Source organism: Streptomyces sp. NPDC055103 (genome assembly GCF_053607625.1).
Genome location: NZ_JBSGTX010000054.1, coordinates 2,775 through 60,445, shown reverse-complemented (window position 1 = coordinate 60,445; position 57,671 = coordinate 2,775). Strand labels below are relative to the sequence as shown.

General features: G+C 72.0%; 41 protein-coding genes and 1 other RNA gene (1 of these 42 only partly in view). 27 read left to right on the top strand and 15 right to left on the bottom strand.

Annotation, left to right across the window (positions count from 1 at the left end; genetic code table 11):
- Both ACWFR1_RS28850 and ACWFR1_RS28845 read right to left on the bottom strand, forming a co-directional pair.
- Positions 1–481, bottom strand: partial view of a DUF4129 domain-containing protein gene (locus ACWFR1_RS28850; protein WP_453556135.1) — the 5' portion only. The gene continues 212 nt to the left of window position 1, outside the view; the window shows 481 of its 693 coding nt (coding positions 1–481); its start codon is at positions 479–481; the stop codon falls past the left edge of the window.
- Positions 482–485: 4 nt separating this feature from the next.
- The gene (locus ACWFR1_RS28845; protein WP_453556132.1) at positions 486–1,700 is read right to left on the bottom strand and encodes a DUF7544 domain-containing protein; all 1,215 of its coding nucleotides are present in this window, start codon (positions 1,698–1,700) and stop codon (positions 486–488) included.
- Positions 1,701–2,031: 331 nt separating this feature from the next.
- Here ACWFR1_RS28845 and mtrA point away from each other — a divergent pair, with 331 nt between their 5' ends.
- The 6 genes from mtrA (at position 2,032) to ACWFR1_RS28815 (ending at position 9,695) form a co-directional block, all read left to right on the top strand.
- Positions 2,032–2,709: a two-component system response regulator MtrA gene (mtrA, locus tag ACWFR1_RS28840; RefSeq protein ID WP_024758631.1), complete on the top strand. Its 678-nt coding sequence runs from the start codon at positions 2,032–2,034 to the stop codon at positions 2,707–2,709.
- Position 2,710: 1 nt separating this feature from the next.
- Positions 2,711–4,726 carry an MtrAB system histidine kinase MtrB gene (gene mtrB, locus ACWFR1_RS28835; RefSeq protein ID WP_453556128.1) on the top strand — a complete coding sequence of 672 codons (2,016 nt, stop codon included), beginning with the start codon at positions 2,711–2,713 and terminating at the stop codon, positions 4,724–4,726.
- A 46-nt stretch (positions 4,727–4,772) separates the two neighbouring features.
- On the top strand, positions 4,773–6,581 hold the full coding sequence (locus tag ACWFR1_RS28830) for an LpqB family beta-propeller domain-containing protein (protein ID WP_453556147.1): 1,809 nt from the start codon (positions 4,773–4,775) through the stop codon (positions 6,579–6,581).
- 330 nt (positions 6,582–6,911) lie between these two features.
- Complete coding sequence (locus tag ACWFR1_RS28825; protein WP_453556125.1) at positions 6,912–7,739, top strand: ComF family protein; 828 nt, start codon at positions 6,912–6,914, stop codon at positions 7,737–7,739.
- Between the two features lie 294 nt (positions 7,740–8,033).
- Positions 8,034–8,714, top strand: a complete 681-nt coding sequence (gene hpf, locus ACWFR1_RS28820; protein WP_453556123.1) for a ribosome hibernation-promoting factor, HPF/YfiA family — start codon at positions 8,034–8,036, stop codon at positions 8,712–8,714.
- A 213-nt stretch (positions 8,715–8,927) separates the two neighbouring features.
- The gene (locus tag ACWFR1_RS28815) at positions 8,928–9,695 is read left to right on the top strand and encodes a response regulator (RefSeq protein WP_453556120.1); all 768 of its coding nucleotides are present in this window, start codon (positions 8,928–8,930) and stop codon (positions 9,693–9,695) included.
- Positions 9,696–9,761: 66 nt separating this feature from the next.
- Here ACWFR1_RS28815 and ACWFR1_RS28810 read toward each other — a convergent pair whose 3' ends face one another.
- Together ACWFR1_RS28810 and ACWFR1_RS28805 are read right to left on the bottom strand one after the other, a co-directional pair.
- Positions 9,762–10,958, bottom strand: coding sequence for a winged helix-turn-helix domain-containing protein (locus tag ACWFR1_RS28810; RefSeq protein WP_453556117.1), 1,197 nt, complete (start codon positions 10,956–10,958; stop codon positions 9,762–9,764).
- A 42-nt stretch (positions 10,959–11,000) separates the two neighbouring features.
- Positions 11,001–11,588 (bottom strand): GNAT family N-acetyltransferase, encoded by a 588-nt coding sequence (locus ACWFR1_RS28805; protein ID WP_453556114.1) that lies wholly within the window; start codon positions 11,586–11,588, stop codon positions 11,001–11,003.
- 239 nt (positions 11,589–11,827) lie between these two features.
- Between ACWFR1_RS28805 and secA the strand changes: the two genes are divergently transcribed.
- Positions 11,828–14,641, top strand: a complete 2,814-nt coding sequence (gene secA, locus ACWFR1_RS28800; protein ID WP_453556111.1) for a preprotein translocase subunit SecA — start codon at positions 11,828–11,830, stop codon at positions 14,639–14,641.
- A 156-nt stretch (positions 14,642–14,797) separates the two neighbouring features.
- On the opposite strand, the gene ACWFR1_RS28795 is transcribed toward secA, so the two are convergent.
- Complete coding sequence (locus ACWFR1_RS28795; RefSeq protein WP_453556108.1) at positions 14,798–15,340, bottom strand: Rv3235 family protein; 543 nt, start codon at positions 15,338–15,340, stop codon at positions 14,798–14,800.
- A 274-nt stretch (positions 15,341–15,614) separates the two neighbouring features.
- On the opposite strand from ACWFR1_RS28795, the gene ACWFR1_RS28790 reads away from it, so the two are divergent.
- Both ACWFR1_RS28790 and ACWFR1_RS28785 read left to right on the top strand, forming a co-directional pair.
- The gene (locus ACWFR1_RS28790; RefSeq protein ID WP_453556105.1) at positions 15,615–16,121 is read left to right on the top strand and encodes a DUF6912 family protein; all 507 of its coding nucleotides are present in this window, start codon (positions 15,615–15,617) and stop codon (positions 16,119–16,121) included.
- A gap of 108 nt (positions 16,122–16,229) precedes the next feature.
- Positions 16,230–16,886: an HAD family hydrolase gene (locus ACWFR1_RS28785; protein WP_453556102.1), complete on the top strand. Its 657-nt coding sequence runs from the start codon at positions 16,230–16,232 to the stop codon at positions 16,884–16,886.
- Positions 16,887–17,227: 341 nt separating this feature from the next.
- On the opposite strand, the gene ACWFR1_RS28780 is transcribed toward ACWFR1_RS28785, so the two are convergent.
- Positions 17,228–17,782 (bottom strand): DJ-1/PfpI family protein, encoded by a 555-nt coding sequence (locus tag ACWFR1_RS28780; RefSeq protein ID WP_453556099.1) that lies wholly within the window; start codon positions 17,780–17,782, stop codon positions 17,228–17,230.
- Positions 17,783–18,212: 430 nt separating this feature from the next.
- Here ACWFR1_RS28780 and ACWFR1_RS28775 point away from each other — a divergent pair, with 430 nt between their 5' ends.
- The gene (locus tag ACWFR1_RS28775) at positions 18,213–23,213 is read left to right on the top strand and encodes an NAD-glutamate dehydrogenase (protein ID WP_453556096.1); all 5,001 of its coding nucleotides are present in this window, start codon (positions 18,213–18,215) and stop codon (positions 23,211–23,213) included.
- A 59-nt stretch (positions 23,214–23,272) separates the two neighbouring features.
- Here ACWFR1_RS28775 and ACWFR1_RS28770 read toward each other — a convergent pair whose 3' ends face one another.
- From ACWFR1_RS28770 to ACWFR1_RS28760, 3 genes are read right to left on the bottom strand one after another with little or no spacing between them, the layout of a single operon-like run.
- Complete coding sequence (locus ACWFR1_RS28770) at positions 23,273–24,619, bottom strand: glycosyltransferase 87 family protein (protein ID WP_453556093.1); 1,347 nt, start codon at positions 24,617–24,619, stop codon at positions 23,273–23,275.
- A gap of 49 nt (positions 24,620–24,668) precedes the next feature.
- Positions 24,669–25,520, bottom strand: coding sequence for an ABC transporter ATP-binding protein (locus ACWFR1_RS28765; RefSeq protein ID WP_453556090.1), 852 nt, complete (start codon positions 25,518–25,520; stop codon positions 24,669–24,671).
- Positions 25,513–26,454, bottom strand: a complete 942-nt coding sequence (locus ACWFR1_RS28760; protein ID WP_453556087.1) for an ABC transporter permease — start codon at positions 26,452–26,454, stop codon at positions 25,513–25,515. Before ACWFR1_RS28760 ends, ACWFR1_RS28765 begins: the two co-directional genes overlap by 8 nt.
- Before the next feature lie 146 nt (positions 26,455–26,600).
- Here ACWFR1_RS28760 and ACWFR1_RS28755 point away from each other — a divergent pair, with 146 nt between their 5' ends.
- Complete coding sequence (locus ACWFR1_RS28755) at positions 26,601–27,200, top strand: TetR/AcrR family transcriptional regulator (protein WP_453556084.1); 600 nt, start codon at positions 26,601–26,603, stop codon at positions 27,198–27,200.
- A 72-nt stretch (positions 27,201–27,272) separates the two neighbouring features.
- Here ACWFR1_RS28755 and ACWFR1_RS28750 read toward each other — a convergent pair whose 3' ends face one another.
- The 4 genes from ACWFR1_RS28750 to ACWFR1_RS28735 all read right to left on the bottom strand — a co-directional run bounded on the left by ACWFR1_RS28750 (position 27,273) and on the right by ACWFR1_RS28735 (position 35,402).
- A complete protein-coding gene (locus tag ACWFR1_RS28750; protein WP_453556081.1) occupies positions 27,273–28,214 on the bottom strand; it encodes an ABC transporter permease subunit in 942 nt (313 codons plus the stop codon).
- On the bottom strand, positions 28,211–29,563 hold the full coding sequence (locus ACWFR1_RS28745; protein ID WP_453556078.1) for a carbohydrate ABC transporter permease: 1,353 nt from the start codon (positions 29,561–29,563) through the stop codon (positions 28,211–28,213). The genes ACWFR1_RS28750 and ACWFR1_RS28745 overlap by 4 nt, the downstream gene beginning before the upstream one ends.
- Positions 29,564–29,572: 9 nt before the next feature.
- The gene (locus tag ACWFR1_RS28740) at positions 29,573–30,934 is read right to left on the bottom strand and encodes an ABC transporter substrate-binding protein (RefSeq protein ID WP_453556075.1); all 1,362 of its coding nucleotides are present in this window, start codon (positions 30,932–30,934) and stop codon (positions 29,573–29,575) included.
- 124 nt (positions 30,935–31,058) lie between these two features.
- A complete protein-coding gene (locus ACWFR1_RS28735; protein WP_453556072.1) occupies positions 31,059–35,402 on the bottom strand; it encodes an FHA domain-containing protein in 4,344 nt (1,447 codons plus the stop codon).
- Between the two features lie 446 nt (positions 35,403–35,848).
- Here ACWFR1_RS28735 and ACWFR1_RS28730 point away from each other — a divergent pair, with 446 nt between their 5' ends.
- The 4 genes from ACWFR1_RS28730 to ACWFR1_RS28715 all read left to right on the top strand — a co-directional run bounded on the left by ACWFR1_RS28730 (position 35,849) and on the right by ACWFR1_RS28715 (position 41,630).
- Complete coding sequence (locus tag ACWFR1_RS28730; RefSeq protein ID WP_453556069.1) at positions 35,849–37,609, top strand: serine/threonine-protein kinase; 1,761 nt, start codon at positions 35,849–35,851, stop codon at positions 37,607–37,609.
- Between the two features lie 117 nt (positions 37,610–37,726).
- Positions 37,727–38,977: a serine/threonine-protein kinase gene (locus ACWFR1_RS28725; protein WP_453556066.1), complete on the top strand. Its 1,251-nt coding sequence runs from the start codon at positions 37,727–37,729 to the stop codon at positions 38,975–38,977.
- An 86-nt stretch (positions 38,978–39,063) separates the two neighbouring features.
- The gene (gene prfB / locus ACWFR1_RS28720; RefSeq protein WP_453556063.1) at positions 39,064–40,167 is read left to right on the top strand and encodes a peptide chain release factor 2; all 1,104 of its coding nucleotides are present in this window, start codon (positions 39,064–39,066) and stop codon (positions 40,165–40,167) included.
- Between the two features lie 401 nt (positions 40,168–40,568).
- Positions 40,569–41,630: a hypothetical protein gene (locus ACWFR1_RS28715; RefSeq protein ID WP_453556060.1), complete on the top strand. Its 1,062-nt coding sequence runs from the start codon at positions 40,569–40,571 to the stop codon at positions 41,628–41,630.
- A gap of 137 nt (positions 41,631–41,767) precedes the next feature.
- Here ACWFR1_RS28715 and ACWFR1_RS28710 read toward each other — a convergent pair whose 3' ends face one another.
- Positions 41,768–41,950, bottom strand: a complete 183-nt coding sequence (locus ACWFR1_RS28710) for a hypothetical protein (RefSeq protein ID WP_453556057.1) — start codon at positions 41,948–41,950, stop codon at positions 41,768–41,770.
- Positions 41,951–42,185: 235 nt separating this feature from the next.
- Here ACWFR1_RS28710 and ftsE point away from each other — a divergent pair, with 235 nt between their 5' ends.
- The 6 genes from ftsE to ACWFR1_RS28680 all read left to right on the top strand — a co-directional run bounded on the left by ftsE (position 42,186) and on the right by ACWFR1_RS28680 (position 47,362).
- A complete protein-coding gene (gene ftsE / locus ACWFR1_RS28705) occupies positions 42,186–42,875 on the top strand; it encodes a cell division ATP-binding protein FtsE (RefSeq protein WP_024761477.1) in 690 nt (229 codons plus the stop codon).
- A 38-nt stretch (positions 42,876–42,913) separates the two neighbouring features.
- The gene (ftsX, locus tag ACWFR1_RS28700) at positions 42,914–43,831 is read left to right on the top strand and encodes a permease-like cell division protein FtsX (RefSeq protein ID WP_453556053.1); all 918 of its coding nucleotides are present in this window, start codon (positions 42,914–42,916) and stop codon (positions 43,829–43,831) included.
- A gap of 78 nt (positions 43,832–43,909) precedes the next feature.
- On the top strand, positions 43,910–45,085 hold the full coding sequence (locus ACWFR1_RS28695) for a S41 family peptidase (protein WP_453556050.1): 1,176 nt from the start codon (positions 43,910–43,912) through the stop codon (positions 45,083–45,085).
- 18 nt (positions 45,086–45,103) lie between these two features.
- On the top strand, positions 45,104–45,643 hold the full coding sequence (smpB, locus tag ACWFR1_RS28690) for an SsrA-binding protein SmpB (RefSeq protein WP_453556047.1): 540 nt from the start codon (positions 45,104–45,106) through the stop codon (positions 45,641–45,643).
- 100 nt (positions 45,644–45,743) lie between these two features.
- Positions 45,744–46,136: a transfer-messenger RNA gene (gene ssrA / locus ACWFR1_RS28685) on the top strand.
- Between the two features lie 152 nt (positions 46,137–46,288).
- Positions 46,289–47,362, top strand: a complete 1,074-nt coding sequence (locus tag ACWFR1_RS28680) for a hypothetical protein (protein ID WP_453556044.1) — start codon at positions 46,289–46,291, stop codon at positions 47,360–47,362.
- Positions 47,363–47,424: 62 nt separating this feature from the next.
- Here the strand turns inward: ACWFR1_RS28680 and ACWFR1_RS28675 are convergent, their stop codons facing one another.
- Positions 47,425–48,696: an MFS transporter gene (locus ACWFR1_RS28675; RefSeq protein ID WP_453556041.1), complete on the bottom strand. Its 1,272-nt coding sequence runs from the start codon at positions 48,694–48,696 to the stop codon at positions 47,425–47,427.
- An 83-nt stretch (positions 48,697–48,779) separates the two neighbouring features.
- On the opposite strand from ACWFR1_RS28675, the gene ACWFR1_RS28670 reads away from it, so the two are divergent.
- From ACWFR1_RS28670 to ACWFR1_RS28645, 6 genes are all read left to right on the top strand, one after another.
- A complete protein-coding gene (locus ACWFR1_RS28670; RefSeq protein ID WP_453556038.1) occupies positions 48,780–49,751 on the top strand; it encodes a LysR family transcriptional regulator in 972 nt (323 codons plus the stop codon).
- A gap of 164 nt (positions 49,752–49,915) precedes the next feature.
- Positions 49,916–51,283, top strand: coding sequence for a nitrate/nitrite transporter (locus ACWFR1_RS28665; protein ID WP_453556035.1), 1,368 nt, complete (start codon positions 49,916–49,918; stop codon positions 51,281–51,283).
- An 84-nt stretch (positions 51,284–51,367) separates the two neighbouring features.
- Complete coding sequence (locus ACWFR1_RS28660) at positions 51,368–52,507, top strand: uroporphyrinogen-III synthase (protein ID WP_453556032.1); 1,140 nt, start codon at positions 51,368–51,370, stop codon at positions 52,505–52,507.
- Positions 52,508–52,684: 177 nt separating this feature from the next.
- The gene (locus ACWFR1_RS28655; protein WP_453556029.1) at positions 52,685–55,033 is read left to right on the top strand and encodes a HelD family protein; all 2,349 of its coding nucleotides are present in this window, start codon (positions 52,685–52,687) and stop codon (positions 55,031–55,033) included.
- A gap of 433 nt (positions 55,034–55,466) precedes the next feature.
- Positions 55,467–56,891 carry a malic enzyme-like NAD(P)-binding protein gene (locus ACWFR1_RS28650; RefSeq protein ID WP_453556026.1) on the top strand — a complete coding sequence of 475 codons (1,425 nt, stop codon included), beginning with the start codon at positions 55,467–55,469 and terminating at the stop codon, positions 56,889–56,891.
- 382 nt (positions 56,892–57,273) lie between these two features.
- Positions 57,274–57,555 carry an HU family DNA-binding protein gene (locus ACWFR1_RS28645; RefSeq protein WP_017237029.1) on the top strand — a complete coding sequence of 94 codons (282 nt, stop codon included), beginning with the start codon at positions 57,274–57,276 and terminating at the stop codon, positions 57,553–57,555.
- Positions 57,556–57,671 lie beyond the last annotated feature (116 nt).

The following is a 57,671-nucleotide window of genomic DNA, read 5'->3' as shown; positions in this document are numbered from 1 at the left end:
CGGGACGGGGGTCGAGCAGGGCGCGCTCTTCGAGGGAGCGGACGATGGCCCGCATCCGTTCCTGGACGGCCGCGTTCCAGTGGCCGGCGGCGGCGTGGCGGGTGGCGGCCGCGCGGTGCTCGTCGGCGGTTCGGGGGCCGTTGTCGAAGAGGGAGTCACCGGCCGCGCCCGGTGACCGTCGGGGAGTACCGAGGCGCCACCACAGGGCGGCGACGAGGGCGATGACGACCAGGACGACGGCGACGAGGCCCACGACGCCGCCCGGGGTGGCTCCGGAGGCGGCGCTGAACAGGTCGTCGATCCACTCCCAGAAGCGGTCGAGGCCGCGCTGGAGGAGGTTCGGATCGTTCGCGTGGTACATCGGATCGGACAGCTCCCGCTCCGCCGCCTCACGGGCGGGGACGCGGGAGATGTCCACCAGTACGTCGCCGTCGGCGCGCAGGAGCGTGCGTGGTGCGGTCGTTCCCCCCGGGACCGTCACGGCATCAGCCCCCGAGGGTCTCGTCGCCCGCGGTGGGGCCGTAGCCGGGGAGGCCGGCGGCCCGGGCCAGTTCGAGGTCCAGGGCTTCGCGGCGGATGCGCTGGTCCACGTAGAGGAAGACCGTGACGCCCGCCGAGATCGGGTAGGTGATCGCGCTGCTGAGTACGCCGCCGATGCCGGTGGCGATCAGGAACGGCCAGCCGAAGGTGGTGGTGGAACCGGTGAGCAGGCCGGAGAAGCCGTCGCCGTCGACCGCGATGCCGATGATGACGAACGGGATCGAGACGATCATGGCGAAGACGAAGATCAGCAGCTGGGTGAGCAGGGTGATGCCGAAGATCCGCCACCACGAGCCCTCCACCAGCTTGGCCGAGCGCTTCAGCGACGTCATGATGCCCTGGCGCTCCAGCATCAGGGCGGGGGAGGCGAGGCTGAAGCGGATGACCAGCCAGACCATCGTCGCGGTGGCGCCGAGTCCGAGGAGCAGGACCAGGGCCACGCCGGCGGCGCCGCCGATCAGGAGACCGGGCAGCAGGCCGACGAACAGGATGCCCGCGCTCAGGGCCGCGATCAGCAGGGTCAGTCCGACGAGCTGGAGCAGGCGCGGACGGGCCTCGCGCCAGGCGTCGCCGACCGAGACCGGGCGGCCCACGACGGCGCGGCTGATGACGACGGTCAGCAGGGCGGCGCAGGCCAGGGAGGCCATCAGCGTCACGAGCAGGGCGGGGGCGAGCCCGACCAGGGAGTCCTGGGCCGACTGGACCGAGTACTCCAGCTGCTCGGCGGGTGTCGCGTCGGGGTTGAGTGCCGGCGTCGCGGGGACGAGGTACCGCTCGGCCAGGATGCTGGCGATCTGGGAGATCACCGCGACCGTGACCGAGATGGACAGCACGGTGCGCCAGTAGGTGCGCAGGGTCTTCACCGAGCCGTCGAGGATCTCGCCCATGCCCAGGGGGCGCAGCGGGATCACGCCCGGCTTCGCGGCCGGCGGCCTGCCCCAGTTGGTGTTCGGGGGCGGGGTTCCCCAGTTCCGGCCGGGGGCCGGGGGCGGCGTCTGGCCGGTGGGCGGGGTCCACCGGCCGGCGGGCGGCTGGTCCTTGGACCACTGAGGGGCGGAACCGTTCGCGTCGACGGGGGTGGTGGGCCGGGGGATCCCGGAACCGTCCTGGCCGTCGGAGGGGGCGGATCCGGGCGAGGTCCAGCCCGGAGTGTCGTTCACGGTCGTCCACCTCGGGGAAATGGTCGCGGTGCCGGATCGGCGAAACCGGCTCGGTCACGGCGGCCGACACCTGGCTCGGCGGCGGGCCGGGTGCCATCGTGCCACGCGGGGCCCGCCCGTGGGCGGGAGCGGCCGTCTCGTTCGTACCTTTGCCCGGACCTTCATTGTCCGGGCGGTAGGCGGCACACTGTGCGAATGCCCGACCAGGACGCGCGATCCGTGCGACGGCGGGCCGAGAGGCGCGCGATCCACGAGGTCGCGGCCCGAGCTGGGGGAGACGCTGTGGGACAGGTCACGGCAGGTAACGATTGGCTAATGGGATGATGTCGATATGAAGGGACGCGTTCTTGTCGTCGACGACGACACCGCACTGGCCGAGATGCTCGGCATCGTGCTGCGGGGTGAAGGGTTCGATCCGTCGTTCGTCGCGGACGGTGACAAGGCGCTTGCCGCATTCAGGGAGGCCAAGCCTGACCTGGTGCTGCTGGACCTGATGCTGCCCGGAAGGGACGGCATCGAGGTGTGCCGGCTCATCCGGGCCGAGTCGGGTGTGCCGATCGTCATGCTCACCGCGAAGAGTGACACCGTGGATGTGGTGGTGGGCCTGGAGTCCGGGGCCGACGACTACATCGTGAAGCCGTTCAAGCCGAAGGAGCTCGTCGCCCGTATCCGGGCACGGCTGCGGCGGTCCGAGGAGCCGGCGCCGGAGCAGCTCACCATCGGTGACCTGGTCATCGACGTGGCCGGGCACTCCGTGAAGCGGGAGGGGCAGTCCATCGCCCTGACCCCGCTCGAGTTCGATCTGCTCGTCGCGCTGGCGCGGAAGCCGTGGCAGGTGTTCACCCGTGAGGTCCTGCTGGAGCAGGTCTGGGGCTACCGGCATGCGGCCGACACCCGGCTGGTGAACGTGCACGTCCAGCGGCTGCGCTCGAAGGTCGAGAAGGACCCCGAGCGCCCGGAGATCGTGGTGACCGTCCGTGGCGTCGGTTACAAGGCGGGACCGAGCTGACATGAGCAGAGGCAGTACTGCTCCGCAGCCCGGGGACCCGGGAGACCGTACGGGGCGGGCTGCCGGACCGGGGCGGGGGGGCCCGCGTTTCGGCCGTCTGCTGGGCGGGCGGCTCCTCAACGACGGGGCGCCGGGTGGACCGGTGTTCCGGCTCCTCGCGCGCTGGGTCCGTCGACCGCTGCTGCCCGCTGTGCGGCTCTGGCGGCGGAACATCCAGCTCAGGGTCGTCGCGGGCACCCTGCTGATGTCCCTCGGAGTGGTGCTGCTGCTCGGCCTCGTCGTCATCGGGCAGGTCCGCAACGGGCTGCTCGAGGCCAAGGAGAGGGCCGCGCAGAGCCAGGCGGCGGGGGGGTTCTCCGCCGCGCAGGACCGGGCGGCGACCACGCCGTCGGCGCCCGGCCAGCAGGACGGCGCGCGGACCGGCGTGTCCGTGAACTGGCGCTCCACGCTCGTCGAGCAGCTCGCCAGTGGCGGGCAGAGCGCCTACAACGTGGTCGCGCTCTCCCTCGACAGCGGTGACACCGCGAGCCGCGGCGCCCGCGCCTCGGGCGAGGTCGACCCCACCACGAGCATCCCCGCCGACCTGAGGCACTCCGTCGCCCAGGGGGCGAACACCTACCAGAAGTCCACCCGGATCCACTACACCAGCGGCAAACCGTCCGAGGCCGGGCTGGTGATCGGCAAGCGGCTGAACGACGCCGACGGCACCCCGTACGAGCTGTACTACCTCTTCCCACTGACGCAGGAGGAGGACTCGCTCACCCTCGTCAAGGGCACCCTCGCGACCGCCGGGCTGTTCGTCGTCGTGCTGCTCGGCGCCATTGCCTGGTTCGTGGTCCGGCAGGTCGTCACGCCCGTCCGGATGGCCGCGGGGATCGCCGAGCGGCTCTCGGCCGGCCGTCTCCAGGAACGGATGAAGGTCACCGGCGAGGACGACATCGCGCGGCTCGGCGAGGCCTTCAACAAGATGGCCCAGAGCCTCCAGCTCAAGATCCAGCAGCTGGAGGAGCTGTCACGGATGCAGCGGCGGTTCGTCTCCGACGTCTCGCACGAGCTGCGCACCCCGCTGACCACGGTCCGGATGGCAGCCGACGTCATCCACGACGCCCGGGTCGACTTCGACCCCGTCACCGGGCGTGCCGCCGAACTTCTCGGCGATCAGCTCGACCGTTTCGAATCGCTGCTCTCGGACCTTCTGGAGATCAGCCGCTTCGACGCGGGAGCGGCGGCTCTGGAGGCCGAGCCGATAGACCTGCGCCAGGTCGTGAGCCGGGTCATCGGCGGCGCCGAACCCCTCGCCGAGCGCAAGGGCACCCGGATCGTCGTCGTCGGCGACGACCAGCCCGTGGTGGTCGAGGCGGACGCCCGCCGGGTGGAGCGGGTGCTGCGCAATCTCGTCGTCAACGCCGTCGAGCACGGTGAGGGCCGGGACGTGGTGGTGAAACTCGCCGCAGCGGGCGGGGCCGTCGCCGTCGCCGTCCGCGACTACGGGGTCGGACTCAAGCCGGGCGAGGCGACCCGGGTCTTCAACCGTTTCTGGCGCGCCGACCCCGCCCGTGCCCGCACCACCGGCGGTACGGGCCTCGGCCTGTCGATCGCGGTGGAGGACGCCCGGCTGCACGGCGGCTGGCTGCAGGCCTGGGGCGAGCCCGGTGGAGGTTCGCAGTTCCGGCTGACCCTGCCGAGGACCGCGGACGAGCCGCTGCGCGGCTCCCCGATGCCGCTGGAGCCCGAGGACTCCCGGCGCAATCGCGAGCAGGCCGCCGCCGGGCTCGTACAGGAGAACGCGCGCCGAGTGGCGGTTCCGGCGCAGCCCGCCGGGGACCGGCCGTCGCTCCCCGGACCGCCGAGGCTGCCCGCGTCGCCGCGGGCGACCGTCGACCCGACGGCCCTGCCGGGCAGCGGAGCCCGGGTGGTGCCGCGAGCGGCGACGGACACCGACGGCGGTGCGGTCGGCACGGCGACGGCCGGGGGAACCAGGAACGCGGAGCGGGAGGACGGGACACGTGGGCGCTGACTCCCGAGAGGGGCGCGCGGGGCGGGGCCGGAGCGTTCGGGCGGTGGTGCTCGCCGCATGCGGCGGGCTTGTCGTCACCGGGTGCGCGACGATGCCCGACAGCGGGGAAGTACAGCCGGTGAAGGGGGCGAACCCCGGCGACTCGCAGGTGCGGGTCTACGCCGTCGCCCCGCGGGCGAACGCGGATCCGGACGAGATCGTCGACGGCTTCCTGGAGGCCATGACGAGTGACGACCCCGGCTTCGCCACCGCCCGCAAGTACCTGACGGCGAAGGCCGAGCGGAGCTGGAAGCCCGAGCAGAGCATCAGCGTGCTCACCACCGCGCCCGCCCGCGACCCGGCCGACCGCAATGCCGACCCGGACAACCAGGGCCGTGCCTACCCGCTCTCCGGCCGGAAGATCGCGACGGTGGACGCCCGGCACGCCTATCAGCCGATCAGCCCCGCCAAGTACCTCCAGTCGATCCACGTCGTGCAGCAGCCCGCCGCGGACGGCAAGGGCAAGGAGTGGCGCATCGACAGCCTGCCGCCCGGCCTGGTGCTCGGGGAGGCCGATTTCCTGCGCAACTACCGGTCGGTCAACAAGTACTACTTCGCCTCCCGGGAGGACTGGCTCGTCGCCGACCCCGTCTACATCCGGCAGCGGCAGGACCCGGTCACCCGGATGGACCCCGTGACGCAGACGGTCAAGGCGCTGCTCGAAGGGCCGACGAACTGGCTGAAGTCGGCCGTCGACTCGCAGTTCCCGTCCGGTACGGAGCTGAAGCCGGGGGTCACCTCGCTGGCGACGGACGACCAGTCCACGCTGAAGGTGCCGCTCAACGCCCGGGCCGACCGGGTCAGCGGCGAGGCGTGCCGGCGGATGGCGGCGCAGCTGCTCTTCACCCTGGGCGACCTCACCTCCGTACGCGTCGAGCAGGTCGAGCTGCAGAACTCGGGCGGCGGGGCGTTGTGCCGGCTGGGCAAGGGGCAGGCGGCCGAGTTCGCGGCGGTCCGCAGCACCGGGTCGGAGGAGAACCCGTACTTCGTCGATGAGCACGGCAAGCTGATGATGCTGACGGTCCGGGAGAAGGAGGCCGCCGCGCCGACCGCGGTGCCGGGGCCGTTCGGCAGTGGGGCGACGCCGCTGACCTCGGTCGCGGTCGACCGCGGCGAGACCCGGGCCGCCGGGGTCGGGGCGAACGGACGCGATCTGTTCGTCTCCTCGATCACCACGGAGCAGGATCCGCTGCCGGCGGTGCTGACGAGCAAGGCGGCCCGGCCCACGGACCGGCTCTCCGCACCGAGCTGGGACGGCCGGGGCGACCTCTGGGTCGCCGACCGCAACCCCGCGGCGTCCCACCTGTGGATGGTGCCGGGCGGCTCGGGTGATCCCGTCGAGGTCCGTACGCCGTGGCTGGTGGAGGGCATGCGCGTGGAGGCCCTGCGGGTCTCGGCGGACGGGGTACGGATCGCCCTGCTGGTCAAGCAGGGGGAGCGCACCACCTTGCAGATCGGCCGTGTCGAGCGGCAGAAGGCGGGGGCGGAGCCCGCGGTGTCGGTCGTCGACCTGCAGCCCGCCGCGCCGCGCATGGAGTCGGTCACGGCCGTCTCCTGGGCCGGGCCGAGCCGGCTGGTCGTCGTCGGCAAGGAGGCGGGTGGCGTCCAGCAGATCCGCTACCTCCAGACGGACGGCTCGACCTCGGCGAGCTCGGTGCTGCCCGGCCTGAGCGGCGTGACCTCGGTCGCCGCGCCGAACGGCGACGGGACGCCGGTGGTGGCGAACTCCGGGAACGACGGCATCGTCCGGCTGGCGCCGGGGACGAACTGGCAGCCAGTGGTCAAGGCCAGCGCCTCGCCGGTCTACCCCGGGTAGGGGCGCGGGAGGGGCGGGTCGTAGGGGCCTGCTGGGGGAGTGGGACGGTCCCTCGGGGCCGGGGCCTCCGGGGCCTGGGCCGGGTCCTCCGTGCTCGTGTCGCGGGGGTGGTCCGCAGGCCGTGTCGCGGGGCGGATGACGCAGGCCGTCCCGTACCCCGGGCTGGGGCGACCTGACGGACTCGGGGCGGTCCGGTGAGGCTTTCCTCATGGGTTCGTCGCGACGGCCTTCCGTGGGCCTCGTGTCGCGCCGTTCGGCCGGCTGGGGACGGCGGGCGAACGGTTTTCCACAGGGGTGGTCCGCGGCGGCGGGAGCGCGCACAGTGGAGTCATGCGGGGGTGGTGGCGCGAGATCTCCGGGCTGGTGCTGCCTGTCGCCTGTGGAGGCTGCGGCAGGCCGCGCACCGTCCTGTGCGCGGAATGCGCGGGCGCGCTGACCGGGACCGGGCCGCGCAGGGTGCGGCCGGAGCCCGAGCCGGCGGGGCTGCCGGTGGTCCACGCCGTCGCGCCGTACGCCGATTCCGTACGGGAACTCCTCCTCGCTCACAAGGAGCGCGGGGCACTGGCGCTCGCCGGGCCCCTGGGCGAGGCGCTCGCCGCCGCCGTGACGGCCGCCGCGGGGCCCGCCACGGGCCTCGGCTCCCCTCCGCTGCTCCTCGTACCGGTGCCGTCCTCACGGAGCTCGGTGAGGGCACGTGGCCACGATCCGACGCGGCGGATCGCACGGGCGGCGGCCGCCCGGCTGCGGCGCGAGGGGCGGGTCGCGCGGGTCGTGTCCGTCCTGCGGCAGCGGCGGTACGTGGCGGACCAGGCGGGTCTCGGAGCGCGCGGGCGGCTGGCGAATCTCTCCGGGGCGCTGGAGGTCGTGCCGGGCGGTGCGCGTCTCGCCGAGGCCGGAAGGGTGGTTCTCGTGGACGACTTGATGACGACGGGTGCTTCGCTCGCGGAGGCGGCGCGGGCCCTCGACGCGGTACATCTTCCGTTCATTCCTGGATTACCGCGGGGATTGGCTGAGAGATCCCCGGAAAGATCGCCGGAACGGTCCGCGCAGCACGGATTCGAACAGCGTCGGGCGGCTGTGATCGCATCCTCTCCCGCTTCGTTCGAAATAAACCGGAACTCGCCAGGAACTTGGATCGTTGCAGGTGGTGAGAGGTGAAAGCACCCGAACGGAGGTATGTCGCGGTAGCGGGTGCCGACACCCGTCCGAAGGGGCTATGTTCGGTTGTGAGGAATGGCGAATGCCACTGCCTCGCCGAATACATGGTTGCGCCTACAGGACAGGAGTTCAGGGCGAATTAACCTCGTGTCGATGGGGTGGGGATCTTGTCGACTGGGGAGGAGGAGGTGAAAGTCGCCAAGTCCGAGCTCCGGTAACCACCGGAGTCTGGTGCAAAGGGAGATGCCCGGCGGCCAAGGAGCCGACCAGGGCGATCCGGGAACGGAGTTCTGCGTGGACATCGTCGTCAAGGGCCGCAAGACCGAGGTGCCCGAGCGGTTCCGCAAGCACGTGGCCGAGAAGCTGAAGCTGGAGAAGATCCAGAAGCTCGACGGCAAGGTGATCAGCCTCGACGTCGAGGTGTCCAAGGAGCACAACCCGCGGCAGGCCGACAGGTCCGACCGCGTGGAGATCACCCTCCACTCCCGAGGCCCGGTGATCCGGGCGGAAGCGGCGGCAGGCGACCCGTACGCAGCCCTCGACCTCGCCAGCGACAAGCTGGAGGCCCGGCTGCGGAAGCAGCACGACAAGCGGTACACCCGCCGTGGCAGCGGCAGGCTGTCGGCAGCGGAGGTCGGGGACGTGGTGCCCGGCGCCGCACAGCTCAACGGAGACGGTCAGCTGGTCGCCGACGAGTCCGACAAGGTGCCCACCACGATGATGGGCTCGATCGAGGTTCAGGGCGAAGGCCCGCTGGTGGTGCGCGAGAAGACCCACCGGGCCGCCCCCATGACGCTCGACCAGGCGCTCTATGAGATGGAGCTGGTCGGCCACGACTTCTATCTGTTCGTCGACTCGGACAACAAGCAGCCGAGCGTCGTCTACCGACGACACGCGTACGACTACGGCGTCATCCACCTGGAGAGCGACCCGCTCGCAGAAGGCGGCGGCGCCGGCGGTGCGCTCGGCGGCTGACGCGCCGCCATCGCATCAACCACCTACCTCAGGTGTCCCCCAGGGTGCCCCTGGAGCGCGGTTCGCGCCCCCAGGGGCACCCCCGTGCGCCCATGGGTAACCCCACGCACCGCCGGGGCATGAAATCATGGCGTGCACGCCAACCGGTGCTCATCGAGCAGCGGTTGGAGGACCGGAAACGAATTCAGGCCACGGCCTTCAGGGGGAGGAACGATGGCGGACAGCTTCGGGCCGGTGCTCAGGGGGCGTGAGGCCTTTGGCGCGGCCACTCCGGAGAGCGCACCGGAGGGATCGGATTCGGACAGCGGCGACTGTCGCCCGGAGCCGATTCGGGTCCTTGTGGTGGACGATCACGCCCTCTTCCGGCGTGGTCTGGAGATCGTCCTCGCGCAGGAGGAGGACATCCAGGTCGTCGGCGAGGCCGGCGACGGGGCCGAGGCGGTCGACAAGGCCGCCGATCTGCTGCCCGACATCATCCTGATGGACGTGAGGATGCCCCGGCGCGGTGGCATCGAGGCCTGCACCTCCATCAAGGAGGTGGCCCCCAGTGCGAAGATCATCATGCTGACGATCAGCGACGAGGAGGCGGACCTCTACGAAGCGATCAAGGCCGGGGCGACCGGCTACCTCCTCAAGGAGATCTCCACCGACGAGGTCGCGACGGCGATCCGCGCGGTCGCCGACGGACAGTCGCAGATCAGCCCGTCGATGGCGTCCAAACTCCTCACCGAGTTCAAGTCGATGATCCAGCGCACCGACGAGCGCAGGCTCGTGCCCGCGCCCCGGCTGACGGACCGCGAGCTGGAGGTGCTGAAGCTCGTCGCGACCGGAATGAACAACCGGGACATCGCCAAGGAGCTGTTCATCTCCGAGAACACGGTGAAGAACCACGTGCGGAACATCCTGGAGAAGCTTCAGCTGCACTCCCGCATGGAGGCCGTGGTCTACGCGATGCGGGAGAAGATCCTCGAGATCCGGTAGGGCGCCCGACGGGCCGCTCGGTCCGATGGGTGCTCGGTCCGACGGGCGCTCAATCCGAAGGGCCGCTCAGCTCAGGGCCCGTACCAGCTCCGGGACGAGCTCCGGGTGGTTCACGCGCTCCGGGACCACGGAGACCGCGTCGCAGCCGACCCACTCGGCCGCCTCTCGCAGCGCCCGCGCCACCGCCGGTACGGCCTTGGGGCCGTCCAGGGTGACCTGCCGGGCCACGAGCGTGCCGCCCTCGCGCGCCGGGTCCACCCGGCCGACCAGACGCCCTCCGGCCAGGACCGGCATCGCGAAGTAGCCGTGCACCCGCTTCTGCTTCGGCACGTACGCCTCCAGGCGGTGCGTGAAGCCGAAGATCCGCTCCGTCCGCGCCCGCTCCCAGATCAGCGAGTCGAACGGCGAGAGCAGCGTCGTCCGGTGCCGGCCGCGCGGCTCGGAGGCCAGCGCCGCCGGGTCCGCCCACGCGGGCTTCCCCCAGCCCGCCACCGTGACAGGGACGAGCCCCGAGGCCTCGACCACGGCGTCGAACTGCTCGCCCTTGATGCGGTGGTAGTCGGCGATGTCCGCGCGTGTGCCCACGCCCAGCGCCTCGCCCGCCTGCCGCACCAGGCGCCGCACGCACTCCCTGTCGTCGAGCTCGTCATGGAGCAGCGCCTGCGGGATCGCCCGCTCCGCCAGGTCGTAGACGCGCTTCCAGCCGCGCCGCTCGACCACCACCACCTCACCGAACATCAGCGCCCGCTCGACGGCGATCTTCCCGTCGGACCAGTCCCACCACTCGCCCTTGTTCTTCGCGCCGCCCAGCTCCGTCGCCGTCTGCGGGCCCTCGGCCCGCAGCTGGTCGACCACCTTGCCGTACGCCCCGGCCGGCAGGTCGTGATACCAGTGCGGGCGGTCGCGGTAGGCGCGGCGGCGGAAGGCGAAGTGGGGCCACTCCTCGATCGGCAGGACACAGGCGGCGTGCGACCAGTACTCGAAGGCGTGGGGTCGTGCCGCGGGCGCGCTGTCGGGCGCGGCGGTCCAGTAGGCGTCCTCGACCGTCGTACGGCCCACGGCGCCCAGGCGCGCGTACGGGATGAGCTCGTGCGAGCGGGCCAGGACGGAGATCGTGTCGAGCTGGACCTGCCCGAGGGCGCGCAGCACCCCGCGGACCCCGGACCTGCGGTCGGGCGCGCCCAGGAACCCCTGGGCGCGGAGCGCGATCCGGCGGGCTTCGTCGGCGGACAGTTCGGCGGCGGGGCGCGGCGCAGTCGTCATGCATCGCACCCTAGATCCCGGCACCGACAGTCGGGCCGGGGGTCAGGTCTGGGCGGGCTGATCGCGGGCGGGGAGGTACGGCAACGGGCTCGGCAGACCGAAGTCGGAGGGGAGCAGGGCGCCGCTCCAGCAGTCCCGGAGCGTGCCCTTGTTGACGAGGCCGGCGCGCTGGACGCCCTCCAGGGCGAAGCCGACGCGCTCGGCCACCGCGCGCGAGCCGGCGTTGCCCACCTCCGCGCGCCAGAGGAGACGGACGCAGCCCAGGCCCGTGAACGCCCAGTGGGCCAGGGCCCGGACGATCTCCGTCATGTAGCCCTGGCCCCGGGCCTCCTCGCGCAGCCAGAAGCCGACCTCCCAGACGCCCGAGCCGCGGCTGGTCAGCGCGGCCGCCGCGAGGAGCGGGCCGCCGGCCACCGGCTCGGCGGCGAAGGCGTACTCCGAGTCGTCGCGCCAGCCGTCCGGCACCATCCGGTGCAGGAAGAACTCCGCGTCCTGCCGCGTGTACGGGTCCGGGACGACCGTCCAGCGCCGGATGGTCGGGTCCTGGCAGATTTCGTACACCGCGTCGAGGTCGCCGGGGATGAAGTTCCGCAGGCGCAGTCGGTCGGTGGTGAGGGTGATCGGCTCCATGACTGGATTGTGGTGAGCGACCCGACCGGAAGCGAACACTTTTCGGGTGGGGCGGCACCTTCCGCCCACCTCGGGCGTTCTCTTTGAGGGTGGCCTCGCGGCTCGGGCACTGCGGGCCTCCCTTCGCGAGGGCGGTCTCGCTTACGATGGCCGTTGCGGTGGGGACCACCTGCCGTGCCCGCGCTCGCGTCGATCACAAGACCCAGTGCCAGGCCCGACCGGCAAGGAGACCAGCCTCAGTGTCCGTCTTCAACAAGCTCATGCGTGCAGGCGAAGGCAAGATCCTGCGCAAACTGCACCGCATCGCGGACCAGGTCAACTCCATCGAAGAGGACTTCGTCAACCTCTCCGACGCCGAGTTGAGGGCGCTCACCGATGAGTACAAGCAGCGGTACGCCGACGGTGAGAGCCTCGACGACCTGATGCCGGAAGCGTTCGCGACGGTCCGCGAGGCCGCCAAGCGCGTCCTCGGACAGCGCCACTACGACGTCCAGCTCATGGGCGGTGCCGCGCTCCACCTCGGCTACGTCGCCGAGATGAAGACCGGTGAGGGCAAGACCCTCGTCGGCACGCTCCCGGCGTACCTCAACGCGCTCTCCGGCAAGGGCGTGCACCTGATCACGGTCAACGACTACCTGGCCGAGCGCGACTCCGAGATGATGGGCCGGGTCCACAAGTTCCTGGGGCTCCAGGTCGGCTGCATCCTCGCCAACATGACCCCGGCCCAGCGCCGTGAGCAGTACGCCTGCGACATCACGTACGGCACCAACAACGAGTTCGGTTTCGACTACCTCCGCGACAACATGGCGTGGTCCCAGGACGAGCTCGTCCAGCGCGGCCACAACTTCGCCTGTGTCGACGAGGTCGACTCGATCCTCGTCGACGAGGCCCGTACGCCGCTGATCATCTCCGGCCCGGCCGACCAGGCCACCAAGTGGTACGGCGACTTCGCCAAGCTCGTCACCCGCCTCTCGAAGGGCGAGCCCGGCAACCCGCTCAAGGGCATCGAGGAGACCGGCGACTACGAGGTCGACGAGAAGAAGCGCACCGTCGCCATCCACGAGGCCGGTGTCGCCAAGGTCGAGGACTGGCTGGGCATCGACAACCTCTACGAGTCGGTGAACACCCCGCTCGTCGGGTACTTGAACAACGCCATCAAGGCGAAGGAACTGTTCAAGAAGGACAAGGACTACGTCGTCATGGACGGCGAAGTCATGATCGTCGACGAGCACACCGGCCGAATCCTCGCCGGCCGCCGTTACAACGAGGGCATGCACCAGGCCATCGAGGCGAAGGAAGGGGTGGCGATCAAGGACGAGAACCAGACCCTCGCCACGATCACCCTGCAGAACTTCTTCCTCCTGTACTCGAAGCTGTCGGGCATGACCGGTACGGCCATGACCGAGGCCGCCGAGTTCCACCAGATCTACAAGCTGGGCGTCGTCCCGATCCCCACGAACAGGCCGATGATCCGCAAGGACCAGTCCGACCTGATCTACCGGACCGAGGTCGCCAAGTTCGCCGCCGTCGTCGACGACATCGCGGAGAAGCACGAGAAGGGTCAGCCGATCCTCGTCGGCACGACCTCCGTCGAGAAGTCCGAGTACCTCTCGCAGCAGCTCTCCAAGCGCGGCGTGCAGCACGAGGTCCTCAACGCCAAGCACCACGACCGCGAGGCCAGCATCGTCGCGCAGGCCGGCCGCCGCGGCGCCGTCACCGTCGCCACGAACATGGCCGGTCGCGGTACGGACATCAAGCTCGGCGGCAACCCGGACGACCTCGCCGAGGCCGAGCTGCGCCAGGCCGGTCTCGACCCGGTCGACCACGTCGAGGAGTGGGCCGCGGCCCTCCCCGCCGCCCTGGAGCGCGCCAAGAAGGCGGTGCAGGCGGAGTTCGAGGAGGTCAAGGGCCTCGGCGGTCTCTACGTGCTCGGCACCGAGCGCCACGAGTCCCGCCGTATCGACAACCAGCTCCGCGGCCGCTCCGGCCGTCAGGGCGACCCGGGCGAGTCCCGCTTCTACCTCTCGCTCGGCGACGACCTGATGCGTCTGTTCAAGGCGCAGATGGTCGAGCGCGTGATGGCCATGGCCAACGTGCCGGACGACGTGCCGATCGAGAACAAGATGGTCACGCGGGCGATCGCCTCCGCCCAGTCGCAGGTCGAGACGCAGAACTTCGAGACGCGTAAGAACGTCCTGAAGTACGACGACGTCCTCAACCGGCAGCGTCAGGTCATCTACGGCGAGCGCCGCCGCGTCCTGGAGGGCGAGGACCTGCACGAGCAGATCCAGCACTTCATGGACGACACGATCGACGACTACATCCGCCAGGAGACCGCCGAGGGCTTCGCGGAGGAGTGGGACCTCGACCGTCTGTGGAACGCGTTCAAGCAGCTCTACCCGGTGAAGGTCACCGTCGACGAACTGGAGGACGCGGCCGGGGACCGGGCCGGCATCACCGCCGAGTTCATCGCCCAGTCGGTCAAGGACGACATCCACGAGCAGTACGACGCCCGTGAGAAGCAGCTCGGCTCGGAGATCATGCGCGAGCTGGAGCGGCGCGTGGTCCTGTCGGTCCTGGACCGCAAGTGGCGCGAGCACCTCTACGAGATGGACTACCTCCAGGAGGGTATCGGCCTGCGCGCCATGGCGCAGAAGGACCCGCTGGTCGAGTACCAGCGCGAGGGCTTCGACATGTTCACCGCCATGATGGAGGGCATCAAGGAGGAGTCCGTCGGCTACCTGTTCAACCTGGAGGTCCAGGTCGAGCAGCAGGTCGAGGAGGTCCCGGTGCAGGCGAGCGCTCCTTCGCTCGACAAGGCCGACGCGGTGGCGTCCGGCGCCGGGAACGGCCGTCCGGAGATCCGTGCCAAGGGGCTCGACGCGCCGCAGCGGCCGGACCGGCTGCACTTCTCCGCGCCGACCGTCGACGGCGACGGCGGGGTCGTCGAGGGCGACTTCGCCTCCGACGACGAGTCCGGCGACGGGATGACGCGGGCGGAGCGTCGCAAGGCGCAGAAGAACGCGAGCGGTGGGCGTCGCCGCAAGAAGTAAGGCGTTGCCGCCGAGGGCCCTGACGAAGGGGCACTGACGCGGTGGGTTCGGTGTGAGGGGTCGGTCGCCCGGGGGGTGGCCGACCCCTTCGTCGTGCCTGGGGGTGAGGGGTGGGTGGTGGGGGTGCCGGTGCGTGGGGTGGGGCGTCGCGGCGGGTCAGGGGCGGCGGGGGGTCGCGCCGAAGCCGTCGAGTTCTACGGCGGCGCAGCGCCAGCGCTGGTCGGCGCCGCGCTCCAGGCGGAACGCCATGGCCCGGACGCGATGGCCGGTCGCGATGCTCGCGAAGGCCTCCATGACCGTGCGCCGGGGGTCCAGCTGTACGGAGCAGCGGCGCAGGACGGGGCGGGGGCCGAACGAGCGCAGGGGCGTCGCCGGGGCGAGCAGGACGAGCTGCTCGTACGCCTCGCCGACGGTGTGGCCGAGCATCCAGTGGACCGGCCGCTCCCCGCTGAGCACGGCGAGCAGGCGCTCCGCGAACGCGGTGTGCGTGGGAAGGGCGCGGGGCGGGGTGCGGGGGTGGGTGCCCGCGCTGCCACGGGGGCGGGTGCCGGCGGGGCCGCTGGGGGCGGTGCGGGGGCGGGGGGTGCGCGGGCGGGTGGTGACTGTGGTGGGTGGGGTGGCCGTGGGGGTGGTGGTGGCCGTGGTGGTGGCGGGGGATGCGGTGGGAGTGGTGGGGAGCGTGGCGGTCGTGGTGTTCATGGCGAGCCCCTGTCGTTGCGTAACCGAGTGGTACCAGTCGGTAACTTCCGTTGGGGATCTTGTACGGGTGGGGTCCGGGGCCCCGCAAGGAGTCCGGGGCCGCGGAGTCGTCCCGCCGGCGATTCACCTATCCGGGTGACGCGGTGGAAAAACCGCTCTTCAGGGCCTTGGCGGGGTGCGCTGACGGTGGACGAGCCGGGAGTTCGGCCCGCCACCCCGAAGGGGGACTCCGCACGTATCCTGAGGGCCTCTCCGTCTACGAAAGCGGCCAGCCATGCGCGTGTACGTCCCCCTGACCCTCCCCGGGCTCGCACAGGCGCACAAGGCCGGCGAGCTGGGCCCCGGCCCGCTGACCGCCTACGCCGTCACCCCCGCGCTGCGCGAGTGGTACGTCTCCGACGACATCGAGGAGCTGGAGTACGCGGCGCTCAACCGGGCCGCCTCCGCCTCCCTGCGGCTCCTCGCCGGTGACCCCGGGGCGCCGCGGCGCCGGGTCGTCGTCGCCGTCGACGTGGCCGACAAGGACGCGACCGTCGATCCCGACCGGGGGCTCGACGCCGGCTCGATCGGCGAGGTCCGGGTCGCCGGTGCCGTACCGCTGGCCAGGGCCGCGGCGGTGCACGCCGACGCGGACGACGCGGAGGCGGACGTCACCGCGGCGGCCGCCGCGCTGGGGGCGGCGGATCAGGGCGACGACGACGCGCGGTTCGTGGTGGACGGAGCCGAGGACCATGAGCTGCTGTGGTTCGGGGTGCAGGAGATTCCCGGGTTGCTGGGGTAGTTCGGGGTGGGACCGGGCCGGGTCGGGCCGGGCCGGGCCTGGCCTGGCCTGGGCTGGGGGCGGGGGCCGGTGGGGTTCGTTGTCCGAGGCGGCCGGTACCGTTTTTCCATGGGGAAGCACGGTAAGCATCTGGTCTGGGACTGGAACGGCACACTGCTCGACGACATCAGCGCGGTGATCGGGGCGTCGAACGCGGCGTTCGCCGAGATCGGGCTCGAGCCGATCACGCTGGAGCGGTACCGCGAGCTGTACATGGTGCCGGTGCCGAAGTTCTACGAACGGCTCATGGGGCGGCTGCCGACCGACGAGGAGTGGACCGTCATGGACGGCGCCTTCCACCGGCACTACTGGGTGCGGGCGGAGGCGTGCGCGCTCACGCTCGGCGCGGCGGAGCTGTTGGCGGCGCGGCAGGACTCCGGGTTCACGCAGTCGCTGCTGTCGCTCGCGCCGCACGCGGAGCTCATACCGCTCGTGCGGCGCCACGGGATCGCCGAGCGGTTCGTCCGGATGGACGGGCGGGTCGGCGACTCGACGGACGGGAAGTCCGGGCACATGGTGCGGCATCTGGAGGCGCTCCGTGTCCCCGCGGACCGGGTCGTCGTCATCGGCGACGCGGCGGACGACGCGGTGGCGGCGGCGCATGTCGGCGCTCGGGCGGTGCTGTACACCGGGGGGTCGCACAGTCGGGCGTCGCTGGAGCGGGTGGGGGTGCCGGTGGTCGACTCGCTGGCGGAGGCGGTGTCGGTGGCGGAGGAGTTGGTGTAGCGCGGGCCGGGTCTGCCGTTGCGGTGGGGCGGGCCGGTGGTGCGGGCCGGTGGTGCGGTGCGGGCCCGTGGGGGTGCGCCCGGCCTTCGGCCGGGCTGGGGTTCCCACCCGCACCCCCCGTACAACTTCGACGTCGACCTCAGGTCTTCCCGTGGGTGGCCGACCACCGTCGGCGGCCCCCTGGCCGGTGGGGGCGGGAACCTGCCGTCGTAAGCCGCCACCGGGCGGTGGGCGGGAGCCCGGGCCGTACCGCCGACACCGGCCCGTGCGGCGCGGGGGGACCCGCCGTCGTGCGTCGGCACCGGGCCGTGGGGGAGCGGTGGCGGCGTTCTGCGTAGGGGTCAGGACTTGGTTCGGAGGATCTTGAGGAATTCGCGCATCCAGGTGGGGTGGTCCGGCCAGGCTCGGGAGGAGACCAGGAGGCCGTCGACCACGGCCGCCGCGTCCTGGAAGGTCGCTCCGGCCGCCTGCATGTCGAGTTCCAGGGCCGGGTACGCCGTGACCCTGCGGCCCTCCAGGCCGCCGATCGCCGCCGTCAGGAGCGGGCCGTGACAGATCTGGGCCACCGGCTTGTCCGCGTCGAAGAAGGCCTTCAGGATCTTGCGGAGCTCCGGGTCGTTGCGCAGGTACTCCGGGGCCCGGCCACCCGGGATGACCACCGCCAGGTACGCGCCCGGGTCGACCTCCGAGAAGGCCAGGTCCGCGGGCCACGTGTAGCCCGGCTTCTCGGTGTACGTGTCGAAGCCCGGCTCGAAGTCGTGGACGACGAAGCGGAGCTGCTTACGGGCCGGGGCGGCGATGTCGACCTCGTAACCCTCCTCCAGGAGCCGCTGGTAGGGGTACATCACCTCAAGGGACTCCGCCGCGTCACCGGTCACGATCAGGATCTTCGCCATGGCTCTCCCAGGTCACAGATGGTCGGTCTGTCGTGCTGTGCCCATGCTTGCGCACACGCCGCCCCCGGCGGGCCGCTTTGCCAAGAGACACGTGTCGCTGTCCATAACGTCAAACTTGGCCCGCTCTTTTGTACGCATACGGCTCATGACGGTTCGGGGGGCGGGGGCGATAGGCTTTTGCCCGTGATCAGCGCGATACGCCGTGGGGGCAGCGAAGCCCCCGGCTGCCGCCCGGACCGCCACGGCGGCCGGGCCGACCGTGCGTTCGCCGATCCTTCCCGTCCGGACGCGCCACGCTCCGTGGCCGATATCGATCCGGGCATCTCTCATCGGGGCATAACGTCGTCTTCGACCGGAATCACCGCGTCGTGGCGTTGTGTCCTTTCTTCCACCGACGTCACGCAACGGCGCGCGACAGGAGTCAGAGGACATGCAGACCAAGCTGGACGAAGCCAAGGCCGAGCTGCTCGAAAGGGCCGCTCGGGTAGCTGAGCACAGCCCGGTCGGGGGGCGACTTCCGACGGGCCCGGAGGGTGCTGGGGAGCACCCGGACCGGGACACCGTGCTCGAATACCTCCAGCGGTACTACCTGCACACCGCGCCGGAGGACCTCGGCGACCGGGACCCGGTCGACGTGTTCGGCGCCGCGCTCTCTCACTACCGGCTCGCGGAGAACCGCCCGCAGGGCACCGCGAACGTGCGCGTCCACACCCCGACGGTGGAGGAGAACGGCTGGACCAGCAGCCACTCCGTCGTCGAGGTCGTCACCGACGACATGCCCTTCCTCGTCGACTCCGTCACCAACGAGCTGTCCCGCCAGGGTCGCGGCATCCACGTCGTGATCCACCCGCAGGTCCTCGTCCGCCGTGACGTCGCCGGAAAGCTCATCGAGGTCCTCGCCGCCCAGATCCAGGGCGAGCTGCCGCACGACGCGATCACCGAGTCGTGGATCCACGTCGAGATCGACCGCGAGACCGACCGCGCCGACCTCAAGCAGATCACCGCCGACCTGCTGCGCGTCCTGTCCGACGTCCGCGAGACGGTCGAGGACTGGGACAAGATGCGCGACGCCGCGCTGCGGATCGCCGAGGGCCTCCCCGCCGAGCCCACCGCCTCCGACCTGCGGCCGACCGAGGTGGAGGAGGCCCGCGAGCTGCTGCGCTGGCTCGCCGACGACCACTTCACCTTCCTCGGCTACCGCGAGTACGAGCTCGTCAACGGCGACGCCCTGTCCGCCGTGCCCGGCACCGGCCTCGGCATCCTGCGCTCCGACCCGCAGCACGGCGGCGAGGACCAGGGCCACCACGCCCACCCCGTCTCGCCCTCCTTCAGCCGGCTGCCCGCCGACGCCCGCGCGAAGGCCCGCGAGCACAAGCTGCTGATCCTGACGAAGGCCAACAGCCGGGCGACCGTGCACCGCCCCTCGTACCTCGACTACGTCGGCGTGAAGAAGTTCGACGCCGACGGCAACGTCGTCGGTGAGCGGCGCTTCCTCGGACTGTTCTCGTCCGCCGCCTACACCGAGTCCGTGCGGCGCGTCCCCGTCGTCAAGCGCAAGGTCCAGGAGGTCCTGGCGGGCGCCGGCTTCTCGCCGAACAGCCACGACGGCCGCGACCTGCTCCAGATCCTGGAGACCTACCCGCGCGACGAGCTCTTCCAGACCCCGGTCGACCAGCTCCGGTCCATCGTCACCAGCGTCCTGTACCTCCAGGAGCGGCGCCGGCTGCGCCTCTACCTGCGCCAGGACGAGTACGGCCGCTACTACTCGGCCCTCGTCTACCTGCCGCGCGACCGCTACACCACCCGCGTCCGGCTGCGGATCATCGACATCCTGAAGGAGGAGCTCGACGGCACCAGCGTCGACTTCACCGCCTGGAACACCGAGTCGATCCTCTCCCGTCTGCACTTCGTCGTCCGCGTCAAGCCCGGCACCGAGCTCGCCAAGCTGACCGACGCCGACGTCGACCGCATCGAGACCCGGCTCGTCGAGGCCGCCCGCTCCTGGGCCGACGGCTTCGGCGAGGCCCTCAACGCCGAGTGCGGCGAGGAGCGCGCCGCCGAGCTGCTGCGCCGCTACGGCAACGCCTTCCCCGAGGGCTACAAGGCCGACCACTCGCCGCGCGCGGCCGTCGCCGACCTGGTCCACCTGGAGGCCCTCGCCCGTACGGACAAGGACTTCGCGCTCTCGCTGTACGAGCCCGTCGTCGCCGGCCCCGGCGAGCGCCGCTTCAAGATCTACAAGACCGGCGACCCGATCTCCCTCTCCGCCGTCCTGCCGGTCCTGAACCGGCTCGGCGTCGAGGTCACCGACGAGCGCCCGTACGAGCTGCGCTGCTCCGACCGCACCCACGCCTGGGTCTACGACTTCGGTCTGCGGATGCCGGCCCCGACCGGCAACGGCGGCGACTACCTCGGCGACGACGCCCGCGAGCGCTTCCAGGAGGCCTTCGCCGCCACCTGGACCGGCGAGGCCGAGAACGACAACTTCAACTCCCTCGTCCTCTCCGCCGGGCTCACCTGGCGCGAGGCGATGGTGCTGCGCGCCTACGCGAAGTACCTGCGCCAGGCCGGTTCGACCTTCAGCCAGGACTACATGGAGGACACCCTCCGCAACAACGTCCACACCACCCGGCTGCTCGTCTCCCTTTTCGAGGCCCGGATGGCGCCGGAGCGCCAGCGCGCCGGCACCGAGCTGACCGACGGCATCCTGGAGGAGTTGGACGGCGCCCTCGACCAGGTCGCGAGCCTGGACGAGGACCGGATCCTGCGGGCCTTCCTCACCGTCATCAAGGCCACCCTGCGGACGAACTTCTTCCAGAGCGTCAGCACGGGAAGCGGCAAGAAGAGTCAGACGTCGGCGGGCGGGAACTGGCCCTCCTACGTGTCGATGAAGTTCGACCCGCAGGCCATCCCCGACCTGCCGGCCCCGCGCCCCGCCTTCGAGATCTGGGTGTACTCGCCGCGCGTCGAGGGCGTCCACCTGCGCTTCGGCAAGGTCGCCCGAGGCGGCCTGCGCTGGTCCGACCGCCGCGAGGACTTCCGTACGGAGATCCTCGGCCTGGTCAAGGCGCAGATGGTGAAGAACACCGTCATCGTGCCCGTCGGCGCCAAGGGCGGCTTCGTCGCCAAGCAGCTCCCGGACCCGTCCGTGGACCGTGACGCCTGGCTCGCCGAGGGCATCGAGAGCTACAAGACCTTCATCTCGGCGCTGCTCGACATCACCGACAACCTGGTCGCGGGCGAGGTCGTGCCGCCGCTCGACGTGGTCCGCCACGACGAGGACGACACCTACCTCGTCGTCGCCGCCGACAAGGGCACCGCGACCTTCTCCGACATCGCCAACGGGGTCGCGGAGTCGTACGGCTTCTGGCTCGGCGACGCCTTCGCCTCCGGCGGCTCCGCCGGCTACGACCACAAGGGCATGGGCATCACCGCCCGCGGCGCCTGGGAGTCCGTCAAGCGCCACTTCCGCGAGCTCGGCCACGACACCCAGACCGAGGACTTCACGGTCGTCGGCGTCGGCGACATGTCCGGTGACGTCTTCGGCAACGGCATGCTGCTCAGCGAGCACATCCGCCTGGTCGCCGCCTTCGACCACCGGCACATCTTCATCGACCCCAACCCGGACGCGGCCGTCTCGTACGCCGAGCGCCGCCGCCTCTTCGACCTGCCCCGCTCGTCCTGGGCCGACTACGACACGTCGCTGCTCTCCTCCGGTGGTGGCATCCACCCCCGCAGCGCCAAGTCCATCCCGGTCAACGCGCAGGTCAGGGCCGCCCTCGGCATCGAGGAGGGCATCACCAAGATGACCCCGGCCGAGCTGATGAAGGCCGTGCTGCACGCCCCCGTCGACCTGCTGTGGAACGGCGGCATCGGTACGTACGTCAAGTCGTCCACCGAGTCGAACGCGGACGTCGGCGACAAGGCCAACGACGCCATCCGCGTCGACGGCCAGGACGTCCGCGCCCAGGTCATCGGCGAGGGCGGCAACCTCGGCGCGACCCAGCTCGGCCGCATCGAGTTCGCCCGCGCCGGCGGCCCCGGGGGGCAGGGCGGCAAGGTCAACACCGACGCCATCGACAACAGCGCCGGCGTCGACACCTCCGACCACGAGGTCAACATCAAGATCCTGCTCAACGGGCTCGTCGCCGAGGGCGACATGACCGTCAAGCAGCGCAACAAGATCCTCGCCGAGATGACCGACGAGGTCGGCACGCTCGTCCTGCGCAACAACTACGCGCAGAACACGGCCCTGGCCAACGCCGTCGCCCAGTCACCCTCGCTGCTCCACGCCCACCAGCGCTTCATGCGCCGCCTGGGCCGCGACGGCAACCTCTCGCGGGAGCTGGAGTTCCTGCCCAACGACCGGCAGATCCGCGAGCTGCTCAACAACGGCCGGGGCCTGAGCCAGCCGGAGCTCGCCGTCCTCCTCGCGTACACCAAGATCACGGTGGCCGACGAGCTGATCGGTACGGAGCTCCCGGACGACCCGTACCTGCGCGGGCTGCTCCACGCGTACTTCCCGACGCTGCTGCGCGAGAAGTTCACCGAGGCCGTCGACAGCCACGCCCTGCGCCGCGAGATCATCACCACGATCCTGGTCAACGACACCGTCAACACCGGTGGCTCGACCTTCCTGCACCGCCTCCGCGAGGAGACCGGCGCGTCGATCGAGGAGATCGTCCGCGCGCAGACCGCGGCCCGGGCGGTCTTCCGCCTCAGCCAGGTCTGGGACGCCGTCGAGGCCCTCGACAACCTGGTGCCCGCCGACGTCCAGACCCGGATGCGGCTGCACTCCCGCCGGCTCGTCGAGCGCGGCACGCGCTGGCTGCTCAACAACCGGCCGCAGCCGCTCCAGATCGGCGAGACCATCGAGTTCTTCGCCGACCGGCTGGAGGACGTCTGGGGCCGGCTGCCGGAGCTGCTGCGCGGCGCGGACCTGGAGTGGCACCGGTCGATCGTGGCCGAGCTGACCGAGGTCGGCGTGCCGGAGGCGCTCGCGCTGCGGGTCGCCGGCTTCTCGTCCGCCTTCCCGATCCTCGATGTCGTCGCGATCGCGGACCGGACGGGCAAGGAGCCGCTCGCGGTGGCCGAGGTCTACTACGACCTGGCCGACCGGCTGCGGATCACCGGCCTCATGGACCGGATCATCGAGCTGCCGCGCAGCGACCGCTGGCAGTCGATGGCCCGTGCCTCGATCCGTGAGGACCTGTTCGCGGCGCACGCCGCGCTCACGCAGGACGTCCTGACGGCGGGCAACGGCGCGTCGAGCCCGGAGGAGCGGTTCAAGGCCTGGGAGGAGAAGAACGCGGCGATCCTGGGCCGCGCGCGGACGACCCTGGAGGAGATCCAGGGCTCGGACACCTTCGACCTGGCGAACCTGTCGGTGGCCATGCGGACCATGCGCACGCTGCTGCGGTCGCACAGCTAGTCATGTAGTCATGGCATGACGTCGAAGGGCCCCGCCGGTTTCCCGGCGGGGCCCTTCCGTCATTCCGCCTCCGGGGTGGTGACCGTCTCGGTCCACAGCCGGCGGGCGGCGAGCAGCGCCGCCGCGAGCAGCAGGCCGTTGCGCAGGACCATGACGGTGAGGCCCGAGGGCGTGCCGGCGAGGACCTCCAGGTACAGGACGGGGTACGCGAGCGAGCTCAGCGCGGCCGCCGGGAGCAGCAGCAGGGCCACCGGGCGCATCACGGTCCGGCGGGAGGTCAGACAGACGGCGGCGAGCCCGAGCAGCCAGATCATGTACTGGGGGCTGATGACCCGGCTGGTGACGGTGAAGAGCAGGACGGCGGCGAAGGCCGCGTCGAGCGGGGTCGCGGGGGTCCAGCGCCGGGCTCGGACGCGCCAGAACAGCAGCCAGCCGAGGGCGATGACGGTGAGCAGCAGGGCGACGTGGCCGAGGCTGGAGACGTACGGGCCGACGTACTCGAATGAGCCGTAGCGGAACTCGACCCGGCCCGGCCAGATCCCGGCGGCCCGGGCCAGTGCGAGGGCCGTGCCGCCCAGGGACTCGATCTGGATGCCGCGGTTGCCCTGCTGGCGCAGGAAGCCGAGCGACTCGGAGAAGAACAGCGCGAGGGTGGCGACGAGGGCGAGCGCGGCGACGACGGCGGCGGTCCAGGCCTCGCGGGTGGTACGTCCCCGGGGGGTGCCGATCAGGGTGAGCGCCGGCCAGACCTTGACCATGGCGCCGATTCCGGCGAGCGCCCCGCCGATCTGATGGGCGGCCGTCGAGCGGGCGTTGACGGCGAGGAGGGCGAGGACTGCGAGGGCGGTGGTCTGGACGTCGTACCGCGCGAGGGGGAGGTGCAGGAGGAGCGGGAGGCCGCAGACCCAGTACCAGGCGCCGTGGGTGAGGCGTTCGCTGTCGGCGCGGGCGAGGGCGACGGTGATGACCGCGTCCGCGAGGACGGCGAGGGCGACGAAGGCCTGGAAGTACGTGAGGGAGGGGACGATGCCCGGGGCCATGATCACCAGGCCCGCGCCGGGCGGGTACTGCCAGGTGACGTCGCCGGGCGGGAAGGTGCCGGACGCGAACTGCCCGTACCAGTGCTGGTAGAGGGCCACCTCGCGGCCGACCCCGCCGATGCCGAGGTCGTCGCGGAGGAGCAGCAGGAGCATGCCGGCGCGGGTGAGGAGCCAGACGGCGGCGAGGGCGAGGGTGGGGCCGCGGCCGACCGTGACGAAGGTGGCGGAGGTGAAGGTGTCCGAGTCGAAGGGGGACCCGGTCAGGGAGGGGGGAGGGGGCGCGGTGGGGGATCCGGGCGCGGTGGGTGACGGGGGGTCGTTCCGGGCGGCCCGATGGGGTGGCGGCTGCGGGTGATCGTTCGTCATCCTTCGGCACTGTAGTCCGATATGCCCTGTTTGTGGGGCTGTGCTGTCCTTACCGGGCCGTGCCGTCTTCATCGGGCCGTGCCGTCCCCCTGGCGGTGAACTCCTCGTAGGCCGCGACCACCTCCTTCGCCGGGCCGTCCATCTGCAGCGTCCCCGCCTCCAGCCACAGCGCCCGCTCGCAGGTCTCCGTGATGGTGGAGTTCGAGTGGCTGACCAGGAAGACCGTGCCCGCCTCCGCCCGCAGCTCGTCGATCCGCCGTTGGCTCCGCCGCCGGAAGCGCGCGTCGCCGGTCGACAGGGCCTCGTCGATGAGCAGGACGTCGTGGCTCCTGGCGGCGGCGATGGAGAAGCGCAGCCGGGCCCCCATCCCGGAGGAGTACGTCCGCATGGGGCGGGAGATGGCGTCGTCCTTCTCGTTGATGCCGGAGAAGTCGACGATCTCGTCGTAGCGCTCCCGGACCTCCGCGCGGCTCATGCCCATCGCGAGGCCGCCCAGGACCACGTTCCGTTCGCCGGTCAGATCGCCCATCAGGGCGGCGTTGACGCCGAGGAGGGAGGGCTGGCCCTGGGTGTAGATCTGGCCCCGCTCGACGGGCTGGAGGCCCGCGACGGCTTTCAGGAGCGTCGACTTGCCCGATCCGTTCGAACCGATCAGGCCGATCGCCTCACCCCGGTACGCGGCGAAGCTCACGCCCTTCACGGCGTGGACCCGACGGCTGGCCGGAGTCGTGCGGCCGGCCGGATCCGTACGGCCGCGGCTCAGTATGCGGCCGAGTGCGGCGGTGGCGCTGCCCCGGCCGCCGGGGTGTCCGCCGTGGACGGTGTAGGTGATGTGGACGTCGTCGACCACGACGGTCGGGGTTCGCTGGTCTGTGTCGGTGGTGTCGGGTGTCTCAGCCACGGCCGTACGTCTCCTCAGCCTTCCAGAACCAGATGAAGCCGCCCGCGAAGGACAGCAGGGCCCAGCCGGCGGCCAGTGCCCAGACGTGCGGTGGCAGCTGGGCCGCCGTGTGACTCCCGATCAGCGCGGAGCGCATGAGGTCGATGTAGACCGCCGCCGGGTTGCACCGGAGGGCCAGCACCACGGCGTCCGGGAAGCGGCCGGCGCTCGCCAGGTTCTGGATCGACCACATCGCGCCGGAGGCGTACATCCAGGTGCGCAGCACGAACGGCATCAGCTGGCTGATGTCCGGGGTGCGGGCCGCGATCCGGGCGAGGACGAGCGCCACGCCCGTGTTGAACAGGGCCTGGCAGAGGAGGGCGGGGATCGCCAGCAGCCAGCTCGGGGTGGGGAACTCGCCGCAGCAGAAGAGGATCACGACGAGCGCGGTGAGCGAGAGGAGCAGCTGCTGGAGCTGCTGGAGCGCGAGCGAGATCGGCAGGCTCGCGCGCGGGAAGTGCAGGGCGCGGACCAGACCCAGATTGCCGCTGATCGCCCGGGTGCCGGCCATGACCGTGTCGGAGGTGAAGGTCCACACGAAGACGCCGGTGATCAGGAACGGGACGTAGTCGGGGACGCCGTGCCTGGCGTTCATGAGGACACCGAAGATCGCGTAGTACACGGCCGCGTTGAGGAGCGGGGTCATCACCTGCCAGAGCTGGCCGAGGCGGGCCTGGCTGTACTGGGCGGTGAGGCGGGCGGTCGCGAAGGCGGCGATGAAGTCGCGGCGGGACCAGAGCTGCCGGACGTAGGCCGGGAGCGAGGGCCGGGCTCCGCTGACGGTCAGGCCGTGGCGCAGGGCGAGCGCGCGCAGGTCCTCATCGGGTGGGGGTTGGTGCCGGTCTTCTTTTGTGGGTGCGGATTCGCGTTCGCATGGGGCGAGGGTCGTGGTCACGGGAGCGCTTTCGACGAGGGGTGCGGGGCACGGGCTGTCGTCGGCGATGGAACGGGTCCGTATCGTCGCTACGGTGAGGTTAGGGCGCTTGGACGTTGGAACGCAACCGTATCGTCGTAACGTCGTCGTTGGTTAGGATGCCGTTCATGACCGAACCGACCCCCCGCCGCGCCCCCGCCGGAGCCGCCGTACTCCGTGAGGACGTGACCGAGGCCATCCGCGCCGCCGTCTTCGAGGAGCTCGCGGCCGTCGGCTTCGCCCGGATGTCCATCGAGGGCATCGCGCGCCGCGCGGGCGTCGGCAAGACCGCCGTCTACCGGCGGTGGAAGTCCAAGCTCTCCCTCGTCCTCGACCTCGTCGGCGCCTTCGCCGTCCAGGGCATGCCGGCGCCCGCCACCGGTTCCCTGCACGGGGACGTGCGCGCGCTCCTGGAGATGGCCTCGTACGCCCTGCGCCACCCGGTCGCCTCACGGGTCATCCCCGACCTGCTCGTCGAGGCCGCCCGGCAGCCGGAGATCGCCGACGCGATCCGCGAGGCGCTGCTCGACGGTCAGCAGGGCGTCATGACCCGGATCGTCCGCGAGGCCGTCGCACGCGGCGAGCTCCCCGAGGGCGCCGACCCCGCCAAGGCCCTCGACCTCGTCGTCGGACCGCTGTACTGGCGACTCGTCGTCGTCCGCACGGCGCTGCCCCCGGGGTACGTGGACGAGCTCACGCGCGCGGCGGTGGCGGCGCTCAAGGCCTGAGGCCCTTGAGGCCCCGAGGCCCCGAGGCCCGTGTGGCCCCGAGGCCCTGAAGCCCGTGAGGCCCTGAGGGGGCTACTTCACCGCGCCCGCCATCACCCCGGTCGCGAACTGCCGCTGGAACGCGAAGAAGACCGCCAGCGGCACCACCATCGACAGGAACGCCCCCGGCGCGAGGACGTCCACGTTGTTGCCGAACTGCCGGACCTGCTGCTGGAGCGCCACCGTGATCGGCGGCGACTGAGAGTCCGCGAAGATCAGCGCGATCAGCATGTCGTTCCACACCCACAGGAACTGGAAGATCCCCAGCGAGGCGATCGCCGGACCGCCGAGCGGCAGCACCACCCGCGTGAAGAGCCGCACCTCGCCCGCCCCGTCGAGCCGTGCCGCCTCCAGGAGCTCGCGCGGGATCTCCGCGAAGAAGTTCCGCAGCAGGAAGATCGCGAACGGCAGGCCGAAGGCGGTGTGGAAGAGGACGACCCCGAGCGTCGTCTCGAAGAGCCCGACCGCGCCGAACAGCTTCGACACCGGGACCAGCGCGACCTGCACCGGGACCACGAGCAGCGCCACCACCCCCAGGAACCACCAGTCCCGGCCGGGGAACTCCAGCCACGCGAAGGCGTACCCGGCGAACGAGCCGAGGACCAGGACCAGGAGCGTGGCCGGGACGGTGATCAGGACGGTGGAGAGGAGCGAGCCGGTGATCGTCCCGTTCGCGAGGAGCTGGGTGTAGTTCTCGGTGGTCAGCCGGGCCGGGGCCGTGAACACCTCCCACCAGCCGCTCGCCGCGATGTCGGAGGGTGAGCGGAGGGAGGAGAACAGCAGCCCGACCGTGGGCAGCAGCCAGAACAGGCCGGCCAGGACGAGGAAGACACGGACCGCGCCTCCGGCCGCGCGGGCCGCGATCCGGGAGGCGGGTGAAGACTTCGGGGCGGGGGAGGGGGTGGATACGCGCGTGGGTTTTGTGGCCGGTGAGGGTGTGGGGACGCGTGAGGGTGTCGGGGCAGGGGAGGTCATCGGCGGGTCTCCCTTCGTATCCGGCGGATGTTGACCGCCATCACCGGCAGCACCAGCAGGAGCAGCACGACGGCGATGGCCGAGCCGACCCCGAGATCCGCGTCCGTGCCGAAGGACGAGCGGTACAGCTGGAGCGCGAGCACGTTCGCGTCGTCCTGCGCCGAGCCCGGCGCGATGACGAAGACCAGGTCGAAGACCTTGAGTACGTTGATCATCAGGGTGACGAGGACGACCGCGAGGACCGGGGCGAGGAGCGGGACCGTGATCCGGCGGAACACCTGCCACTCGTTCGCCCCGTCCACCCGCGCCGCTTCGAGCAGTTCGCGCGGTACGGCCGCGAGCCCGGCGCCGATCAGGACCATCGCGAAGCCGGCCCACATCCATACGTACGCCCCGATCACGGCCGGGGTGACGAGCGAGGGTCCCAGCCACTCCACGCCGTTGTACTGCTCCCGGAAATTGCTCGCGGGGAGGCGGAGTACGGCTCCGTCGGCACGGTCGGCGGGCAGGGTGAAGCCGCCGTCGGCCGCCGCCGTGGCCGTGGCGACCACCTTTCCGTCCCGTACGGCCTCGATCCGCAGCCCGGCGAGGCCCGGTTCGGCCGGGTCGACGACGTTCGGCTTCCCGCCGCCGCCCCGGGTGAAGTCCAGCCAGGCCGTGCCGACGACGGTCCCCGCCTCGGGAACGGGCTCGTGCGCCGGGCGGGCCTCCTTCGGCATCCGGCCGGGAGCCACCCCGACGAGCGGCAGCCGGACGGGCTCCCCGGCGCGTACCGCCTCCTTGGTGACGTACGCGCCGCCGCCGGCCGCGGTGAGCGGGTGCGCGGGGAGCGGCCGGGCCCGGGGGAAGCCCGAGGACTCGGCGAAGGTGTCGTGGACCCCGACCCAGACGGCGTTGGCGACGCCCCTGTCCGGGTCCTGCTCGTAGACGAGCCGGAAGATGATCCCGGCGGCCAGCATCGAGATCGCCATCGGCATGAAGACGACCAGTTTGAACGCCGTGCCCCAGCGGACGCGTTCGGTGAGGACGGCGAACACCAGGCCGAGCGCGGTGGCGACCGCGGGGGCGAGAACCAGCCAGATCAGGTTGTTCCGCACGGCGGTGCGGAGCGAGTCGTCGGTGACGAGCGCGAGGTAGTTGTCCAGGCCCACGAAGGACGAGCCGGAGCGGTCGAAGAGCGAGCGCTGGACGGAGTACCCGATCGGGTAGACGACCAGCGCCCCGAGGAGGAGCAGGGCGGGGAGCAGGAACCCCACCGCGACCGTACGGCTCCTGCCCCGGGTACGGGTACGGGTGCGGGTGCCAGTGCTGGTGCGGGTGCCCTTGGGGGTCCGGGCGGTCCTCGGCATGCCGGGGCCTCAGCTCTTCGCGGCGGTCCGGTACGCCTTCGCCGCGTCCGCCTCCAGACGCGCCTGGGCCCCGGCGACGTCCTTCGGGTTCTTCAGGAAGTCCTGGAGCGCCTTCCACTCGCCCTTGCCCGGGGTCCCGCCGAAGGACTGCGGCATCTGGTCCGACATGTCGAAGCGGAAGTCGTCACCGGCGCCGACGAGAGCCTTGGCGATCTCGCGCTGGACGTCGTTCGGATACGCCGCCGGGTCCAGGTTTTTGTTGGGGGAGAGGAAGCCGCCCTCGGCCGCCCAGATCCGCGCCGCGTCCGGGGAGGCCAGGAAGGCGAGCAGCGCCTGCGCGCCCTTGGTGTCCTTCAGTGCCACGGCCGCGTCACCGGCCGTCACGACGGGAGCGGTGCCGCCGCCGACCGTCGGGAACGGGAACACCTTCGCGTCCGTACCGATCTTCGCCTTCGTCTGGGCGATGTTGACGGCCGCGAAGTCGCCCTCGAAGACCATCGCCCCCTTGGGCTGGTCGCCGCCCGTGAAGGTCTGGGTCACCGAGACCGGGTACTCGGTCTGCAGCGCGCCGTTCGTGCCGCCCGCGAGCAGCGCCGGCTTCCCGAACAGCTCACCGAGCGTGGTGAGGGCCGCCGCGACGGACGGGTCGGTCCACTTGATCTCGTGCTTCGCCAGCTGGTCGTACTTCGCCGGGCCGGCCTGCGAGAGGTAGACGTTCTCGAACCAGTCGGTGAGGGTCCAGCCGTCCGCGCCGCCGACCGAGACCGGGGTGACGCCGGACGCCGAGATGGTCTCGGCGGTGGTGAGGAACTCCTTCCAGGTCTTCGGCTCGGTCGCGCCCGCGTTCTCGAAGACCGCGGTGTTGTACCAGACCAGGGACTTGTTGGCGGCCTTGAAGTAGACCCCGTACTGGGTGCCGTCGACCGCGCCGAGCTTCTGCCAGCCGGGCGAGTAGTTCGCGGCGAGCTGGGCCTCGGCCTCGGGGCCGACCGGCTTCAGCCACTTCTGGGCGGCGGCCTGCTGGATCGCGCCGACCTGCGGGAGCATCGCCACGTCGGGCGGGGAGCCGCCGGCGATCTTCGTCCCGAGGAAGTTCACGATCGGGTCCTGGGCCGGCACGAACGTGACCGTCGCGCCCGTGCGCTTCTCGAACTCCCGCAGGACCTTGGTGAAGTTCTCCTGCTCGGGGCCCGTCCAGACGGCGGCGACCTCGATCTTCTCGCCCTTGAGGGGTAAGGCGCCGGTGCTGGGCGTGGGATCACCGGGATCCTTGCCCGCCCCGCCGCCGCAGGCCGCGAGGGCCAGTGCGGTGAGCGCCGTGAGCGCCGTGATGGTCACCGCTGTCTTGCGTGGACGAAGAGTTGTACGCATCGCTGCCCCGTCTCTCCCGTGCGCGTCGCTGTCCCGTGCCGACAGGTCTACGCCGGGTGACGGAGCCCCCGCAATACCGCCTCCGGGGTCAAGCGGGCGATCGTGACGCCCTCGTGACGTGCCGTCAGGAGTGGGTGGCGGGCGCGAGCGGCGGTATGGGTGTCGCCTCGACCGAACGGGCCGCCCGGTCGAGGGCGCTCGCGAGGAGGGCCAGATCCGTCGGGCCGTTGCCCAGCTCGCGGACCGGGCGACGGGTGGGCGGGTCGCCCATCCGCTCCCACTCCAGCGGGACCACGACCGGCCGGAGCGTCGCCGTCCGCGGGATGCGGCCGGTCACGCGGCCCGCCTGGAACGGGGTCACGCGGCCGTCCGGATGGCCGAGTCTGCCCCGCCCGGCCGCCGGCACGTCCGGGCCCGCGGCCACCGGGGGCGCGTCGAGCACGATCCGCAGCCGGGCCCCGTGGGCCAGCTCCGTGTCGGCCGTACGGTCCGGGCGGGCCGAGGTCGCGACGAGGTGCACACCGAGCCGCTCGCCGTGCCGGGCGACGGCCTCCAGGGCCCGGACGACGGACCCGGCGGCCGGCCGGCCGGAGGCCCCGAGCGCCGGGGCGACCAGGGCGTCGAAGTCGTCGACGAGGACGACGAGCCGCGGCAGCGGCCCGGCGCCCGACGTCCGCGCGGAGCCGGGCTCGCCGACGGCGGGCCGCGGAATCCGCCCGCTCGCCTGGTCGCCTCCCCCGGGCTGCCCGCTCGCGGGGTGCGGTACGCGCCCGCTCGGGTGGTCGGCGAGGTCGCCGTCGCCCGTGCGGAGGGTGCGGCTGCTCGGCCGGTCGTCCAGGGACCCGCCCTCGCGCCGGGGAAGCCGCCCGCTGGGCGTGTCGGCCAGGAAGGCCTCGCCGTTCGTGGACCGGGGGTAGGCCTCGCCGACCGTGGACCGGGAGTAGGCCTCTCCGGCTGCGGACCGGGGGAGGGCCTCTCCGGCCGTGGAGCGCGCGCGGGAACCGGTCCGGTCGCCGTTCTCGCCGTCACCGGGGTAGGACCCCCGCCTCCCGACGCGCTCGCCGGCCCCGCCGTCACGCGACACGCGCCCGCTGGCGCGTCCGCCGAGGTCCTCGGCGCCGGGGTACGGCACACGGCCGCTGGAGCCGTCGTGGAGGCTGCCGTCACCCGTCCGGAGGGTGCGGCTGCTGGAGCGCCCGGCCAGGTCGTCCGCGCCGGGGTACGGCACGCGACCGCTCGGGCGGTCGCCGATCGCCCCGGAGCCCTCGCGGGGCACGCGCCCGCTGGCGCGGCCGCCCACGTCGTCGGCGCCGGGGTACGGGACACGCCCGCTGGCGCGGCCGCCCACGTCGTCCGCTCCCGCGTGCGGGACCCGGCCGCCGGGCTGGGGCGCGGTGTCGTTGTCGTCGCCCACGCGGAGGGTGCGGCCGCTGGGGCGGTCCGGGAGGCTGCCGTCGTTCGTGCGGGGCACGCGCCCGCTGGCGCGTCCGCCGAGGTCGTCGGCGCCCGGGTACGGGACACGCCCGCTGGAGCCGTCGTGGAGGCTGCCGTCGTTCGTGCGGAGGGTGCGGCCGCTTGCGCGGCCGCTCAGGTCGTCCCCGCCCGAGTACGTGATCCTGCCGCTCGGGCGGCCACCGAGGTCGCCGTCGGGTGTGCGACCGCCGCGCGTGCTCGGGAGGGCGCCGATCGTGCCGTCGCCCGTGCGCAGGGTGCGGCCGCTCGGGCGGTCCGTCAGGTCGCCCGCGTCGGGCACGCGCACGGTCGCACGGGCGCCCTGGGGCACGGACTCCGCCGCGCTCGCGGAGCGCTGGCCGATCAGCCGGTCCGCGGTGTGCGCGGCACGGGCCCCGCGCCGGTCGGCGAAGTGGCCGTCGCCGAGCAGCTCCGCCCGGCGCTTCAGCTCGGCGCCGAGCGCCTGCGCGAACTCCCGCATGCGTACCGGGTCGGAGGCGACCAGGTGCTCGGTGACGTGCGGCAGCTCCGTACAGGCCGCGAGGCCCTCGCCGCGGTCGCCGCCCGCGCCGTCCACGAGGAGCAGGCCCAGCCGGTCCGGGCGGCCGCCGGCCGCGAGGGACGCGGCGATCGAGCGGAGCAGCTCCGTCCGGCCGCTGCCCGCGGGGCCCTCGATCAGCAGGTGCGGGCCCTCCTGGGTGAGGTCCACCGACAGCGGCCCGCGCGGGCCCGCGCCGAGCACGGCCGTCCCGTCCCCGGCGGAGGCCCAGCGGGCCAGCAGGGAGGCGGGGGTCGCCCGGGCGAGGCCGAGCTCGTCGAGCAGGCGGACCGACGGGGGCAGCGCGGCGGCCCGGCCGTGCGGCGCGGCGGCCGTCTCCGTACGCAGCGGGGCGAGGGCCCGGCCGAACCGGTCCGCCCAGGCGACGGAGACCGCGTCGACCACGCCGACGGTGCCGTGACCGGCGACCCGTCCACCGGAGGTGCGGACAAGACGCAGCGCCGTCGCCACGTCGCCGCTCAGGAGCCCGGCGGCCCCGCACTCGCGGAACGCGAGGGACGCGGCGCAGGCCGCCTCGTAGGTGGCGGCCACCGGTGATTCCGGGGTGGCGGAGGGCGCCTCGGCGAGGCACAGAAGGTGGATGCCGGCCGCCGCTCCGGCGCCCGCGAGGCGCGCGACCGTCTCGCGCAGCGCGGCGGAACCGGGGTCGCCGTCGACGATCACGACCGTCGCCGGCCCGGAGTGACGGGCGGCGGCGTCGGCGACCGACGCGCGGTCGGCGCTGGGCCAGCCGGGGCCGAGGGGACCGTCGTCGAGCCGTCTGGTCAGCTCGGTCGTCCGGGCCTGCGCCTGCTCCCGGTCGTACGCCAGGAGCAGCCGGCAGTCCTGCCCGTGCGCCGGGCGGACGTGCGGGAGCCAGCCGAGCCAGCCCCAGGCGCGGCGCCGCTCCTCAAGGGAGCGGTTCCGGTCGGCGCTGATCAGCACGATCTCCAGGTCGGAGGGGGAGTGCAGGGCGGCGAGCTGGGCCACGACCGAGCGGGCGAGCCCGGCGAGCCGGTCGGCGGGGCCGGCGAGACCGAGCGAACCGGCCTCCCGCAGTCCGATGGTGACCGGCACTCCGGAGAGCTCGGCGCGGTCGGTCGTGCCGAGCCGGACCACGAGGGATTCGGGATGGCCCTGGCCCCGCTCCCAGAGCCGGGGGCCCGGACCGAGAGCGGTGAGCAGGACGGTGGCCGGATCCGGCCAGGTGTCGGCCATGGGGCCGGGGCCGGTCGCCCTGCCACGCCCGCCGGGGGCCGGACGGGCGCCGCCCAGCGCGCCGACGGGTGTGCCCGCGTGGGTGTCCGGGGTGGTGCCGGAATCGATGTCCGGGGCTGGGAGCTCCTCGCGCCCGCCCGCGAGGCGCCGGGCCCACGCGCCGAGCCCGCGCTTCCCGCCCGCGCGGCCGGGTGCGGGGGCCGGTGCGGCGCCCTGGCGGCGGGACTGCCGGGTCCTGCTGTGGGCCTCGCCGCCGTCGTGGTCGTGGTCGTGGGGACCCTCGGGCTCCTCCGCGCGCGCGTGGCCGGGGGAGGCAGGGCGGTCGCCGTAGGACTCGGCGGCGTACGCATCCGGCGCGTACGGGTCCGTGACGTGCGGATCCGTGGTGTACGGGTCCGCGTACACGTCGTCGTGGCGGGTGTCCCGGGCGGACGGCTGGGAGGCGCCGTACGGGACGCCCCGCCCGCCACCGTGGGTGGTGTCGTCGACCGTGAGTCCCGGCCGGTCCAGGTGTCCCGGGCGACCCGGGCGCCCCGAGGGCGCGTCGGTCCCTGCGGAGGCCGGTGCTCCGTCCTGCCCGGCCGTCCCGCGGGCGACCCGGAGGTGGCCCTCGCCGTCGGGGGCCGTCGCCACCGTGTCCGTACCGCCCGGCTCGTCGCCGTGGCCCGTCAGACGGAGGGCGGACTCGCCGAGGCGCAGCAGGGAGCCGGGGAGGAGCCGGACCGGGCGGTCGCCGACCGGTACGCCGTCGAGCGTCGTCCCGTTCGTCGAGCCCAGGTCGGAGACGGTGACGCGGCCGTCGTCGCCGACGGTGACCGTGCAGTGTGCGCGCGAGACGTCGGGGTCGTCGAGCGGTACGTCGGCGTCGACGGAACGGCCGATTCTGATCGGTCCGCCGTGCAGCAGGTGCACCCCGCCCGCGTCCGGTCCCGCCACCACGTGCAGTCGGGCGGAGGCGGCCTCGCCGAGCCGGTCGTCGGGGCCGGGGACCTGGAGCGAGAGGACGGCGCCGTCGACGAGCGGCGGCTCGCCGAGCACGCAGCGCCGGCTGTCGAGCCGGTCCCCGCCCGCGTAGAGCACGGTCGTGCCCGACACGGAGGTGTCGGGGCCGGTGACGGCGGCGGCCAGACCGGAGGCCACGGCGGCGAGCGCCGTCCCGGCGGGGGCCGTGACGAGCACGTCGCAGGCGCGCCCGGCGCCGTGGCCGCCGTGGCTGCCATGGCCGGAGTGCGGCGCGAGGACGGTCAGCCGGATCTGCATCGCCGTCAGCGGTCCCTTCTGCGCGAGATGCCCGGCAGGGGGACCGCCCTGTGACTCCCCCCACCCGGCACGGACGCGTCGTCCGGTACAGGTCGGCACGGCGCGGGGGCTCCCGACCCCTCCGATGCGACGTGCTGTAGGCATCCTCGCACCTGCCACCGACAACCCGCCCCCGGGTCGGCCACAAGTGATCTTGAATGGTCGGCTGTGGTCCTAAAAATGCCTGGTTGAGCATGCCTTCGGAGCATGCCTGGCAACCGTCGTGCTTCCCGGAGCGTCTTCTTCCGGACAAGTTCGCGGCGATTTCCGCCTGTGGACGACCGGCCTCTGACCCGTTCGGCGGCACTAAAGTGGGTCGGACACCCGGACGGGTCACAACAGAGGACAGGGACCCCGGGGAGCACACGAGACCACCCCAGGACCACGATCAGCAGGGAGCGCGTGACGTGCGGCCTATCGGCAGCAAGTACCTGCTCGAGGAGCCGCTCGGACGCGGCGCCACGGGCACCGTCTGGCGAGCCCGCCAGCGGGAGACGGCGGGCGCCGAGGCGGCCGTGCCCGGCCAGCCCGGGGAGACCGTCGCGATCAAGGTCCTCAAGGAGGAGCTGGCCAACGACGCGGACATCGTGATGCGCTTCCTGCGCGAGCGGTCCGTGCTCCTCCGGCTCACCCACCCGAACATCGTGCGCACCCGCGACCTGGTCGTCGAGGGCGACGTCCTCGCCCTCGTCATGGACCTCGTCGAGGGCCCCGACCTCCACCGGTACATCCGGGAGAGCGGCCCGCTCACCCCGGTCGCCGCCTCCCTCCTGACGGCCCAGATCGCCGACGCGCTCGCCGCCAGCCACGCCGACGGAGTCGTCCACCGCGACCTCAAGCCGGCCAACGTCCTGCTCGCCGAGCAGGGCGGCCAGATGCACCCGATGCTCACCGACTTCGGCATCGCGCGCCTCGCGGACTCTCCGGGTCTGACCCGGACGCACGAGTTCGTCGGCACGCCCGCGTACGTGGCGCCCGAGTCCGCCGAGGGCCGCCCGCAGACCTCCGCCGTCGACATCTACGGCGCGGGCATCCTGCTCTACGAGCTCGTCACCGGCCGGCCGCCGTTCGCCGGCGGCACCGCCCTCGAGGTCCTGCACCGGCACCTCAGCGAGGAGCCGCGCCGCCCCTCGACCGTGCCCGGCCCGCTGTGGACGGTCATAGAGCGCTGCCTCAGCAAGGACCCCGACCGACGGCCGAGCGCCGAGAACCTCGCGCGCGGCCTGCGCGCCGTCGCCGCCGGTATCGGCGTCCACGCCACACCTGCCCAGATCGAGGCCGCGGACGGCGTCGGGGCGCTCCTCGCCCCGGACCCGGCGCCCGCGCCCGTCCCGGAGACCCCGGGGGCCGCCGACGCCACCCAGGTGCTGCCCAGCGGCGCCGGGAACCCGTCGCAGTACGACCCCGCCGCCGCGACCAGCGTCATGCAGACCAGCGGACCGGCGGGCGTCGCCGACCCGACGGCCGTCATGCCCCCCGTACCGTCCCAGCCGCCGCAGTCGGAGGACCCGCACCCCTGGCAGAGCCAGCTGCGCGCGGCCCGCGACCGCAACGAGCAGACGCAGGTGCAGTACCTTGACCCGAGCGAGGACCCGCTGCGCCGCCGCCCGCAGCGCCCGCAGCAGCAGGGCCAGCAGGGCCAGTACGGTCAGCAGGGTCAGCAGGGTCAGCAGGGTCAGCAGGGTCAGCAGGGTCAGTACGGACAGCAGGGCCAGGGTCAGTACGGGCAGCAGCGGCCGCCGCAGCACCAGCAGCGGCCCGCACCGCCGCAGCAGTACCAGCAGCAGCACCAGCCGCAGCAGTACGCGCCCCCGCCGCCCCCGCAGCAGTACGCGCAGCCCCAGCAGCCGCCTCAGCAGCAGTACACGCCGCCGCAGCCGCCGCCCCAGGCCCCCGCGCCCCGCGAGCCGCGTCCGCCGCGTCAGCGCGGCGCCAACCCGATGCGGATCCCCGGCCTCGGCTGCCTCAAGGGCTGCCTGTTCACGATCGTCCTGTTCGTGGTCGCGGGCTGGCTCATCTGGGAGCTGACCCCCCTCCAGGGCTGGATCGCCGAGGGCAAGGGCTACTGGGAGGCCATCGGAGACGGCATCTCGACGGTCACGGACTGGATCTCCACGATCGGCGAGGCCACCGGCTCGGGGGGTACTACCGGCGGTACAGGGCAGTAACCCCACGTAATACTGCCGATTTATCGACTTCCGAAGGGTGATTTCCCCTCGGAAGTGACGACCGGCGGCTGCGGACGCGTAGCTTTGACGCGAACCGCAGCCGCTGAGGGAGCAGTCTTGGCACGGAACATCGGCAGCCGCTACACCGCCCACCAGATCCTCGGACGGGGCAGCGCAGGAACGGTGTGGCTCGGCGAGGGACCCGAAGGGCCCGTCGCCGTCAAACTGCTGCGCGAGGACCTGGCCTCCGACCAGGAACTCGTCGGCCGCTTCGTCCAGGAGCGCACCGCCCTGCTCGGCCTCGACCACCCCCGCGTGGTCAAGGTCCGCGACCTCGTCGTCGACGGCAACGACCTCGCCCTCGTCATGGACCTCGTGCGCGGCACCGACCTGCGCACCCGCCTGGACCGGGAGCGGCGGCTCGCCCCCGAGGCCGCCGTCGCGATCACCGCCGACGTCGCCGACGCCCTGGCCGCCGCGCATGCCGCCGGCGTCGTCCACCGGGACGTCAAGCCGGAGAACATCCTGCTCGACATGGAGGGCCCGCTCGGCCCGGGCGGCGCCCACCCCGCCCTCCTCACCGACTTCGGCGTCGCCAAGCTGATCGACACCCCCGGCCGCACCAAGGCCACCCGGATCATCGGCACCCCCGACTACCTCGCCCCCGAGATCGTCGAGGGCCTCCCGCCGCGCGCCGCCGTCGACATCTACGCCCTCGCCACCGTCCTGTACGAGCTGCTCGCCGGCTTCACGCCCTTCGGCGGCGGCCACCCCGGCGCCGTCCTGCGCCGCCACGTCACCGAGACCGTCGTCCCGCTCCCCGGCATCCCCGAGGAGCTGTGGCAGCTGATCGTGCAGTGCCTGGCGAAGGCCCCCGCCTCCCGCCTGCGCGCCTCCGAGCTCGCCGCCCGCCTCAAGGACGTCCTGCCGCTGCTCAAGGGCATCCCGCCGCTGGACGTGGACGAGCCCGACGCGGAACCGGCATCGGCGTCCGCGGCGGAGCCGTACGAGGAGGACGCGTACGCCACCGGCACGGGCACCGGCGAGCCCGGCCCGCGGCGGGCCGCCGTCCCGCTCGTCCCCGGCGCCTCCGCCGACTCCAACCGCGACACCCACACCTCCATGCGCGTCCCGGCCCCCGACGAGCTCTCCGGCGGCCCCCTCGGCACCGCCCGGGCACCCCGCCCCGCGGGCGCCCGGCGCCCCGGCTCGGCCCGCCACAAGGCGGGCGTGGTCCGCAAGCGCCGGATCACCCTCGCCGTCGCCGCGGTCGTGGTCGCCGGAGCGCTCGGCGCCGGCGGCTACCTGGCGGTCTCCGGAGACGGTGACGCGCCGCCGCAGGACTCCAAGCAGTCCTCCCAGCCGTAGCGGGCGGGCGCACGGCCCCCAGGGGGCCTCTCGCCCCCTGACGGCCAAAGGTTCGGCTCCTCGCCCGGAGCCGTTACGCTGGACGCGTGGCAGTCGTCGATGTATCCGAAGAGCTGAAGTCCCTCTCCTCGACCATGGGGTCGATCGAGGCCGTCCTGGACCTCGAGAAGCTGAGGGCCGACATCGCCGTGCTCGAAGAGCAGGCCGCGGCCCCGTCCCTCTGGGACGACCCGGAGGCGGCGCAGAAGATCACGAGCAAGCTTTCGCACCTCCAGGCGGAGGTCCGGAAGGCCGAGACGCTGCGCGGGCGGATCGACGACCTCGCGGTGCTCTTCGAGCTCGCCGAGGAGATGGACGACCAGGACACCCTCGCCGAGGCCGAGACGGAGCTCACCTCCGTCCGCAAGGCCCTCGACGAGATGGAGGTCCGCACGCTCCTCTCCGGCGAGTACGACGAGCGCGAGGCCCTGGTCAACATCCGGGCCGAGGCCGGCGGCGTCGATGCCTCCGACTTCGCCGAGCGGCTCCAGCGCATGTACCTGCGCTGGGCGGAGCGCCACGGCTACCCGACGGAGATCTACGAGACGTCGTACGCCGAAGAGGCCGGCATCAAGTCGACCACCTTCGTCGTGAAGACGCCGTACGCCTACGGCACCCTCTCCGTCGAGCAGGGCACCCACCGCCTGGTCCGCATCTCGCCCTTCGACAACCAGGGCCGCCGCCAGACGTCCTTCGCGGGCGTCGAGGTCCTCCCCGTCGTCGAGTCCTCCGACCACGTCGAGATCGACGAGTCCGAGCTGCGCGTCGACGTCTACCGCGCCTCGGGCCCCGGCGGCCAGGGCGTCAACACGACCGACTCGGCGGTGCGCATCACGCACCTCCCGACCGGCATCGTGGTCTCCTGCCAGAACGAGCGCTCCCAGATCCAGAACAAGGCGAGCGCCATGAACGTCCTCCAGGCCAAGCTCCTGGAGCGTCAGCGCCAGGAGGAGCGCGCCCGGATGGACGCGCTCAAGGACAGCGGCAGCTCCTGGGGCAACCAGATGCGCTCGTACGTCCTCCACCCGTACCAGATGGTCAAGGACCTCCGTACGGAGTTCGAGGTCGGCAACCCGCAGTCGGTCCTGGACGGCGAGATCGACGGCTTCCTGGAGGCCGGTATCCGCTGGCGCAAGCAGCAGGACAAGTAGCCCCACGGCACCGTACGTTCGGGCCCCGCACCTCTTCGGTGCGGGGCCCGTCGTCGTTCCGTACGGTCACTACCGTCACTACCGTCCGGTCAGCGGATTCGCTGGCGCAAGCGGATTCGCGGTGGCCGAAGTGCTTTGTCGACAAGGGAACTGGCATTGCGGGGCCCGGAGTTCTGGGTTTACGTCACAGTTGCATCGTTGTATGTGGGGCAGTTCGTGATCTTTCGGGCATCGCACGCGCAACGACCTTGACGCTTCATCGGAAACTCGGAAGGGTGGCGTACTGGCATGCGCATTTCTGGGGCGCGTGCGAACGGGGGCCGGCCAGCAGTGAGCCGCCTCTGTCGCGGCCCCCGAGCGCTGCCCCATGACGAGATGAGCTACTGGGGGTAGCAGATCAGATGACCAACAAGACGCGAGTCCGTTTGGTGCGCGTTGCGGCGAGCGCCGTGATCATCGCCGGTGCGTCCCTGACGGCGGCCGGTGCCGCCACGGCCGTCGGCGGGTCCGAGAGTGGCGTGTCCAGCCTGAGCGCAGGCATTCTCGGCGACGACCCCTGCGAGGAGGTGGGTGGCGTCTGCGAGACCGGCGGCAGCGAGTCCGGCGGTTCTGAGACCGGCGGCAGCGAGACCGGCGGCAGCGAGACCGGCGGTTCTGAGACCGGTGGTTCTGAGACTGGTGGTTCTGAGACTGGTGGTTCCGAGACCGGTGGTTCCGAGACCGGCGGTTCCGAGACCGGTGGTTCTGAGACCGGCGGCAGCGAGACCGGTGGTTCCGAGACCGGTGGTTCTGAGACCGGTGGTTCTGAGACCGGTGGTTCTGAGACCGGTGGCAGTGAGACCGGTGGTTCTGAGACTGGTGGTTCTGAGACCGGCGGTTCTGAGACCGGTGGTTCTGAGACCGGCGGTTCTGAGACTGGTGGTTCTGAGACCGGTGGTTCTGAGACCGGCGGCAGCGAGACCGGTGGTTCCGAGACCGGTGGCAACGCCTCGTCCGGCTCGTCGGGCACGTCGGGCACGTCCGGCAACTCGGGCTCGTCCGGTACCTCGGGTACGTCGGGCTCCTCCGGCAACTCGGGCAACTCGGGTGCCTCGGGCTCGGCCAGCTCCACCGGCGGGTCCTCCAGCACCGGTGGGTCCTCCTCCACCGGTGGGTCCTCCACCGACGGCGGCTCCACCACGACCGGCGGCTCGACCACCGGCGGCGGTTCCTCCACCGACGGTGGCGCCGGCACCTGCACCGTCGACCTCGACGGCGCCGAGTGCGTCGACACCGGCAACAACACCGACACCAACAACGCCGGCTCGCAGCCCGTGCAGCAGGGTCAGGCGAAGGAAGAGCTCGCCGAGACCGGTGCGGCCGAGACCTCGTTCCTGGTCATCGGTGCCGCGACCATGATCGCCGGTGGCATCGGCTTCCGTATGCTGCCGCGTCTCGTCGGCGGCGGCCGCGCCGCCGTCTGATCGCCCCGCACAGGGCGTGACGCACGGCGCGTGACGTACAATGCATGACGTACAACGCATGACGAAGGGCCGGGGAACTCATCCCCGGCCCTTCCTCGTGCTCCGGCTTCGCGTGACGTCTCCCTGTCCGGCCGGGCCTAGGCCGCCTGGACCACCGCGAGCAGGGCGATTGCGGCCAGCAGGGCGATCGCCAGCGTCAGCAGCATCGCGGGACTCAGCCCCTGAGGGGTCAGGCGCTCGCGGTTCGCGCGGCAGACGCGGCATCGGCCCTCGGCTACGGGGCCCGCGCAGTTGGCGCACACCAGTCGGTCGTAGGTCATGCGCTCTCCTCCTCCCGCACAGGGATCCACACCAGGACAACGGCCGGAGGGGCCCGGACGTTCCCCCTACCACTGTGCCAGCTCCGCGACGTTTCGGCGCGCCCCACCGGATCGCCCGCCTTCGGCCCGGAAGGGCGAAAAGGATAAAGCACGCAAGCCAGGACCGCGACTGCGCGGGCCATCCCCGTTCGCGTAAGGTCACGCACACCTACTCCCGGCCGACCATGGTGCATCCGTGATCCGATTCGACAACGTCTCCAAGTCCTATCCGAAGCAGAACCGCCCCGCGCTCCGGGATGTCTCCCTGGAGATCGAGAAGGGGGAGTTCGTCTTCCTCGTCGGTTCGTCCGGCTCCGGAAAGTCGACTTTCCTGCGGCTGCTCCTTCGTGAGGAGCGCGCCAGTCAAGGCCAGGTGCACGTCCTCGGCAAGGACCTGGCCCGGCTCTCCAACTGGAAGGTCCCGCACATGCGGCGCCAGCTCGGCACCGTCTTCCAGGACTTCCGCCTGCTCCCCAACAAGACCGTCGCCGAGAACGTGGCCTTCGCCCAGGAGGTCATCGGCAAGCCGCGCGGCGAGATCCGCAAGGCCGTGCCGCAGGTGCTCGACCTGGTCGGGCTCGGCGGCAAGGAGGACCGGCGGCCCGGCGAGCTCTCCGGTGGTGAGCAGCAGCGCGTGGCCATCGCCCGCGCCTTCGTCAACCGCCCGATGCTGCTGATCGCCGACGAGCCCACCGGCAACCTCGACCCGCAGACCTCCGTCGGCATCATGAAGCTGCTCGACCGCATCAACAGGACAGGGACCACCGTCGTCATGGCGACCCACGACCAGAACATCGTCGACCAGATGCGCAAGCGCGTCATCGAGCTCGAGAAGGGCCGCCTCGTCCGCGACCAGGCGCGCGGCGTCTACGGCTACCAGCACTGAGCGGGCCGGCGAAGAACAGGTAGGGGAAAGCAGTCACCATGCGCGCTCAGTTCGTGCTCTCCGAGATCGGCGTCGGCCTCCGGCGCAACCTGACGATGACCTTCGCCGTCATCGTCTCCGTGGCCCTCTCGCTCGCCCTCTTCGGCGGCGCGCTGCTCATGCGCGAGCAGGTCAGCACGATGAAGGACTACTGGTACGACAAGGTCAACGTCTCCATCTTCCTCTGCAACAAGACCGACGCGGCCACCGCGCCCAAGTGCGCCAAGGGCGCGGTCACGAAGCAGCAGAAGGAACAGATCGAGGCCGATCTGAAGAAGATGGACATCGTGGAGAACGTCCACCACGAGTCGGCCGAAGAGGCGTTCGCGCACTACAAGGAGCAGTACAGCGACACCGCCATCGCGTCCGTCATCACGCCGGACCAGATGCAGGAGTCGTTCCGGGTCAAGCTCAAGGACCCGGAGAAGTACAAGGTGGTCGCCACGGCCGTCGCCGGCCGTGACGGCGTCGAGTCGGTGCAGGACCAGCGGGGCATCCTGCAGAACCTCTTCGACCTGATGAACGGCATGAACATCGCCGCCGTCGGCGTCATGGCCCTGATGCTGGTCATCGCGCTGATGCTGATCGTCAACACCGTCCGCGTCTCGGCCTTCAGCCGCCGCCGCGAGACGGGCATCATGCGACTCGTCGGCGCGTCCAGCTTCTACATCCAGATGCCGTTCATCATGGAGGCCGCGTTCGCCGGACTCCTCGGTGCCGCCTTCGCCTGCGTGCTCCTGCTGGTCGGCCGGTACTTCCTCATCGACCACGGCATCGCGCTCGCCGAGAAGATGCAGCTGGTCAACTTCATCGGCTGGGACGCCGTCTTCGCCGTGCTGCCGTACGTGCTCCTCATCGGTCTGCTCATGCCGGCCATTGCCGCGTTCATCGCGCTGCGCAAGTACCTGAAGGTGTGAGAAGACACCACTGACGGCGAATGGCGTCGTACGGGCAAAGCCCGTGCGGCGCCATCGCCTTGTCCTAGAGTGGGCGCCATGCCGGCCGACGCCGATCACCGCTTCTGCATCCGGCCCCGCGGAGTGCTCCGTGGGGCCGTTCTGACGTTGGTCTTCACCGGTGTCCTCGCCACCGCGGCCGCTACCGGGGCGCTGCCCCGGCGGGACGCGGAGGACGGGGAGTCCCGGGATTCCGCCCGTGCGGCGGCCACGGTCGACCGCGCCGCCCTGAACCGCGCCGCCGCCGCGGCCATGGCCGACGGGAAGTCCGGCAAGCAGGCCGCCGAGGAGTTCGTCAGCCGCAGCGGCGACCGATGGGGCGCGGTGTACGACAAGAGGGAGTACGCCGAGTTCGAGCAGGCCCTCGACGGGGCCTACACGGGCGTCGGGCTCTCCGCGAGGCGGGCCGCCGCCGGTGGCGGGGTCGAGGTGACCCGGGTCCAGGCCGGCGGCCCCGCCGAGCGGGCCGGGCTCCGGGCCGGCGACCGGCTCGTCTCCGTCGACGGGCGCCCGGCCGGCGCGCTCTCCGTCTCCGAGGTCGTCTCCCTGCTGCGCGGCGACGGCGTCCCCGGATCGGCCGTCGCCCTCCGGGTCGAGCGCGGCCGCGCCACCTGGACGGAGACCCTGCACCGGGCCCGGCTCGCGACGGACCCGGTCACCGTCCGCCGCCTCGACGACGGGGCCGTGCTGATCAAGGTGGCCGCCTTCACCAAGGGCGCGGGCGCGCGCGTACGGGACGCGGTACGGGACGCACCGGCCGGCGCCGGGGTCCTGCTGGACCTGCGGGGCAACTCCGGCGGACTGGTCGCGGAGGCCGCCGTCGCCGCCTCCGCGTTCCTCGACGGCGGCCTGGTCGCCACGTACGACGTCGAGGGCGAGCAGCGGGCCGTGTACGCGGACGGGGGCGGCGATACCGGCCGGCCCCTGGTGGCGCTGATCGACGGCGGCACGATGAGCGCGGCCGAGCTGCTCACCGGCGCCCTGCAGGACCGGGGCCGGGCGGTCACGGTCGGCTCGCGGACCTTCGGCAAGGGCTCGGTGCAGATGCCGAGCGCGCTGCCGGACGGCTCCGTGGCCGAGCTGACCGTCGGCCACTACCGCACGCCGGCCGGGCACGCGGTGGACGGTCGCGGGATCACGCCCGACCTGACGGCGGCGGAGAAGGCCGAGGAACGGGCTCGTACGGTATTGAGTGGCCTCGGAGGGGGCTCTTAGTGCGAAAATAGCCGCACTATGGCAAAGGGACTCGTGAACGTGCAGGGCAAGCCTGCCAAGAAGAACCAGGACAAGGCGCCCGAGCGGAAGATCATCGCTCAGAACAAGAAGGCGCGCCACGACTACCACATCGTCGACACCTATGAGTGCGGTCTCGTCCTCACGGGCACCGAGGTGAAGTCGCTGCGGATGGGCCGCGCCTCACTGGTCGACGGCTTCGTGCAGATCGACCGGCACGAGGCGTGGCTGCACAACATCCATGTGCCCGAGTACATGCAGGGCAGCTGGACCAACCACTCGGCGAAGCGGAAGCGCAAGCTGCTCCTGCACCGCGAGGAGATCGACAAGCTGGAGTCGAAGTCGCAGGAGACGGGTCACACGATCGTGCCCCTCGCGCTGTACTTCCTGAACGGCCGGGTCAAGGTCGAGATCGCGCTCGCCAAGGGCAAGAAGGAGTTCGACAAGCGGCAGACCCTGCGTGAGCAGCAGGACACCCGCGAGACGAACCGGGCCATCGCGGCGGCCAAGCGCAGGGAGCGGGCGGCCAAGATCAGCTGACGGCGCGGGCGCGGGTAATACGCTGGCGACAGCGCCCGTCGGTCACGTACGATGGGTCTTGCACACCTCGCGAGGGGTGCGCGCTTTGAAAACAAAACATGGGGATGATCGGTTTCGACAGCGGATGCCGATGCAGAGGAAGCGTGTCGAGGAAGCGGCAATGATCTCGTTAACCATATGTCGCAACCAATAATCGCCAACTCCAAGAGCGATAACTCCCGCTTCGCCCTCGCTGCCTAATTTTAGGTAACGACAAGAAGCCTCTGTGAGGAGCGTCAGCCCGGGGGTGGTCCCGACCCGGATCCTGGCGTCATTTAGGGATCTAAACTTCTCGCCCCGGTCACGGGGGTGAGAAGGAAATCAAACAGTGACTGAGCCCGTCGGAGACTTGTCCGCGTGATCTCCGGGGCTGAGAAACTCGTAGCGGACTGCGCACGGAGAAGCTCTGTTTCCGTACCGTTGGACGCGGGTTCGATTCCCGCCATCTCCACTCATCCCATGTTGGGCAGAGGCCCGGCAGTCGTCATGACTGCCGGGCCTCTGTCGTGCCGTGACCCCGGAGACGTACGCCCCCTTGTCGACTTGGTCTGGACCTGCCACCCTGCCGGGGCCGCCCCCTCACTCACGGCAACCCCGGAGGTACGTATGCGTCACAGACCCCTCGCGGTCCTGCTCATGCTCTTCGCCCTCCTCGTCCCCACCACGCCGGCCACCGCCGCCGCACCCGTCCAGGTCTACGGGGCCTGGCACTGCGGCGACGACTACTGCACGTGGGGCACCGTCCGCGACCTCGCCGAGTTCGACGCCAAGAACCACTGGCTGATCGACCGGGGAGACGGCCGTCCCTCGGTCAACCTCGTCGTCCTCAGCTTCGTCGAGCCGCTCAAGCTGCTGCGCCGCACCACCGACGCGACGACCGCGAACGGCGTGCCCGTCGGCATGAACCGGGACGTCGTCCAGTACTTCACCTCGCGCGGGATCCGCGTGATGCTCTCCATCGGCGGGATCACCTACACCGACGAGTGGGACACGGCCCTCGCCGAGAACGCCACCCAGCTGGGGCTGAACGCCGCAGCCGTCGCCGCCGACCTCGGCGTCGGCATCGAGATCGACTACGAGCAGAACACCGGCCCGAACCTCACCGGGCTCCAGGCCTTCATCGACGCCTACCGGTCGGTCCACGCCTACGACGCCTCCGGTACGAAGCCGGCCTCCCGGCTCACCATCGACACGGCCGCCGGCGACCGCTGGCTCATCGACATCAACCGCAAGGCCACCGCCGACTGGCTGCGCACGGACACGCCCGTGCTCGACTACGCCAACGCCATGGTGACCGCCCGGCCCACCTCGGCGAGCTCGCACATCGCCAACTGGCAGGAGCACATCGACGGCAAGTCGCAGTTCTCGCCGCCGGTCGCCCCGCTGGCCCCCGCCAAGTTCACGGCGGGGCTGTACCTGGCGTACGGGCGCAGTCCGCTGCCCGAGTGCACGGACTTCGCGAACTCGCTGCAGAACGCCACCGGCGAGTGGGTGCGGAACGCGGCCCCGAACGGCGCGGGCACCACGGCCGGGCTGCTCGGGTACATGTTCTGGGCCGCCGAGAAGCCGTCCACCCGGGGCCTCGGCACCCAGGAGCCCAACGGATGCGCGGGCGGCGCCGGGGCGGGAGCGACCGCGTACGGCGTGCAGGTGCCGATGCCGCCGCTGCGGCAGAGCTGACCGCCCGGGTGGTGCCGCCGCGGCCGAGCTGACCGTCCCCGCGTTCGTCAGGCCCGCGTTCGTCAGGCCCGTGCGCGGCGGCCCACCCCGGTCGCCGCGCACAGGGCGAGCGCCAGGGTCGCCGCCGCGATCGGGACGAGGAAGCCGAAGGCGGGGAAGGGGGCGTGGTCGGCTGACCAGCCGCCGGTGGCGGAGCCCGCCGCGATGCCGGCGAGGAGCGCGGTCACCGCGAGCGTCATGCCTTCGTTGAGCCGGGACGCGGGCGTCAGGCGCTGGACCAGGCCCATGCCCGTGACCATCGTCGGAGCCGTCGCCATGCCCGCCACGAGCAGGCCGCCCGCGAGGGCGAGCAGGGAGCCGGTCGTGGCGGCGAGCAGCGGCATCGCCATGAGGACGGTCATCGCGGCCAGGCAGGTGCGCAGCCGGGCGGTGCGGCGGGCGCGGCCGTAGAGGAGGCCCGCGGCGCAGGAGCCGGCGGCCTGGAGGGCGAGGACGGGACCGGCGACGGGCCCGTCCACGTACGCCAGGGTCACCACCTCCATCGAGCCGAAGACCGCCCCGGTGGCGAGGAAGACCGCGAGCAGCGGCACCATGCCGGGGGTCCGCAGCGGGGAGCCGGCGGCGGTGCGGGGGGCGATCGGGGGCTCCGTGGAGCGCTGGGCGGCGAAGAGCAGGACACCGCCCAGGAAGAGCGCGGCCGCCACGAGGGTGCCCGCCTCCGGGAAGAGCGTCGAGCAGAGGAGCGCGGCGAGCACCGGGCCGAGCATGAAGCAGAGCTCGTCGACGGCCTGCTCGAAGGCGTTGGCGGTGTGCAGGGCGTTCGGGTCGTCCTTGAGGAGGTGCGCCCAGCGGGCCCGGGACATACCGCCGGTGTTCGGGGCGGTGGCGGTGACGGCGGCGACGAGGAAGAGGGTCCAGGCGGGGGCCTTCCCGTGGACGCAGAGGAGCAGGACCAGGTGTCCGAGGACCGCGTACGCCGTGGCCGGGACGGCGACGCGGGCCTGGCCGTACCGGTCGACGAGCCGGGCGATCCAGGGGGCGGCCAGGGCCCCGGCGGTCAGGCCGGTGGCCGTGACCGAGCCGGCCAGGGCGTACGAGTCGTAGCGGCCCGCGATCATGATCACGGCGCTCACGCCGAACATGCCCGTCGGGAGCCGGGCGATCAGGTTTCCGGCGGTGAAGGCGCGGGTGCCGGGGTGAGTGAAGAGGCGGAGGTAGGGGTTGCGGGGCGGTGTCCGGCGGGTGGCGGTTCGGTCTTCGGCGCTTCGGCGTTCGGCGTACCGTGGGGCGAGGGCCGGGCCCGCCGGGGTGAGGGTGAGGTCCGGTTGCGGCATGGATCAAGGTTCGCGGGCGCGGTACCGGTGGGTCCAACACCTGATCGGTGGCCATTCACGCACCTGTGTTGTTAAATGCGTCGGTGACCTTCCCGGGCCCCTCGTACGACCTCGATCCCCGCCTCCTGCGCGCCTTCACCGCCGTCGCCGAGGAGCTGCACTTCACCCGCGCCGCCGCCCGCCTCTACCTCGCCCAGCAGGCTCTGAGCCGTGACATCCGGCGCCTGGAACGGGAGTTGGACACCGAGCTCTTCGTACGGACCACCCGGCAGGTCGCTCTCACCCCCGACGGCGAACGCCTCCTCCCGTACGCGCGAAGGGTGTTGGCCGCCCACGACGAGCTCACCGACGCCTTCCGTGCCGCGTCCCGGCCGCTCCTCGTCGACCTCAACACCCCCGGCCTCGCGCACGAGCGCGTCCTGCGCCGGGCCCGTGAACTCGCCCCCGAGCACGAGCTGATGGCCCGCTACGAGAGCGGACTCACCGGCGCCGTGCGGGAGATCCTCGCCGGCCGGATCGACACCTCCTTCGGCCGGTACGGAGGACTGGCCGACGGGCTCAGGGCGCGGCTCGACAGCCAGTTCGTGCGGTACGAGCGGATGGCCGTGATCCTCCCCGAGGACCACGAGCTCGCCGCCCTCCCCGAGGTCCCGCTCGCCGGCCTCGCGGGCGAGCGGATCTACGCGGGCGCCGGCAACGACCGCACGCCCGAGTGGACCGACCTCGCCGTGCGGCTCTTCGCCGGGCGCGGGATCGAGGTCGCCGCGCCCGCGCCGCTCGCGGTCGGACACGAGGAGTTCCGCCGGATCATGGCCAAGCACCGCCATCCGGTCCTCGCCGTCGTCGACTTCCCGCCCATGCCGGACTGCGTGCTCCGACCGCTCGTCGACCCCGTACCCCTGTCACCCGTGAGCCTGGTGTGGCGCAAGGGGCTGCGCCACGCCGGTCTGGACGCCCTGCGGACAGCCGCCGCGGAGATCGCCGCCCGCGAGGGCTGGTCGACCCGCCCCCCGGGCTCCTGGCTGCCGGAGGGGGAGCCGGGGATACCCGGCTGACCCGCCGGAATGGGGGCGCTCACAGCAGCTGCGCGCGCCGGGTGAGAGCAAGGTTCCGTCCCCGTCACCTCGCGGCACCGGGCTGAAACGCGGCCTCCCTAGCGTCTGCGGCAGGAGGACCGGGGCTGTGGACGCCTCAGGACCCGACACCGCGGAGGTACGACATGGGCGGCCGGTGGATCGAACGGTGGGAGCCGGAGGACGAGACCTTCTGGCGTGAGAAGGGGGAGCGGATCGCACGGCGGAATCTGCTCTTCTCCGTGCTCTCCGAGCACATCGGCTTCTCGATCTGGAGCCTGTGGTCGGTGATGGTGCTCTTCATGGGGCCGCAGTACGGAATCGACCCGGCCGGCAAGTTCTTCCTGATCGCGACCGCGACCCTCGTCGGCGCGCTGATCCGGATCCCGTACACCTTCGCCGTCGCCCGTTACGGCGGCCGAAACTGGACCGTCTTCAGCGCCCTGCTGCTCCTGCTGCCGGCCGGCTTCGCCTTCGTGGTGATGGAGCCGGGCACCTCGTACACGACGTTCGTCCTGGTGGCCGCGCTCACCGGCGTCGGCGGCGGCAACTTCGCCTCCTCCATGACGAACATCAACGCCTTCTTCCCGCTGCGGAAGAAGGGCTGGGCGCTCGGGCTCAACGCGGGCGGCGGCAACATCGGCGTCCCCGTCGTCCAGCTCATCGGCCTGCTCGTCATCGGCACCGCCGGGGCCATGCACCCGAGGATCGTGCTCGGCATCTACCTGCCCCTGATCGTCGTCGCCGCCGTGTGCTGCGCGTTCTTCATGGACAACCTCACTCCTGTGAAGAACGACACCGGGGCCGCGAAGGAGGCCGTCCGGGCCAGGCACACCTGGATCATGTCCTTCCTCTACATCGGCACCTTCGGCTCCTTCATCGGCTACAGCTTCGCCTTCGGGCTCGTGCTCCAGACCCAGTTCGGACGCACCCCGCTCCAGGCCGCCTCGCTCACCTTCATCGGCCCGCTCCTCGGCTCCCTCATCCGGCCCGTCGGCGGCTCCCTCGCCGACCGGCACGGCGGCGCCCGCATCACCCTGTGGACCTTTGCGGCGATGTCCGCCGCGACCGGAGTCGTGATCTACGCCTCCGTCGTCGAGTCGCTCGCCGTCTTCCTCGTCGGCTTCATCGGCCTCTTCGTCCTCACCGGCCTCGGCAACGGCTCCACGTACAAGATGATCCCGGCGATCTTCCTCGCCCAGGGGCACCGCAAGGGCCTCTCCGGGGAGGCGGCCGAGGCCTACGGGCGGCGGCTCTCCGGGGCCTCCATGGGCCTCATCGGGGCCGTCGGCGCGCTCGGCGGGCTCGGCATCAACCTCGCCTTCCGCCAGTCCTTCCAGACCGCCGGCACCGGCACCGGCGCCTTCGTCGCCTTCCTCGCCTTCTACGCGGCCTGCATCGTCGTCACCTGGGCGGTATACCTTCGCCGGCCGTCGGCCGTGCCCGAGACCGCCGAGGGGGTCACGGAGGCGGTCGCGGACGTGGCGCCCCGGTCCGGATACGCGAAGGTGTGACCAACCATGCCAGGCGAGGACCGTAACGACCAGGAAATACGGGCGAACCGAGTCCGTCACGCACCCCCGTCAGGCTCTGGGCCCATGGACGAGCAAGAACACGGCCCCCTCGCCGGCTTCACGGTCGGCGTCACCGCGGCGCGGCGCGCGGACGAACTCATCGCGCTGCTGCGCCGGCGCGGCGCGGCCGTCGTCCACGGCCCCGCCCTGCGGATCGTGCCCCTCGCGGACGACACCGAGCTCCTGGCCGCCACCAAGGAACTCATCGCCCACGCCCCGGACGTCGTCGTCGCCACCACGGCGATCGGCTTCCGGGGCTGGGTCGAGGCCGCCGACGGCTGGGGGTACGGCGAGGAACTCCTCGCCGTCCTGCGGGAGGTCGAGCTCCTCGCCCGCGGCCCGAAGGTCAAGGGCGCCGTACGGGCCGCCGGACTCACCGAGTCCTGGTCGCCCTCGTCGGAGTCCATGGCCGAGGTCCTCGACCGGCTCCTCGCCGAGGGCGTCACCGGCCGGCGCGTCGCCCTCCAGCTGCACGGGGAGCCGCTCCCCGGCTTCGTGGAGGCCCTCACGGCCGGCGGCGCCGAGGTCGTCGTCGTCCCCGTCTACCGCTGGATGGCCCCGGAGGACACCGGCCCCCTGGACCGGCTCCTCGACGCGACCCTCTCCGGCAGCCTGGACGCGGTGACCTTCACCAGCGCCCCGGCCGCCGCCTCCCTGCTCTCCAGGGCGGCGGAGAAGGGCGTACGGGAGGAACTCGTCGCCGCGCTCCGGCACGACGTCCTGACGGTCTGCGTGGGCCCCGTGACGGCCCTCCCGCTCCAGACCGAGGGCATCGACACGTACCAGCCCGAACGCTTCCGGCTCGGCCCGCTCGTCCAGCTCCTCTGCACGGAGCTCCCGGCCCGCTCCCAGGTCCTGCCGGTCGCCGGCCACCGGGTGGAGGTCCGCGGCCACGCGGTCCTCGTCGACGGCGGCCTGCGCCCCGTCCCGCCCGCCGGAATGGCCCTCCTGGGGCTGCTCGCCCGCCGCCCCGGCTGGGTGGTCTCCCGGGCCGACCTGCTGCGCGCGCTGCCCGGCGCGGGGCGCGACGAGCACGCGGTGGAGACGGCCATGGCCCGCCTCCGGACGGCGCTCGGCACCCCGAAACTGATCCAGACCGTCGTCAAGCGCGGCTACCGCCTGGCCCTCGACCCGGCGGCGGACGACAAGTACGACACCCTTTAGGACCCTTCAGGACCCCCTTCAGGGCCTCATCTGGGCCCCTTCCAGCGGCTTCCGCACGGCGGCCCGGCGCCCCGCTTTCCGAGCTCCCCGCGCGTGAACGGTGATCGCGCCTGACACGGTGCCTTCCGGTGGCGTACGCTCGACGGCTGCCCAGTGCACGTCAGAAGGGGGCCTTAGGTGGCCGCGCAGGAAGCCGTGGACACGGTCAGAGACCGTGAGATCGGCGTCGAGCAGGAACATCTGGATCAGGTCTACCGCCGGCTGGAGGAGAAGATCCACGAAGCGGAGTTCCTGATGAACGACGCCGCTCAGCGGGGGCAGGTCGGCACGCCCGGCGCCCTCGCCGAGCGCGACGCCCAGGTCTTCCGCGCCGGCATCCACCTCAACAGGCTCAACAACGAGTTCGAGGACTTCCTCTTCGGGCGGATCGACCTGCTGTACGGCAAGGACGGCAAGAGGGGGCCCGACGGCGCCTACACCTCCGTGGAGCCCGCCGAGGACGCCGTCCGTCCGGACAACACCGCCGACATCGGCGAGACCCTCCACATCGGGCGGATCGGCGTCCTCGACTCCGACTACTCGCCCTTGGTGATCGACTGGCGGGCGCCCGCCGCCGCGCCCTTCTACCGGTCGACGCCCGTCGACCCGGGCCGGGTCGTGCGTCGGCGCGTCATCCGCTCCAAGGGCCGCCGGGTCCTCGGCGTCGAGGACGACCTGATGCGCCCCGAGCTGCGGGCCACCCTCGAAGGCCGCGAGCTGCCCGTGATCGGCGACGGCGCCCTCATGGCCGCCCTCGGCCAGGCCCGCAGCCACACCATGCGGGACATCGTCTCCTCCATCCAGGCGGAGCAGGACCTCGTCATCCGCGCGCCCGCCGCCTCCGTCACGTACGTGGAGGGCGGCCCCGGCACCGGCAAGACCGCCGTCGCCCTGCACCGCGCGGCCTACCTGCTCTACCAGGACCGGCGGCGGTACGCGGGCGGCATCCTCATCGTCTCGCCGACCCCGCTCCTCGTCTCGTACACCGAGGGCGTCCTGCCCTCCCTCGGCGAGGAGGGCCAGGTCGCGATCCGCGCCGTCGGCTCGCTGGTCGACGGCGCCGAGGCCACCGCCTACGACGATCCGGCCGTCGCCCGGATCAAGGGCTCCTCCCGCATGCTCCACGTGCTGCGGAAGGCCGCCAGGGGCGCCCTGGAGACCCCGGCGCCCCGGCAGCCCGCCGGGGACCAGCTGGAGTTCGGCGAGGAGCCCGGCGCGCCCACCGGGACGCCCACCCGGCTCCGGGTCGTCGCCTTCGGCCGCCGGATCGAGCTGGAGGCCGAGGACCTCCGGCGCATCCGCCACAACGTCCTGGGCGGCACCGCCCCCGTCAACCTGCTGCGCCCGCGCGCCCGCCGGCTGCTCCTCGACGCGCTGTACGCCAGGTCGGGCGCCGTCGGCCGGCACAGCGACCCCGAGCTCGCGGCCGAGCTGCGCTCCTCCTTCGACGAGGACGTCTCCACCGAGGACTCCTTCCTCGGCTTCCTCGACGCCTGGTGGCCCGAGCTCACCCCGCGCGGGGTGCTCGACGCGATGGCCGACGAGCGGCGGCTCGGCCGCTGGGCCCGCCGGATCCTCAACCCGGGTGAGGTGCGGCGGCTCGCCCGCTCGCTGCGCCGCCGCGAGCTCTCCGTCCACGACGTGGCGCTCCTCGACGAGCTGAGCACCCTGGTCGGCGCCCCGGCCAGGCCGCGCAAGAAGCGGGAGTACGACCCGCTGGACCAGCTCTCGGGCCTGGAAGAGCTCATGCCCGTACGCGAGGAGACGCAGCGCGAGCGGGCCGAGCGGCTCGCCGCCGAGCGCACCGAGTACGCGCACGTCATCGTCGACGAGGCGCAGGACCTCACGCCCATGCAGTGGCGGATGGTCGGGCGGCGCGGCCGGCACGCCACCTGGACGGTCGTCGGCGACCCGGCGCAGTCCTCCTGGTCGGATCCCGACGAGGCCGCGGAGGCCCGGGACGAGGCCCTCGGCAGCCGGCCGCGGCGCCGCTTCGAGCTGACCGTGAACTACCGGAACCCGGCGGAGATCGCCGAGCTCGCCGCCAAGGTGCTCGCCCTCGCCATGCCGGGCAAGGAATCGCCGCGCGCGGTCCGCTCGACGGGCGTCGAGCCCCGCTTCGTCCCGGTTCAGGAGACTTCGGGGAAGGCCGATCTGGCCGAAACCGTACGGTCCGAGGCGGCCCTGCTCCTGGAGCGGGTCGAGGGCACCGTCGGCGTCGTCGTCGCCATGAACCGGCGCGCGGAGGCCGCCCGCTGGCTCGCCGAGCTGGGCGACCGGGTGGTGGCGCTCGGCTCCCTGGAGGCGAAGGGCCTGGAGTACGACGCGACGGTCGTCGTCTCGCCCGCCGAGATCGCGGACGAGTCCCCGGCCGGTCTGCGGGTGCTCTACGTGGCGCTGACGCGTGCGACGCAGCAGCTCACGGTGGTCGCGGGGCCGGGGGACATGCCGGACGAGGCAGGCGTGCCGGACCTGCTGCGGGACTAGGCCCTGTCCGGCGGATCACGGCCGGGGGCCCAGCCGGAAGGGTGGCCCCCGGGGCGTCCGGGGGCCGATTTCCGGTCAACCTGTGGCGCTGGAATCACTATCGAGGGTGGTTTGTTAGCCTTGTCGTGGCACCGGCTCGATCCAAGCCCCCGGGCCCAACCTTCGTCCCTTTGAGGGACCACTTGCCGCGAGGCGAGCATGGCGGGTCGGTGCCACTTAGACGTACGCACAAAGTTGAGGCTTCAGTCACCTCCCGTGACTGGAGCCTCTTCTGTTTCCCCAGCGCTTCTCGTATGGTGGAAACTACTTTCCGAAAACAAAATGACCGCATTACCTGCTACCGGCAGGTAGGTGCGACCATCGGAGGGCGCCGCCAGGCAACCAGCCGGGGCGGCGTAGCAACGAAGCTCAGGGAAAGCAGAGGAACTCGGCCATGGCAACGGCGCCCAGCGTCTCGTACTCGATGACGGTCCGGCTGGAGGTTCCCGCGAGCGGAACCGCGGTCTCCCAGCTCACCACGGCGGTGGAGTCCCACGGCGGATCCGTCACCGGCCTCGACGTGACCGCCTCCGGCCACGAGAAGCTCCGTATCGACGTCACCATCGCCGCGACCTCGACCGCGCACGCCGACGAGATCGTCGAGCAGCTGCGCACCATCGAGGGTGTCGTCCTCGGCAAGGTCTCCGACCGTACGTTCCTGATGCACCTCGGCGGCAAGATCGAGATGGCGTCGAAGCACCCCATCCGCAACCGTGACGACCTCTCCATGATCTACACCCCGGGCGTCGCCCGGGTGTGCATGGCGATCGCCGAGAACCCCGAGGACGCGCGCCGCCTCACCATCAAGCGCAACTCCGTCGCGGTCGTGACCGACGGCTCCGCCGTCCTCGGCCTCGGCAACATCGGGCCCATGGCCTCCCTGCCGGTCATGGAGGGCAAGGCCGCCCTCTTCAAGCGCTTCGCCGGCATCGACGCCTGGCCGATCTGCCTCGACACGCAGGACACCGACGAGATCGTCGCGATCGTCAAGGCGATCGCCCCCGGCTTCGCGGGCATCAACCTCGAGGACATCTCCGCGCCCCGCTGCTTCGAGATCGAGGCCCGGCTGCGCGAGGCCCTCGACATCCCCGTCTTCCACGACGACCAGCACGGCACGGCCATCGTCGTCCTCGCCGCCCTCACCAACGCGCTGCGCGTGGTGGGCAAGGGCGTCGGTGACGTACGGGTCGTCATGTCCGGCGCGGGCGCGGCCGGTACGGCCATCCTCAAGCTGCTCATCGCGGCGGGCGTCAAGCACGCCGTCGTCGCCGACATCCAGGGCGTCGTCCACGCGGACCGCGCGGACCTCGTGGACGCGTCGGCCGACTCGCCGCTGCGCTGGATCGCCGACAACACCAACCCCGAGGGCGTCACCGGCACCCTCAAGCAGGCCGTCGTCGGCGCGGACGTCTTCATCGGCGTCTCGGCCCCGAACCTGCTGGGCGCGGAGGACGTCGCCGCCATGGCGGAGGACGCCATCGTGTTCGCGCTCGCGAATCCCGACCCGGAGGTCGACCCGGCCGCCGCGCGCCAGACGGCCGCCGTCGTCGCCACGGGCCGCTCGGACTTCCCGAACCAGATCAACAACGTCCTGGTCTTCCCGGGTGTCTTCCGCGGCCTGCTGGACGCCCAGTCCCGTACCGTCAACACGGAGATGATGCTGGCGGCGGCCTCGGCCCTCGCCGACGTCGTCACCGAGGACGAGCTGAACCCGAACTACATCATCCCGTCGGTCTTCAACGACAAGGTCGCGGGCGCGGTCGCGGGAGCGGTGCGCACCGCGGCCAAGGCGGCGGGCACGGGCTCGAACGGGCTCTGACCGTACGCGCCGGGCGCGCGCCGACCACATGTGTCGAGCGCGCGTCAGGCGTGCGTCGGGCACGCGCTGACGGCGCGTCGCGATTCGCGATGCCGCAAACCCGCCTTTAGGGTGGCTTTTCGGCTCCGCACGGAATTCGTGGAGTCGACGGAACGTCACCACTACGGGGCTCCGGCGCTTTTCGTGTGACCCCGGGGGGTGCCGGATTGGCGTTCCCGCCGCTGGTGGGGGCAGGATGCGTGTTTGGGCGCGAGGGTCTGTCATTAGACCCGGGTCCGGGGACTGTCCGAAGGCCCTGGCAGCATCGGCTTCGCTGTACCCAATCACGCGGCTTCCGCCGCGTGGCACGCCTCACAGGCAAGAAGAACACGGGAGTAACAACATGAACCGCAGTGAGCTGGTGGCCGCCCTGGCCGACCGCGCCGAGGTGACCCGCAAGGACGCCGACGCCGTGCTGGCCGCTCTCGCCGAGACCGTCGGTGAGGTCGTCGCCAAGGGCGACGAGAAGGTCACCATCCCCGGCTTCCTGACCTTCGAGCGCACCCACCGTGCCGCTCGCACCGCTCGTAACCCGCAGACCGGCGACCCGATCAACATCCCGGCCGGCTACAGCGTGAAGGTCTCCGCGGGCTCGAAGCTCAAGGAAGCCGCCAAGGGCAAGTAAGGCAGCCTGTAGGCGCAGGAAGGGGGGGCCCCCAGTGAGGGGGGGGGCGCCCGTGCGGTTGGGGCGCAGAAGGGGGTGTTAGGGGCCCCGGGGGGCCCGGCGGGCGCGCGAGAGCC

Excerpts from the sequence above, each read along its gene's own strand:
- mtrA (WP_024758631.1), top strand. The coding sequence starts at position 2,032 with ATGAAGGGACGCGTTCTTGTCGTCGACGACGACACCGCACTGGCCGAG.
- mtrB (WP_453556128.1), top strand. The coding sequence starts at position 2,711 with ATGAGCAGAGGCAGTACTGCTCCGCAGCCCGGGGACCCGGGAGACCGT.
- ACWFR1_RS28825 (WP_453556125.1), top strand. The coding sequence starts at position 6,912 with ATGCGGGGGTGGTGGCGCGAGATCTCCGGGCTGGTGCTGCCTGTCGCC.
- ACWFR1_RS28815 (WP_453556120.1), top strand. The coding sequence starts at position 8,928 with ATGGCGGACAGCTTCGGGCCGGTGCTCAGGGGGCGTGAGGCCTTTGGC.
- ACWFR1_RS28810 (WP_453556117.1), bottom strand. The coding sequence starts at position 10,958 with ATGACGACTGCGCCGCGCCCCGCCGCCGAACTGTCCGCCGACGAAGCC.
- ACWFR1_RS28805 (WP_453556114.1), bottom strand. The coding sequence starts at position 11,588 with ATGGAGCCGATCACCCTCACCACCGACCGACTGCGCCTGCGGAACTTC.
- ACWFR1_RS28795 (WP_453556108.1), bottom strand. The coding sequence starts at position 15,340 with ATGAACACCACGACCGCCACGCTCCCCACCACTCCCACCGCATCCCCC.
- ACWFR1_RS28790 (WP_453556105.1), top strand. The coding sequence starts at position 15,615 with ATGCGCGTGTACGTCCCCCTGACCCTCCCCGGGCTCGCACAGGCGCAC.
- ACWFR1_RS28785 (WP_453556102.1), top strand. The coding sequence starts at position 16,230 with ATGGGGAAGCACGGTAAGCATCTGGTCTGGGACTGGAACGGCACACTG.
- ACWFR1_RS28780 (WP_453556099.1), bottom strand. The coding sequence starts at position 17,782 with ATGGCGAAGATCCTGATCGTGACCGGTGACGCGGCGGAGTCCCTTGAG.
- ACWFR1_RS28775 (WP_453556096.1), top strand. The coding sequence starts at position 18,213 with ATGCAGACCAAGCTGGACGAAGCCAAGGCCGAGCTGCTCGAAAGGGCC.
- ACWFR1_RS28770 (WP_453556093.1), bottom strand. The coding sequence starts at position 24,619 with ATGACGAACGATCACCCGCAGCCGCCACCCCATCGGGCCGCCCGGAAC.
- ACWFR1_RS28755 (WP_453556084.1), top strand. The coding sequence starts at position 26,601 with ATGACCGAACCGACCCCCCGCCGCGCCCCCGCCGGAGCCGCCGTACTC.
- ACWFR1_RS28750 (WP_453556081.1), bottom strand. The coding sequence starts at position 28,214 with ATGACCTCCCCTGCCCCGACACCCTCACGCGTCCCCACACCCTCACCG.
- ACWFR1_RS28745 (WP_453556078.1), bottom strand. The coding sequence starts at position 29,563 with ATGCCGAGGACCGCCCGGACCCCCAAGGGCACCCGCACCAGCACTGGC.
- ACWFR1_RS28740 (WP_453556075.1), bottom strand. The coding sequence starts at position 30,934 with ATGCGTACAACTCTTCGTCCACGCAAGACAGCGGTGACCATCACGGCG.
- ACWFR1_RS28735 (WP_453556072.1), bottom strand. The coding sequence starts at position 35,402 with ATGCAGATCCGGCTGACCGTCCTCGCGCCGCACTCCGGCCATGGCAGC.
- ACWFR1_RS28715 (WP_453556060.1), top strand. The coding sequence starts at position 40,569 with ATGACCAACAAGACGCGAGTCCGTTTGGTGCGCGTTGCGGCGAGCGCC.
- ACWFR1_RS28710 (WP_453556057.1), bottom strand. The coding sequence starts at position 41,950 with ATGACCTACGACCGACTGGTGTGCGCCAACTGCGCGGGCCCCGTAGCC.
- ftsX (WP_453556053.1), top strand. The coding sequence starts at position 42,914 with ATGCGCGCTCAGTTCGTGCTCTCCGAGATCGGCGTCGGCCTCCGGCGC.
- ACWFR1_RS28695 (WP_453556050.1), top strand. The coding sequence starts at position 43,910 with ATGCCGGCCGACGCCGATCACCGCTTCTGCATCCGGCCCCGCGGAGTG.
- smpB (WP_453556047.1), top strand. The coding sequence starts at position 45,104 with ATGGCAAAGGGACTCGTGAACGTGCAGGGCAAGCCTGCCAAGAAGAAC.
- ACWFR1_RS28680 (WP_453556044.1), top strand. The coding sequence starts at position 46,289 with ATGCGTCACAGACCCCTCGCGGTCCTGCTCATGCTCTTCGCCCTCCTC.
- ACWFR1_RS28675 (WP_453556041.1), bottom strand. The coding sequence starts at position 48,696 with ATGCCGCAACCGGACCTCACCCTCACCCCGGCGGGCCCGGCCCTCGCC.
- ACWFR1_RS28665 (WP_453556035.1), top strand. The coding sequence starts at position 49,916 with ATGGGCGGCCGGTGGATCGAACGGTGGGAGCCGGAGGACGAGACCTTC.
- ACWFR1_RS28660 (WP_453556032.1), top strand. The coding sequence starts at position 51,368 with ATGGACGAGCAAGAACACGGCCCCCTCGCCGGCTTCACGGTCGGCGTC.
- ACWFR1_RS28650 (WP_453556026.1), top strand. The coding sequence starts at position 55,467 with ATGGCAACGGCGCCCAGCGTCTCGTACTCGATGACGGTCCGGCTGGAG.
- ACWFR1_RS28645 (WP_017237029.1), top strand. The coding sequence starts at position 57,274 with ATGAACCGCAGTGAGCTGGTGGCCGCCCTGGCCGACCGCGCCGAGGTG.